A 56,609-nucleotide genomic window follows, 5' to 3' on the forward strand; every position below is an offset into this window, starting at 1 on the left:
CTGAGCGCCGTCGTCATCGGTTTCGGTGCCACTGCCCGCGGCGCCGTTACCGCCCTGAACGCCCACGGCATCCACGATGTGCAGGTGCTGACCAACCGCGACGTCGCGGCGGTCGGTTCACCGATCCACTCGGCGCGGATCAGCCAGTTCGACCACGATCCGCAGGCACCGTTCCTGAGCGAGGTCATCACCGACGACGGCCGGGTGCCGCTGGCCCCGTTCCTCGCCGAAAGCGACATCGTGGTGAACTGCACCCTGCAGGATCCCAACGCGCCGCTGACCTACCTGCGCACCGGGGACCTGGCCGCATTCCGGCCCGGCAGCCTGATCGTGGATGTCTCCTGCGACGAAGGCATGGGCTTCGAATGGGCGAAAACCACCAGTTTCGCGGATCCCATGTTCGAGGTTGGCGAGCGCATCAGCTACTACGCCGTGGACCACAGCCCGTCCTACCTCTGGAACTCCGCCAGCTGGGAGATCAGCGAGGCGCTGCTGCCCTTCCTGGAGACGGTCCTTGCGGGTCCCGAAGCATGGCACGAGAACGAGACCATCCGGAAAGCCATCGAAATCCGCGGCGGCGTCATCCAGAACAAGGACGTGCTGCAGTTCCAGCAGCGGGAGTCCGGCTACCCGCACGCGGCGCTGGACAGCCGGTAGGGTAAGACGACTGTTCACATTCTCCGGGGGAATCATGAGAAAAACCGCTGCTGTCCCTGTCCTTGCCCTGCTGCTCCTTATTACCGGGTGCACGAACGCAGAGTCGGAGGCGGTTGCTTCTCCGGTCCCGGCGTCGCCGTCTGCTTCTCCTTCCAGCGCAACAGCGGTTGAGGCAACAGAAGAGCAGACCTGCTCCGCACTGCTCGGAAACGACGGCAAGGGGCCTTTGTACCAGGCAATCTCCCTCGTGAGGATCGGGGACGGGACGTTCGGCTTCGCCGGATCTCCGGATGCTGTCGGCCCTCTCGATGAAACGCTCCGGGGCATCGCGGCGGACGCACCGTCCGCGATGGCACCACAGTTGAAAGAGCTGACGCAGGCGATGGGGGGCGTCATCGCGTTAGCGGAAAAGCCGAGTGGGGCTGCAACGTTCGACCCGTACGCCTGGACGGGCACGATCGGGGAAATCCTCTCCGTCTGCGCCCGCTACGAGGCCGGCGTGGCGGTGCCGCCCGCGGACGGTATCAGTACCGCGTACCCCGGCTATCCACTGGTCGTGGATGCTGCATCCGTGGAGTACCGAGTCGCCGCCTGGTTCAGCAGCAGGCTCAAGGACGGCCGGCTCGTGGCGCTCGCTCCGGGGCTGTATGGGGCATACGACCCGGACGTGCCCGATCTTTCGGGCTACTACGTCTCCCCCGCGGTCGCCGGAGACAGTGCCATGAAGCAAACCGTCTTCCCCGGTTCCGGCGGCACGGCGTCGTGGTCGGGCGTCCGGCCCGGCACCCAGGAACCGTAGGGCACCGGGCTCCCCGGGTCCCCTAGGCGAAGGCCGAGTGGCCGGTGAGGGCCCGACCGACGATCAGGGTGTTGATCTGGTGCGTGCCTTCGAAGGTGTAGATCGCTTCGGCGTCCATGAAGTGCTTCATCACCTTGTTCTCCAGCACGATTCCGTTGCCGCCGAGCACCTCCCGGCACAGGGCGACGGTATCGCGCGCCTGGGACGCGGCCATGAGTTTCACCAGTGAGGCGTGTTCCTCCTGCAGCTCGTCCCGGTCGGCGAGCCGTGCGGCCTGGACCAGTGCGCCGAGGGTGGAGGTGATGTTCACTTCGGCGCGGACGAGCAGGTCCTGCACGAGTTGGAACCGTGCCAGCGGGCGGCCGAACTGGTGGTGGTTGACGGCGTGGGCCAGGGCCGCGTCGAAGGCACCGACCGCGTTGCCCAGGGCCGTCCATCCAACCTCCAGGCGGGTGAACTTCAGGACTTCGGAGATTTGGCGGAAGGATTCGACTCCGGGCAGCCGGGCTGTGTCCGGGACGCGGACGTCGGTGAGGGTGATGTGGGCGTTCTGCACGGTGCGCAGGCTGTACTTGCCCTCAATCTTTTCGGCCGACCATCCTGGGGTGCCGGTGGGGACGAGGAACCCCAGGAACCGCCCGTCTCCGCCCTGTTCCTTGGCCCAGACGACAGCTTCATGGCCCCAGGTGGCGTTGCCGATCCACCGTTTGGTGCCGTTGATGACCCAGCCGTCGCCGTCGCGGCGCGCTGTGGTGCTCATCCCGCCGGCGATGTCGGAGCCGGAGCCGGGTTCGGTGAGCGCGAACGCACCGACCAGTTCACCGCTGGCCACCGCGGGCAGGATCCGGGCTTGCTGGGCGGGTGATCCGAAGCGGCGCACCGAAAGCCCGAACAGCGAGCCGCTGACTCCTGCGAAGGTGGCCAGGGAGGCGTCCTTGCGGGCCAGTTCCGCGGTGAGCATTCCGCGCAGCAGGTGGCTGGGTTCGGCTCCTGGGTGCAAGTGCCGGCCCAGCTGCCCGGTGGCGGCCAGAGGCTGCAGGAGATCGAACGGGAATTCCGCCCTCTCCCACGCACGGTTCAGCACGGTCTCGTCCATGCCGGACAAGGCTGAACGGAAGTCCTCCAGCACTGCCCGCTCCGAGGGATCCAGCAGCGCCTCAAAGAGCAGCGGGTCATGGTTCTGGGTTTTGGCGGATGCGGTTGCGGTGCTCATCGGGAGGCTCCTTGGCGGGCGCGCAGATCGGTCTTCAGCAGCTTGCCGGTGGAGGTGCGCGGCATGTCATCGATGAACTGGATCTGCTTGGGAATTTTGAACCGGGACAGTGCGTGGGCGACGGCGGCACGGATGCCTTCGGCTGTGAGCTCGGCGCCCTCTTCGGGGACGATGAAGGCCTTGCCCACCTCGCCCCACTGCTCATCCGGCACCCCGATCACGGCGGCTTCGGCGACGCCGGGAACGTTCAGCAGCGCGGACTCGACCTCCGCCGGGTACACGTTCTCCCCTCCGGAGACATACATGTCCTTGTACCGGTCCCGGATCCAGTAGTAGCCGTCCTCGTCCTGCACCGCGGCGTCGCCGGTGCGGAACCACCCGCCGGCAAACGCCGACGCGGTGGCCTCGGGACGCTGCCAGTACTCACGGATAACGTTCGGTCCTACCGTCTGGATTTCCCCAATTTCCCCGGAAGACGCCGGACCGCCGTGCGGTGCCACGAGGCGCACGTCGACAAGGAACTGCGGCTTGCCGGCGGACCCGGCTTTGTGGATACCGTCCTCGGCGGCCAGCTTGAGCACCGCCGGGGCTGTTTCAGTCAGTCCGTAGCCCTGCTGGACGGCCACGCCCCGCCCGGCCCAGACCCGCAGGATGCGTTCAGGCACCGGCGCTCCGCCGACCACGATGGTGCGCAGCGAGGATAGATCTGTTTGGTTGAACAGGCTGTGGTGGGCCAAGGCGTCGAGCATCGCCGGCACGGCGAACATGCTGGTCACCCCCTTCTCCTGGATTGCGGAGAATACCTTCGCCGGCTCCACGCTGCGGTGCACCACGATGGTGCCGCCTTTGAGGAACGTTGGCAGCACCAGACCGTTAAGCCCGGCGATGTGGAACAGCGGCGCGGCAGCCAGGCACACCTCGTCGGGGCGGAGATCGGTTTCGATCAGGACATTGATGTCGTTGAAGAACAGGTTCCCGTGCGTCAGTACAGCACCCTTGGGCCGGCCGGTGGTGCCGGAGGTGTACATCAGCACGGCCGGGTCATCCAGACCGCAGCAGACTTCCGGCACCGGCACTGAATCTCCAGGCAACTGCGCGTACGCCGTCCCTGCGCCCGTGCCGTCCACGTCCACCAGCACTGACGCGGGGATCCTCCCGGCGATCAGCCCTGTGGCCTCGGCCTGGTCCCGGCCGAAGAACAGCACGGAAGCACCGCTGTCCTGCAGGATGTACTCTGCCTCGGCCGGGGCAAGCCGGGCGTTGACCAGCACGCAGACCGCCCCGATCCGCGTCGCCGCGAACAGGGTCTCGAGCAGCACCGCATGGTTGGCCCCCCAGTAGGCCACGCGGTCACCCGGACGGACCCCGCTGTGGGCAAGCCAAGCGGACAACACTTCCACCCGCGCGGCGAACTGGGCGAACGTCGTCTCCGTCCCCTCGAACTCCACTGCTATGTGGTCAGGGCTCAGCATCGCGCGGCGGCGCGGCCAAGACCCGAGACCCAGGTTCTGCAGACTCGACATGGTGTGTATTCCTTCGGTTCAGGAGGGGAGGAACTCTGCGCGGCAGCGTCCCTGCCAGCCGGCAGGCGGGCGGGACAGCGTCCCTGGGCGAGCCGGCAGGCGGGCGCTGCCGGCCGCGGGTTAGGCGCTGCTTTCCCCGGCAGGCGTGAGGTTGGCCTGGGTCTCGGCCCAGAACCCGGTGATGAGCTTCGCGAACTCCTCAGCCCGCTCGATCTGCGGCATGTGGCCGGTGTCGCTGAAGGCGTGCGTGATGGCGTGCGGGAGCTGCCCTGCCGCGGCGGCGAGGTGGGTGAACGGGAAGATCTTGTCCTGCTCGCCCCAGATGACAAGGGTTGGCACCCGGCTGGCGGTCAAATCCTCCATCAGCTCCCGGCGCCACTCTGCACGAGTGCCGCGGATCGTGCCAAGCGCCGCGGCCGTGTCCAGAAATACCCGGGTGCCGTGCGGCCGGGAGGCCAGGCGGTGGCCGAGCTGCACGCGCTCGTCAGTGACCAGCTCCGGGTCATGGAACAGGCTCAGCTCCAGCCTTCGCGCCGAGGCGGGGCTGGGCTTGCCCATGAGTATTTTGCCCAACGGCCGGAATGACATCAGGCGTACCGGCAGAGCAACTTCCCGCCCAAAGCCGGCACTGTTTGCGAGCACCAGGCTGCGCACCCGGTGGGGGGACTGCGCCGCCAGCTGCATCACGACGGCGCCGCCCAGGGAGTTGCCGGCGAAGTGGGCCGGCTCCGTGATGCCTGCCTCGTCAAGGAAGGTTTCGAGGAACTGCGCAAGCGCGGGCAGCGAGTAGGCTCCATCCAACGGCTCGGATTCGCCGTACCCCGCGAGGTCCACGCTGATCACCCGGTACCCCTGGCCGGAGAGCAGCTCGTGCTGCTCGTTCCAATCTTCGAGACTGCGGCCAATGCCGTGCACCAGGACGACGGGCGTGCCCTCCCCCTCGTCGCGGTAACGGACCTGTCCCCCTCGCACCACCGCGAACTTCTCGTGGGGAGCCTGCAGCTCCGCGGCCCCCGCGCGCGGGGCGCGGGCACCGCCGTCGTTCCGGCGCTGAAAGACCATGTTCCCGTCTTCGAGCCGGCGGCCGCTGAACAGCCGGATGTCCTTCATATAGTTCTGGTGCAGCCGCCACGGCACGCGGGAGCCTTGCTTGGCCATCTCACTCACACCGCGGCGGATATAGCCGGCGTCCAGGTCCAGGAACGGGCTGGCGGTTTCACCTGCGGGAGTGACCGGGGCCGCGGACACGTAGCCGTTCGCGTCCAGATGCTGCAGCAGGCGGCAGGCGTAGCGGCTGACCAGGTCAGCCTTCAGCGTCCAGGAGTTGTTGGTGTATCCGCTGACCATATTCAGGTTGGGAACACCGGAGAGCATCATGCCTTTGTAGGCGAACCGCTCCCCGATGTTGACCGTCTCGCCATCGACGCTCAACGTCATTCCACCGAGCCAACGCAGGTTCAGCCCGGTGGCGGTCACGATGATGTCGGCCGGCAGCTGCTCACCGGATTCAAGTTCGACGCCGGTCTCCGTGAAGGAGCGGATCCCTCCGGTGACGATCGATGCGTGGCCATCGCGCAGCGTCGTGAACAGGTCACCGTCAGGTACGGCACACACCCTCTGGTCCCACGGGTTGTACGGCGGATTGAAGTGCGTGTCGACGTCGTAGCCAGCCGGAAGCTGCTTGATGGCGTCCTTACGGATCTTCGCGCGGACCACATCCGGCTTGCTGCGGCTCAGGGAGTACAGCAGGTGCCGGCTCAGCATGTTCTTCCAGCGCAGCACCGGATAGGCCACCGAGGTGGGCAGCACGCGCCGCAGGACATCGGCCAGCGGGTCCACTGCGGGGACGGAGGCGATGTAGGTGGGGGTGCGCTGGAGCATGGTCACGTGCTCCGCCTTCGCCGCGAGGTTCGGCACCAGCGTTACAGCCGTGGCTCCGCTGCCGATGACGACAACCCGCTTGCCCTCCCAGTCCAGATCCTCGGGCCAGTGCTGGGGATGCACTACCTGCCCGGCGAAGCGGTCCTCACCCTCGAACGCCGGCTTGTATCCCTCCTCATAGCTGTAGTAGCCGGTGGCTGCGATGACCCATGAGGCGGTAAAAACGCGGGTTTCCCCCGTGTCGGTCCGCTCTGCGGTCACGGTCCAGCGCGCCTTGGCCGCGGACCAGTGCGCGGACAGGATCCGGTGGTGGAACCGGATGTTCCCCGTGATCCCGTACTCGTCCGCGGTCTCCTCGACGTAGCGCCTGATCGATTCCCCGTCGGAGATGGCCTTCGGTTCCGTCCACGGCTTGAAGCCATATCCGAAGGTGTACATGTCTGAATCGGAGCGGATACCGGGGTAACGGAACAGGTCCCAGGTTCCGCCAATGGCACCGCGCGATTCCAGGACGGCGTACCGCTTCCCGGGGCACTCCCGAACCAGGTGCGCGGCGGCACCAATGCCGGACAGGCCGGCGCCGATGATCAGGACGTCTACGTGCTCGGTGGCCTCAGCCATCGTCTCTCCTTTGAAACAAGTGCTCTGGATGCGGCCCCGCCTGAGTGTGGAGATTCGGCCTCGAGCCGTCCGCAGCCAACCGCGTATGATCTAAATCACATTAGGCTGGCTTCATGGCCCACCGCATGACTGTCCATGCAGCCCGCCTTGCCAGTTTGTGCAATAGCTGAATGCCTGCTGCGGGGCCATCCACCAGGTGAGCAGTGGTCACAAGTCCAACGAAGATGCCACGGGAGGTGATTCATGACTGCCGCGCAGACTTGGTCAACCGAGGCCCTGCCTGAGAAGGTCCGGTTTGGGGCGTGGGCGGAGAAGATGCGCGCACTGCACATGGACTGGGACCTCTCCACGTCACTGGAGGACAGCTACGCCGCCCGCATCCGCCACCGGAAGACCCGGCAAGTGCAGGTTGCAGACGTGCACTGTGCAGCGTTTGCGGGCCAGTATTCCCCCTCCCCAGGCACTCCTGTGGTGGTGGGGATCCAGCTGCAGCTCAGCGGCCGGCTAACGTGCACCTACGGAGACGACCAATTCGTCATCGAGCCGGGCGATCTGTTCGTCTGGGACAGCATTCGCGGAGGCACTTTCGACAGCACCGGTCAGCAGCGCCAGGTCTCATTGCTCATCCCGGCAACGTTTGTCCCGCAGGCCATTGCATCAACCCTCGGAGAGAGCCGCCCGCTCGCGGCGCGCCCGGGAGCCGGCTTGCTTTCCATCGCTGCGGACCAGCTCCGCGGACTTGCCCGCGAGATGGACCGCCTGAGCGATGAGGCGATAAACCGGACAGTGAGCAGCCTCCTCGATCTCCTCGACACGGCGGTGGTCCCCCTTCAGGGCGCGGCCGCCGGGGAGCGCGCTGCACTCTTATCCAGGATCCAGGAATACATTCTGGAACATCTGGGCGACCGGCGGATGTCGGTCAGCTCCGTGGCCGCGGCCCACGGAGTCTCGGTTCGAACTCTGCATCTGGTCTTCTCTGAGTCGGGGGCCTCCGCGGCGCGGTGGACGCGCCAGCAGCGGCTGGAACGCTGCCGGCGTGAGCTGGCGGACGCCACCGGCTCCACGACGGTTACTGAAGTCGCCTTCAGATGGGGCTTCAGCGACACAGCGCACTTCAGCCGCGCTTTCAAGCAGGAATTTGGGGTCCCTCCGACGGCGGTCATGCCCAAGCGTGGCCAGCGGTGAGGTAGCGGCGGAGTCTGTGCGGTCATGCCAGGCAGGCTCGGTGCTGTGAAAGACGCCGGGCGTTGGTTCGGTGCCGTACCAGCCGATACGTAACGTCGCTACGCTCGGGCCGCAAGGTCAGTGGACCACAGAACCTGGGGAAGGTCTGCGTGCCGGGTCGGCCAGACCACGGTGAACCGTTCGAAGACTATTTCGTCGGCTTCAGACCATTCCCGTCCCCGAGCCGCTGATACCCGCGCCCAGTAGCGGCGGTGCTCACGCTGCCAGCTCTCCAGGCTCTGATCGTCTTCGCCTTCGTCCCTGGCAAACGCGGCATCAGCACTTTGGAAGGATCCCAGCCGCAGTTCGGTCGTGCGGAGGATGATCCGGGGCGTGCCGGTTCCGTCGCACGCTATCCAGTGGGAGCCGATCCGGGGTACCGAGTCTCCCCGGGCGAGGAAGTCGGCGACGAGTTCCGACGTCGCGCGTTTCCGTCCGCTGAGGACGTGGGCGAGGAGCTCGTCGGCCAGCCTCCGTGTATCCCCGAAATGCTCCACGGTGTATTCCGGGCACGCGGCCACCGCGTTCGGGTGTGCGGCAGCGTAGTCCTGCCACATTCGAAGGGCTGCGTCCTCATCGGGCTGGTTTACGGGCTGGGATTCCACCTGCCCATAATGTCAGGTGCTCCGCGTGTTCGACCTCAGACTGCCGCAACAATCGGAGCCGCGGGCACAAACGGGTACAGCTCCTGCTCAGCTCCGTGGACGACGACGCACGTCGCGTCCGGCACGGCCTGCCAGGCGCCGTGGAGGTCGCCGAGCGGTTCGGAGACCACCAGCCGGGAATCCTCGGAGAGTTTGCCGAGCAGCTCATGCTCCGGATACTGCGCCTGCAGCGTCGCGACGTCGCTGCTGACGAAGAGGGACCGCGAGTCCCCCTCAGTGGAGTAGCGGAACGCCCAGGTTGTCTCGCCGTCTGTGGTTGCAACCGTCATCTGCACGGGGTGTTCGACGCCGCGGCGCCGGCCGGCGTCTTCAATGAACGCCACCGCCTCGGCTACCGCAGCCCGCGGGTCCTCCTCCAGGCCGAAAGTCAGCGCGAGGTAGAAGAACATCTCGGAGTCCGTTGATCCTTCGATCTCCGGATAGAGGTTGGGGTCCACTGCCATGGCCATATCGCGCTTAACCTTCGGGAAGTCCGCGAGCACACCGTTGTGCATCCAGAGCCACTTTCCGTGGCGGAACGGATGGCAGTTGGTTTGCTGAATGGCGGTGCCGGTGGTGGCGCGGATATGCGCGAAGACCCGGCCCGCGGAGGCCTGTGCTGCGAGCTCGCGCAGGTTGCGGTCATGCCAGGCAGGCTCGGTGCTGTGAAAGACGCCGGGAGTTGGTTCGGTGCCGTACCAGCCGACGCCGAACCCGTCTCCATTGGTGGTCTCGACACCCATGCGCGAGTGCTTGCTCTGCATTACCAGGGAGTTGACGGGTTTATAGAGAAGGTCATCCAATCGGACGGGGGAACCGGAATAGGCTAGCCAGCGACACATGTCGGCTCCTTCGGATCAGGCCGGATTTCCAAACCGGCGGTCCGAGGGGTGGGCTTCACGTAACGTCGCTACGCTCGGGCCGCAAGGTCAGTGGACCACACAACCAGGGGAAGATCCATGGTTCCCCGTAACTGTCCACGGGGTCCTGAGGCCTTCGGCTTGAACCTTCGGGGAGATAACGCAGTTTGAGGGCCCTCCGCTGAAACCTCCGGGGAGATAACGCTGTTCTGGAGCGCTGCAGGCAGCGTTATCTCCCCGAAGGTTGAGCCGGAAACCGGCTAAGTAGCGTTATCTCCCCGAAGGTTGCACCACTGCAACCTGAGCAGTCACTTGACCGGGCGGTCTTCTTCGAGAACGCTCGGCACGCCAGTGGCATCAGCGAGGAGCGACGCCGCGTGCGCACCGGCCCGGCGTCCGCTGAAGACACAGTCGGCCAGGGACAGCCCGCTGATGTAACTGTTGGAGCAGACTCCGACTGCCGTGCGCCCGGCGGCGTACAGGCCAGGGATGGCGGAACCGTCCTCGCGCTTCACCAGTCCGGTCTGCCCCTCGACCACCAGCCCGCCCAGGGTCAGGCCGGGAATCGGCGAAAAGGGTGACGCGTCGTCGGAGATGTTCACCGCGTAGAACGGGGCCTTGGTGACGGGATGGCACACGTCGGCTTCCTTGTGCGCGGGGTCGCCGGCATCCGAAGCGATTCCGGAGTTGTACGCGGCGACCGTTTCCATCATTGCTGCCGGGTCAACACCGGTCTTCGCGGCGAGCGCCTCGAGGGTGCGGGCACGTGTGTGGCCGAGCGTGAAGGTGAACGCTGCCGTGAGCTTGTGGAAGATCTGGGTCTGGGTCCAGAACTGCCGGCGGGCCTTCTTCCAGTTGTCGGCGTCGTAGACTGCCCAGCCCTTGCCTCCGAACTGGCGCATGAGCACGTTTCCGTGCGTGGCCCCGTAGAGATCTTCGTTGGCGATGCGGCGGCCGTTGAGGCCAACGGTCACCCCTTCGATGAAGGCGCTGGGCGGGGAAAGGAACCGCCATGCCGTGACATTGCCCATTTTCGCGGTTGTGCCGCCTGCGTCCATGCCCATCTGGATGCCGCTGCCGTCGTCGCCGGGTGTACCGAGCGGCGAGATTTTCGTGAACTCCGGCGCATGCTTGGCCACCCACTCCTTGTTGTAGATAAAGCCGCCTGCAGACAGGATCACCGTGGAGGCATGGGCTTCGCGCTCCACCGCCCCTTCCTCCCAGATGCGTGCAATACGCTCCGTGGTTCCCTTGACCAGATCCGGTGCCCAGTTGCCGATTTTGGCCGAGCCCTTCGTCATCCGCCGGTGGCGTGCGGCGCCAGGGTGGGACTGCTCGAGCACGCGGTATTTCACGCCGCTGACTGCGCCGTCGTTCATGATGAGGCCGGTGACCCTGGCAATCGGGATGAACCGTACCCCTTTCCGCATGGCTGACTCGGCGAGGTGGGTCCACAGGACCTTCCCCGAGGCGAGGCCCTTGGCTACCGCCCGGTGTCCGCGTGGAGCGGGCGTGGCCGTTTCCCGGTAGGGATGCGCTTTTTCGTTCCCGGAGAAATACAGGTAGTGCTTGTCGGTCGGGTAGGACGTTTTATAAGGCGCGACGGCGCTGCCAAAGGACACGCCTTGGCGCTCCAGCCACGGGATCATCCCGGCGCTTTCCTGGCAGAAGCGGCGCAGTGTTGCCTCGTCGACGGCGTCCCCGGCTTCCTGCCGGAGGTAGGCGAAAAGGTTTTCGGGACTGTCGGCGTAGCCGGCCTCGGTTTGGTACCGGGTGCCGCCGCCGGCATACACCACTCCGCCGGACAGCGCGCTGGCGCCGCCGCCGTAGGAGCTGTCCAATACGAGGACGCGGGCACCACCGTCCGCTGCCTCAATCGCTGCGGCGGCGCCGGCGACGCCGAAGCCAACGATGACGACGTCGTAATCCTGGTCAGTGTTGTTTCGCGGTGTCACGTTAGATCGTCTCCCCGGCGTCGGCGAGCAGGACGCTGCCGGTCATGATGGCGGACAGGTCACTGGCGGCAAAGAGGACAACGCGGGCAATGTCATCCGGGGTGCCGGTGCGCCCGATCAGGCTCTGGTTCATGACGTCCATCTCCGGCAGTTCGATTCCCGCCGCGGCTGCCTGCTCCATCATGGCCGTGGCCATCGCCATATTGCCTTCGGTCGGGACGTAGCTCGGAGCAACGCCGAGGACGCGGATGCCCAGCGGCGCGAATTCCAGGGCCATTGCCTTCGTCATGCCGCGGACAGCATGTTTTGAGCTCACGTATGCGGAAAGGCCGGGCGCGGGCGCCTGGAAACCTGCGGTGGAAACTATGTTGACGATGACCCCTCCGCGGCCGGCCATCTGCTTCACTGCTTCGCGGGCCCCCAGGAAGGTGCCGCGGGTGTTCACTGCGTACACCTGGTCCCAGGCCTGAACCGACATGTCCGGCACCGGCACGCTGGGGAAGAGGCCGGCGTTGTTGACCCACACAGTGATGGCGCCGATCGCGGCGGCGGCTTCATCGGCGCCTGCCGCTACGGACTCTTCATCCGTGACGTCCATTCGCACGCCCACGGCCGTGACTCCGTACCGCTCCCCAATGGATCGGGCGGCCTCGGCGGCAAGGTCAAGGTTCAGGTCGGCGAGGGCGACGTTGGCGCCGGCTTCGGCGAGCCGCTCGGCGATTGCCCGGCCCAGCCCCTGCGCGCCACCGGTAATGAGTGCCGCGCGTCCCTTCAAGGCAATCAGATCGGCAATGGGTTGTGCGGACACATCGGGAAAAGGAAAAGACACAGTGACCTCCTTGGCACGTGCACGGATAGTTATGTCACGGTATGCCATAACTCTGTTCCTGCCTAGTGGCTAGGCTAGGCGGATGGAGCACAACAGACCGCGGATCGGCCGGCCGCCCCTTGCCGACCCGGAAGTACTGCGGTCGAGGCTGCTCGGGTTCATTGATCGGGCGGGCTACGACCAGGCGTCAATGGGATCGCTCGCTGCGGAAGTCGGGATGAGCGTGCGCACGCTGCACCGCTACTTCCCCGCCAAAGCCGACATTGTCTGGGGCGGGATCGAATCGTCGATTGAGACGCTCACGCGGGAACTCGATAACGCCGACGACGGTCTTCCGGTCTTCGAGGCAGTAGCCGGCGCCGTCGCACGGGTTTTCGACCAGAACGCCGAGGACCTCACGGTCATGCGTGTTCGGCTCCGGCTGATAGCACTCACCCCCGAGCTCCGGGCCAACCAATCTGCCACGTTCGAGGCCTGGCGCCACGCCATCATAGGGTTCGTAGCGCGGCGCCGCGGCGAAGACGCACGGGGGCTCGTCGCCGTCACCGCCGGGACGGCAGTGCACACAGCAATCCTCGAAGCGCTCAGCTGGTGGGCACTGCACAGCGAGGCCACCGACCCGGCAGCCACCATTGCAGCAGCACTTTCCGGACTGGGTGCACTGAGCGTGTCCTAGCCGGGCGGGCGGGCACGGGGGAATGCCGCCGTCGCCCTACGATTGGACGGTGAGTGTCGCCGAAGCCAAGAGACAACAGCGGAAGAAAGACCAGCGGAACCTGCTGATGTTCCGCGCCGGCATGGTAGGTCTTCTGCTGGGAATGTTCGGCTGGATGGTCCGCAGCAGCCTCCTGGAAGCCTCAGTGTTCCTGGCCATCGGTGCGGCCTACTCGTTCCTTGTTTGGCGCGTCGCTTCGCAGTCGGTCAGGGCTGTCACCGTGATGTCCTGGTCCCTCATGGTGAACTTCTGGACCCTGATCTCAATTGACAACCAGCATCTCCTGGCTGTGCCCGCTTCGGGCCCGTGGTTCGTCGGGATCCTCGCGGGCGGCATGGCAGCGGGCTCCGTGTGGCTGGGCCCGCACGCCGGAGCGGAGTTCGCGCCGAAGAACAAGCGCAGGCCCGACGCCGACGGCAAGTATTCCGGCGGTCGGCGGCTCGCGCTGATCAACGGTGCCTGTGCAGCCTTGCTGCTCGGAATAGGAACGGCCGCGATTGTCCTGCTGTCGCCCCCGATGCCCGCCGGTGCAGTCCTCGTGGCCTCGTTCTTCGCCGGCTGGATGCTGTTTCGGTTTCCACCGGCGTTGCCGGCCAGGAACGGCCTGGTGCTGCTGGGCACACCCGCGGTCTTCGTCGTGCTGGTGATCCTGGGTGGCACCCTGGGCCTGGTGGCCCTCCCCTATTCGTGGGCGTACGGCGTCATGGCGGGGATCCTGATTGGCGGACGGCATTGGGCCGGGGACCGGCTCGGTGCTCCGCGGCCGCCGTTCAACTCGCAGCACAAGCGTCGCCGCCGCAGGAAACCACGCAAGAAGCGCAGCACACCGTCAGGCGGCCGTTCGCAGCCGCACCTACCGGCTCAGCCGTTCCGGGCAGCCGCAATCGGAGGACTGAAAGACAAAGCAGGCTCCGGAAGATAAAGATTCTCTTGCGCTGGGATGGCAAACGAATTCCAATAGCCCAATGACAAAAGATTCCGGCTCGGAGGCGTCAAAACCAGAAACTGGGCTGAAGCGGGCAGTTGGTACGCCGCTCCTGTTCGCGTTCATCGTTGGCGACACTCTCGGTGCCGGCATCTACACCCTGGTGGGCACCATGGCCTCGGATATCGGTGGCGCAATCTGGATACCCCTGCTGATCGCACTGGTCGTTGCACTGCTCACAGCCGCGACGTACGCCGAGCTGATCACCAAATACCCGCACGCTGGCGGCGCCGCGCGTTACGTTGACCGGGCCTTCGGCATCCCCTATCTGTCCTTCCTCGTCGGATTCCTGATGATGGCCTCAGGAATCACCACAGCCGCTACCCTCGCGAACGCCTTCGCGGGCGACTACCTGGCAGCCCTCATCGATGTGCCTGCCGCCCCGGCAGCGGTCGTGTTCATCCTCCTGCTGACGCTGATCAACCTGCGCGGCGTCCGGGAGTCCCTTACTGCCAACCTCGTTGCGTCCATCATCGAGGTCAGCGGTCTCGTCATCGTCATTTTCGTCGCCGCCGTCGTCCTCACCTCGGGGAACGGGGAGCCCTCCCGGCTCCTTGAATTCGCACCGGATATACCGCCCCTCGAAGGCGCCTTCGCCGCATCGATCGTGGCCTTCTTCTCCTTCCTCGGCTTCGAGGCGGCGGCAAACATGGCCGAGGAAGTGCGCAACCCGTCCAAGTCCTACCCCCGTGCGCTGTTCGGTGCCATCAGCACCGCAGGGCTGGTCTATCTCCTCATCGCCCTCGGCGCGGTTATCGTCCTGCCCCCGGCAGAGCTGGCCGAGTCCACCGGACCCCTGCTCGACGTCGTCGCTGCCAGCGGCGTCGGCATCCCGCCCTGGCTGTTCAGCCTCATCGCCCTGATCGCCATTGCCAACGGAGCGCTGCTGTTCATGGTCATGGCCAGCCGCGTGGGCTACGGATTGGCGGAAGCAGAACTGCTTCCCCGTGCCTTTAGCCGCGTGCTGCCGGGCCGCCGCACGCCCTGGGTTTCCATCGTGGTCATTGCCGGATTGACGATCGTCCTCGCACTGACCGGGAACGTTGCCTCCCTGGCTGAAACCACCGTGCTGCTTCTGCTCCTGGTGTTCCTGTCCGCCAACGTCAGCGTCATCGTCCTCAAGAAGGACAAAGTCGAACACGACCACTTCACGGCGCCCAGATTCGTGCCGGTCCTCGCGATCATTGCGAGCATCGTGCTCCTGACGCAGCAGACCGGGCCCATCTGGCTAGGCTCCGCCGCCTACGTCGTGGTCGGGTCCCTGTTGTTCCTCGCCGCCCGGGCCCGGCGCAAACGCGAGCAGCGGGTGAGCGCCGACTGACTTGCTCCCCCGGGCCGCGGTCGACACCGTTCAGCCGGTGCGGCCACGGCCCGGGGGTTCCGCCCTAGTTGCGGGAGCTGCTGAAGCGGCGGCCCTGGTCGAAGGCGGCTCCGGCGAAGACCAAGAGTCCGGCCACCACCAGGACAACGCCGACGCCGGTGGTCGAGTTCGTGGGTGAGGCCACCACCATGGACAGCGCCCCGAGCGGAGCCAGGCCGCCCGCAATGGCGGTGCCGATCTCCCGGCTGGTGCCCACCCCGGTGCTGCGGGCTTCCGTGGCAAACTGCCGGCTCAGGAAGGCTCCCTGCGCGGAGAACATCATCGGCGCCAGGATGCCGGTGCCAATGCCGATGGCCACATACACGGCCCAGGACTCGCCTGTCTGCAGCAGGGCCAGGAAGGGGAAAGCAAACACGGCTGCCAGCACGCCGCCGCCAATGATGACGGTCTTGCTGCTGAGCTTGTCGCAGAGCCGCCCGAAGATGGGCACGGTGATCACGGCAACAATGCCTGCGATGAGGATGGCCAGGGAGTTGACGTTGGCGCTGATGCCCTGGAATTCACGAAGGTAGGCCACGGAGAACGTCTTGAAAATGTAGCTGATGGCGTTGTACCCGATGGCGACGATCAGGACCACCAGCAGGCCGCGCCAGTGATCGCGGAAGACCGTGCGCAACGTCTGCTTGGGCCGCTCGGCGGCAGCTTTCTCGTACTCGGGGGACTCCGGCATGGTCCGGCGGACCCACAGGCCGATCATCACCAGGACAATGCTGGCGATGAAGGGGATGCGCCAGCCGCCGTTGATCAGGAACTCGTCGCCGTTGAGGCTGAGCAGGAAGATCGTCAAAGAGGACAGGACCAGACCGAGGTTCAGGCCCAGGGCAGGCCAGGCACCCTGCGAGCCGCGCTTGCCGGGACGGGCGTGCTCGTAGGAGACCACAGCAGCACCGGCGTATTCAGCTCCGGCGCCCATGCCCTGCAGGATGCGCAGGACCACCAGCATCGCCGGCGCCCAGTAGCCGATCTGCTGATAGGTGGGCAGGAAACCGATGGCCGCAGTCGTGGCGCCCATCAGGGAGAAGGTGACCACCAGGGTTTTCTTCCGGCCGAGCCGGTCACCCATTTGGCCGAAGATGATGCCGCCGATAGGACGGGCAATGAATCCGATCGCGAAGGTGGCAAAGGCCTGCAGGGTGGCAGTCTGGCTGTTGCCGGCGGGGAAGAAGACCTGCCCGAAGACGATCGAAGCCATCGTGGCGTAAAGGTAGAAGTCGTACCATTCCACGGTGGTGCCCACGATCGTCGCGGTGGCCACGCGCCGCAGGCGGCTCTTTTCCTCCAGTGGAGTTTCGGCTTGCAATTGAGCAGTCACAAAAAATACCTGTTTCTAGGACGGCAGGACTTGGCCTGCCGGGGGATTGGATGGATCCGGCGTTGAGCGGAATTAGCCGGCGGGCGGGGCGCTGGTCAGCGAGTGCTCCTGGATGGCGGCGTCGACGATGTGTTCGGCGATGGCCAGGGACGAGGTCGCCCCAGGAGAAGGCGCGTTGCGGATATGGGTGACGCGGCCCTGATGCTGGATGACGAAGTCGTCCACGAGTGCACCGTCCCGGGTCATGGCCTGCGCCCGGATCCCGCGCGTTGCACGGGTGGCATCGGCGTCGGCCAGGGACGGCACATACTTCTGGGCCTCGCGCAGGAACCGTCCCTTGGAAACCACCGACTGGATCTCCCGCACGGCCGTGGGCAGGTTGCGGGCGGCAAACTTCCAGAAGCCGGGGTTCGCGGCTACCTCGAGGCTGTCCTTGGGGTTGATGCCCAGGCCCCGGTAGATCTCCCGCGAGAAAGACAGGAAGGCGTTGGGGCCGACCATCATTTCCCCATCGATGCGCTTGGTGAGATGGACGCCCAGGAAGGGGTACTTCGGATCCGGAACCGGATAGATCAGCCCCTTCACATGCTGGCGGTAGGCGGCCTCGAGCACGAAGTACTGTCCGAAGAAGGGCACGATGCTGGGCTCGTCGGCCGCGTCCGAGGCCTTCGCCAAGCGGTCGGACTGCAGCCCGGAGCACACCACCACCAGGTCGAATGCCTGCTCGCCGGCGCGGGTGTGCACCGTGGCTCCCGAGGCGGTGTTGGTGACCCGGAGTACCTCGGTGCCCATCCGTACGGTTCCGCCGGCAGCGGTCACTTCGTCCACGAGGGCCCGGGTCACCTTGGCGTAGTCGACGATGGCGGTGTGCGGGGAGTGCAGGGCCGCCCGGCCCACAGCGTTGGGTTCGATCTCCCGGATGCCTGCCTGGTCCAGCAGCCGCACTCCCGGCACGCCGTTGGCCGTTGCCCGCGCATAGATGTCCTGCAGCCTCCGCTCCTCCACCTCATCGAGGGCGACGACGATCTTTCCGCACTCCTCATAGGGCAGCTCATGCTTGGTGCAGAACTCCTGCAGCAGGGTGACGCCCCGCCGGCACAGGCGTGCCTTCAAGCCGCCCGGCTCGTAGTAGAGCCCTGCGTGGACGACCCCCGAGTTGTGGCCGGTCTGGTGTGCGGCTGGCTCGGCTTCCTTCTCGAACACGGTCACGGCCGAGCCCGGGAACCGCAGCGTAAGTTCACGGGCGACGGCGGCGCCGATAATTCCTGCGCCCACCACGGCGAATGACTGATTGTTGGGCACTGGTACCTACCTCGTTGGGGGAGTGAAACGGAATGACATACTGATGTCGTGGAAAACGTTCGCCGGACCAGCAACCTGACCGATCAAGCGTTCGAACAGTTGCGGAAAGCGATCGTTTCGGGGCACCTCAAGCCCGGGGAGCTCTACACCGCCGGGCAGCTGGGCGAGCAGATTGGTGTCTCGCGCACCCCTGTCCGCGAAGCCCTGCTCGAGCTCTCCCGCCTGGGGCTGGTCGAGATCGAGAAGAACCGCGGCATGCGGGTGGTGTCCACCAGCATTGAGGGACTCATCCAGGGCTTCGAAGTGCGGCTGATGCTGGAGGTTCCGCTGGCCCGCAGGGCCACCGAGCTGCAGGACCATGCGACGCTCGCCGCCGTGAAGGACACCTTTGGGCAGTTCCACGAGGCTGCGGCAACCAACGACGCCGAGGCCACTCTTCGCGCCGACCGGGATTTCCACCGAACGCTCCTGCTGGGCAGCCGCAACATCAAAGCTGTCGAGATCCTGCAGGAGCAGCGCAACCTGGTGCTGATGGGCGGTGTGGGAACGGTGCCCACCTCGCGGACCGCCCTCGAGTGCTTCGAGGACCACCGGGACATTTATGACGCCTTCATCCAGGGCGACGTCGACGGGGTCGGCCGCGCGATGGCCCGCCACATCACCCATACGGCCCAGATCCTGATCGCCCAGGAGACCCAGAGCCGGCCGGAGTTCGCCGAAGTCGACGCCGCGCGGCGGCTGGACTGGCTGACGCACTGACCGCCTCCTCAGGTGTGATCCATTCGACACCTGCTGGTGACTCCGGCAACACTACAAAGGTTGCATGCAACATTCAACTTGAGGTTAAGGCGGCACCGTGAAGAGAGCTCAGAGCAGCTGGCGGGCGTTCGCTTTGGCGAGGTCAATGAGTTCGCGGCCGTTTCCCGCGAGTACCGTGCGCAGCGCGTAGATCGCAAAGCCCGTAGCCTGCTTTACCTCGATTTTCGGCGGCATGGACAGTTCCTGCCGCTCCACCGCCACTGAAACGAGCGCGGGACCGCCATACGCAAACGCCCGGCGCAGGGCGCCCTCAAGGTCCTCGGGTCGGGCCACGCTCTCGCCGTGCATCCCCACAGCCTGCGCGACGGCGCCGAAGTCGGGGTTCTCGAGCCCGGTGCCGAAATTGACGATGCCCGCTGCCTTCATCTCCACCTCGACGAAGCTGAGTGCCGCGTTGTCGAACACCACGATCTTGATCGGCAGCTTATGCTGCACCGCAGTCAGCAGCTCACCGAGCATCATCGCGAGGCCGCCGTCCCCGGCCAGGACCACCACCTGCCGGTTCCGGTCCACCGCCTGGACGCCGAGGCCAAGCGGTGTCGCCGCCGCCATGGTGCCGTGCCAGAAGGAGCCGATCAGCCGCCGTCGCCGTCCAATATGCAGGTGACGGGACGCCCAGATGACCGGAGTGCCGACGTCGGGCAGGAAGACCGCGTCGTCGTCAGCGAGTTGGTCGATCAGGTGCGTCAGGTGCTGCGGATGGATGGTGCCCGGTCCCTGCTTCTCCAGGTCATCGAGCTGGGCCCGGGTGCGCCGGTAGTGGTCCAGCGACTTCTCCAGGTGGGTGCGCTGCTGCTTGCGTTCAAGCAGCGGCAGCAGCGCTGCCGCCGTTTCGCGCACGCCGCCGACCATGCCCTGGGTGAGCGGCACCCGCCGGCCGAGCTGCTCGCCCCGGATGTCGATCTGCAGGATCTTCGCCTTCTCCGGGTAGAACTGCTGGTACGGGAAATCGGTACCGAGCATCAGCAGCGCGTCGCAGTCCTCCATGGCCCGGTAACCGGACGCGAAGCCCAGAAGGCCGGTCATGCCGACGTCGAACGGGTTGTCCCACTCAATGAATTCCTTGCCGCGGAGGGCGTGCACGATAGGCGCCCCCAGGGCGTCCGCGAGCGCGAGCACCTCCTCGCGTGCGCCCTCCACGCCCCCTCCGGCGAGGATCGTCACGTTCCCGCAGGAGTTCAGTGTGGCGGCTGCTTCCTGCAGCTCTGCCGGGGACGGCACGATCACCGGGTCGGTGCGGCGCACCGTGAAGACGCGCTCGTCCACGGCGTCCTGGAGGGCAGCGTCGCCCGCGATCACGAGGACGGCGACTCCCCGCTTTTCGATGGCGGTCCGCATGGCGATCTCCAGCAGCCGGGGCATCTGCTCAGGGCTCAGCACCATCTCACAAAAAACGGTGCAGTCCCGGAACAGCTCGGTGGGCCGGGTCTCCTGGAAGTACTGGCTGCCGATTTCGTCGGTGGGGATGTGCGAGGCGATCGCGAGCACGGGAACCCGGCTGCGGTGCGCGTCGTAGAGTCCGTTGATGAGGTGCATGTTGCCGGGCCCGCAGCTGCCCGCGCACACCGCGAGATCACCCGTCACTGCGGCTTCTCCGGCGGCAGCGAGCGCAGCCTCCTCCTCATGCCGGGCAAGCATCCACTCGATGCCCTTCTCCCGGCGGATCGCCTCGGTCACCGCGTTCAAGGAGTCACCCGGAACACCCCAGATCCGCTGGATCCCATTGGCTGCGAGGTTGCGGACAATGGTTTCGGCGATGGTGGCCATGGTGCTCCTCAGGTAGCGGACTCGGTTAACGGACTCTGTTCGGCTCTCAGCGGAGGCATCAGTGTAGGGGCGGGGATCGGGCAGTGCCAGAGTGCAACTGGATGGGACAAGAGTCCGCGTCATTAGCGTTCCCGCTGGGATCAGGCAGGGAACTACGCTGGGGACATGGCAACAGTAATCCTCGTGCGGCACGGCCGCACCACAGCGAATGCCTCCGGCCTGCTGGCCGGCCGGACCCCCGGCGTCAGCCTCGATGAAGTCGGCCGGAACCAGGCGGACGCAACCGGGAAACGGCTCGCCGTCGTGCCCCTGGTCGGTGTGGTGTCCAGTCCGCTCGAGCGCTGCCGCCAGACCGCGCAGTTCATCCTCGACCGCCAGCCGGGCACCCCGCACGCACCGGTCGACGCCGACCTCACCGAATGCGACTACGGCCAGTGGCAGGGCCGCACCCTCGCGGACCTGGCGAAGGAAGAGCTGTGGAAGGTGGTGCAAATGCAGCCCTCCGCCGTCGTGTTCCCCGGCGGTGAGTCCATGGCCGCGATGCAGGCCCGCTCCGTTGCAGCGGTCCGGCAGCACGACGCCGCGTTCGAAGCCGAGCACGGTCCAGGTGCCGTGTGGGTGGCCGTCAGCCACGGTGACATCATCAAGTCGGTCCTGGCCGACGCGCTCGGCATGCACCTGGATCTGTTCCAGCGCATCGACGTCGGGCCCGCGTCCGTGTCGATCGTGCGCTACGGCCCGGGGCGTCCAACCGTCCACGCCACCAATACCGACGCCGGAGACCTCTCCTGGCTGGCTGCCGTCCACGAACAGGACGATGCGCCGGTCGGCGGTGGCGCAGGACACGCAGCGCCACACGCCCAAGGAGCCTAAAGTAGTCCTATGCCTACCACCGTTCACGATTTCGACTGGCCGGACCGCGTAGTCGTCGGCACTGTCGGCGTCCCCGGTCAGCGCACGTTCTACCTGCAGGCGCGGGCGGGCAAGCAGCTCATCAGCATTTCAATGGAGAAGCTGCAGGCGGACCAGCTCGCCGAGAAGATCGATGAGATCCTCGACCAGCTGATGACCATCGACGGCAACCCCTTCCACATTCCCCCGAACACTCCCCTCGAGCTCGTCGACAATGACGATCTGGAGACTGTGGAGGAACAGTTCCGGGCCGGCGTGATGAGCCTGGGCTGGGATCCGACGACGGCGCAGGTCGTCATCGAGGCCTACCCCCTCGAGGAAGTGGATGAGGACGACGACGGGCTCCTCGAGGACGAAGACGACGCCGACGCCGCCGATGCCGCCGAGGTGCTGCGGGTGCGGATGCCGGTGGGAACCGCGCGCGCCTTCGCGAAGCGCACTCGGGAAGTGGTGGGCGCCGGGCGTCCGATCTGCGTGATCTGCGGTGAGCCGATCGACGACGACGGCCACACCTGCGCTCTGCCTGACGCCTGATGCCGGGCCCGGACCTGCTCACCGATGAGCTGACACTCACCGGGCGGATTACGACGGCGTCGAACGCCACTTTCCTGGGCAGCATCGGCGACTCGGCGGTCGTCTACAAACCCCTTGCGGGCGAGAAACCCCTGTGGGACTTTCCCGACGGCTGCCTGGCGCACCGCGAAGTTGCTGCGTATCTGGTGTCCGAGGCCCTGGGCTGGAACATTGTGCCGCGCACCTGGCTGCGGGACGGTCCGCTGGGCGTTGGTATGGTCCAGCTCTGGCAGGAGACCGACCCGGAGCAAGCTGCGGTGGATCTCGTGTCTGTGGAGGACGTGCCGGAGTCCGGGTGGAAACTCGCGCTCGAGGGCGAGGACCAGGCCGGGCGGATTGTCGCCCTCATTCACGAAGACACCCCTGCGCTGCGGCGGATGGCGGTGTTCGACGTCGTCGTCAACAATGCCGACCGCAAAGGCGACCACGTCCTTCCCATGGCCGATGGGCACCGGTACGGCGTGGACCACGGGGTCACTCTCCACGCCGAGCACAAGCTGCGGACCGTGCTGTGGGGCTGGATCGGTGAACCTTTGAGCGCCGAGGAGCTTGAGGGTGTTGACCGGGTTCTCGCTGCCTTGGACGGTGAGCTGGGCGCGAAGCTGGCTGAACTGCTGACCGCTGAGGAGATCGAGGCGCTTGCCGCGCGCTGCGCCCGGCTGCGGTCGACGGCGGTGTTCCCGGGCCCGCGCGGCGGGATGCCTGCGGTGCCCTGGCCGCTGTTCTAGACCTCGCACCGCAGGCTCACTTGCCGGTGTGGGGTGGTTCATGCGCTACGGAAGGGCGGGACCTCCTTAGGGTTCATAAGGGGCTAGAGCGACTACCAGCCAAAGAACAGCGGCCAGCACCACTCCCTGCCATATCAGCGCCGGAATGATGTACAGGCGGGCCACGCCCGAGACCAGGTTCCCGCTGACGCCCACGCCCGCCCGCTCGCCATGGTCTCGGCCCTGCTGACCATCGTCCGCAAGCCCCCTCGGCGTCCGTGAGGAAGCGATCCTCGAGCGTACCCCACGCGTCCTGGACCGGGGCGAGGACGCCCGCCATAGGGCCATCGCTGACAACCCTTGTAGTCCCGCTACCCCATCCCTACGATGACGGCATGGCTGCGCTGGTCATGGAGGATTCATCGCTCCTGGATCTGCACCCATGTAGGTACGTCTTTCGCCTATAAAAACACCCACGAGGTGGACTGCTAGTTGAAACCGCTCTGAAGCTCAGGGGTTCAGCATGACCACATCACGACCACTTGCCGTTCTGCGAGTGAAGTTCAAGGACCGGGTCAATACGCAACCGAGTTGGACAGACTTCGTATACGACCAGTGCTTTCTACCGCGCCATCCTCTGGGGCTCGCCGACTATTGGGAGAGCACCACATTCAACTTCCTCGACCTATCCGGCAGCCGGGTTTTCCCGTGGATCACCATTGATATGGACTTGCCCACCGCGTGGGTGGACCGGCATGACATCATCCCCAAGGCAGTGCAGGCGGCGAGAGACGCTGGGCATGACTTGACGCCGTACTTCGGCATCGTAGTTTTCGCTATTCCGAACTCCGTGAGTCCGACTCTCGATACTGGAGGCGCATCCTTTTACACGATTGACGTCGGAGACGGCATTGGGCGCTGTGGCTGTCTACTCACCGAGGACACGGACCACGACTTCTACGCGCATGAAGTCGGTCATGCATTGGGGCTTCACCACAGTTTCTCGGAGACCGCCTTCTATACGCCTGACAATGGTCTGGCACGGGTATACGGTGATCCTTCCGACATTATGTCCGGTCGCCTCTCTCTCTGGTCTGCGGCTGCCGACCCAGCTTTCCCGGTTCCCGGCACGTACCTAGCGAGAATGGGAACTCGGGCTTCCGGCGCGACGATGTACTGCCAGGTTCCCGGGTTTGATACCAGTGCCTATGTCTACCGGCGAGGCGCTTCGGTTCAGCCCCAACCGGAGACCCTCCGGCTGCATGCGTTGGATACTGGGCGGAAGCCCTGCCTGGTGGCAGTTGACTACCCGAACCTCGGCAAGACGACGTACACGCTGGAGTATCGCCGACGCAGTGCGGGGTGGTGGGATAGTTCCGTGCCTGAGGGAGTGACGATTCACACCATCGACGTCGATCTACCCTCCGGGATGAGCCGGTCGGTTTACAGGACCGTCATACCGGTGCCGCTAATCTCCTCGCAGCGTTGGTGGCGTGATCCGCATGAAAACCTTGCCGTTGTAGTGGAGGCAGTGGCCGACGACGGATCATGGGTGGACGTGACTATTGGGGGAGCAGGGCTAGTTGGCAGGGAAGCCAGCATTCGCGTTAGCAACTACATGTGGGAGCGCGAAGAGGGAGAACGCGGCTTTGACCGTGTTCCCGTCCCACCGGGCTGCACCCCTGTCGAGACCGAGTGGTACACGGAAATGCGCACCAACACCGTGACGCTCGAAGCTGACGCCATCGGGTATAAGGATCCGGAATTCTCCTACGTCATCAATGGTGTGCCCATACAGCCTGGAAAGCCGGATGCACAGGTGACTGCACTCAGCAGATATCCGACCGGAACCGGGACCACGTCGTCAATCCGGCAGGCCAGTCTGTCCGTCAATTTGAACGGCGCCCGACTTGCAATCACGACCGACCCTACTGATGGGAACTACACGCTCCATGTCACCGTGGAAGTCAACGAGAAGAACGCCGGCGGTAATTTGAGCCTAACCATGGCCACGATGCCGGTGCCTGTCGTCGGTATGCGGATCCAATATGAGCAGAAATACTATGACGCTGTAGAGGCTTGCGTGCGCACCTACAAGGACATTGGGAAACGATTCTCTGAGAGCCAGAATCCGGCTTTCAGTATCGTTGTGGACCCACCTAGGGGAATTGCTGCAATTAGTCGATTGGCACGCTTGTTTGAGGATGCTCACAGGGAGGTCTCTGATCGGTTTTTGCTCGCGGCGGAGGTACTGGACGCCGGCAGTGGTGCCGCCGATCAGTTCTTATCGTCCTTAGGACCGAAGTCCGGGGAAAACCGGCAACGAAATAAATGATCCGCTAGGATGTGACACCCGGCATGCACTATTAGGCCACAACAAAAGGATCATTGATGCATAACAAATCGAACCGGGTATTCATCAGCTTGTTGCTCGCAATGTCGCTGGCAGCAGCAGCTCTCATCCTGAATATTCCGGCACTTTTCGACTCGCCCGGCCCAGGTCAGCTCTGGCTCGCCGCAGTGCTGGGAATCCTTACTGCTGCCCTGGGAACGGCCGTCGTCCTCCTCCGGCCGCAGCGCCGGGGTAGGGGCGCCTAGCCCGCACCCTGCCCCAGGCTCCCGGAATCAATCGACCGGCCAGCAGATTTGGGTGCGCGCATTCTCCGGGCTCTGCTCGGTTTCCGGATCAGCGAGGTAGTTCTCCCACATCACCGCACTGGGCTTGAGCTTGTGCTCCACGAAGAAGCTCTCAACATCCGCGTAGGTGCTTGCCAGGGTATCGAACGGCCCGATGTGAGTCGCCTCGACAACCCTGCCGGCGGGCAGTTCTCCTGGCACGACGTTGCCGGCAGGTTCGATGGCGCCAGCAACGGGGAATCCAGCTTCGACGTCGACCTGGACCCCGGGCTGCCCGTAGTACTTGCCGAACGGCGGACCCACAGGTTGCACACCCTGTTTCTGCAGAACAGCCATGGTGTCTGAGAACGCGTGCGAGAAGAAGTCGGCCAGTTCGGCCATCGCCACCTGCGCGCGGATGGCCGCCGTCGCCTGCTCTGGGTGTTCAGTGATCCGAATGTGGGTCATGCTTTCCACGCTAACCGTCCCGAGGGGTGCCGGATAGGAGAAGACCGATCCCGACCGTCATCGAGCGGATACGGCAGTTCGTCCGGCAACGGCGTCGTGACGGAAGGTGCCTCAGCCTCCGACGACGGACACGCGGCAGTTGCCAACCCGCGCTCCTCGGGGCGCTCCAACTCGTGGACAAACTCCCGCCGCACTGCCGTGAGAGCTCCGTCGTCATTGAGCAAATTACTTCGTGATTAATATCAAGCCGCATGATATTCTCATCGAATATTTGATCCGTGATGCAGCTCACACTCAGGAGATCACCATGAAGCTCAACCGTTTCAGCACCGTCGCCGTTGCCGGCGCTGCCCTGCTCGCCCTGGCGTCCTGTTCGGCGGCAGGCGGCGACAGCGACAGCGAACCTACAGCCAGCCAAGGCAGCAGTGTTGCTGCGGGCGAGGTCAACACCGAAGCGCCGGTCTATGACCAGCTGCCGGAAGCCATCAAGTCCGCAGGCGTCATCAACATCGCCGGAGACACTCACCCGCCGTACCGGACGCTCCAGCAGAATGGCGACATCACCGGTATTGACCCGGACATCCAGGCCGCTCTCTCCGAGCAGCTGGGCGTCCCGTTTGCCGTCCAGACAGCGTCCGGCCTGGATGCCATGCTCACGGGAATGCTCTCCGGCCGCTACGACGCCTTCAACGGCCCGACCCGCACCACGCTCGAGCGGGAGGCTGACTTCGACGCCGTCGTCTGGATGACCACCCGCACCTCATACCTCTACCTTGCGGAACGGAAGGACGATCTCGATGCTCCCGAGGATCTCTGCGGCGCCCGCGTAGCCGGGGTCACCGGATCAGTGACCGAGAGCCAGCTGGAGCGTTATGCCGAATGGTGCGCTGAAAAGGGACTTGATGCCCCCGAGTTCGTAGGCCTCAAGGACACCAACTCCACCATTCTCGCTGTCCAGTCCGACCGCGCGGACTACGCGGGCACCACGCAGACCGCCGCGCTCGACGTGCAGTCAAAGGACGAGGGCACTTTCGAGTTCCTGGTGCAGACCGACGAGCAGGGAGCCGGCGTGGACCAGCTCGCACTGTTTATGCCGAAGGACAACGAACTCGCACCGGCCATGCTTGCCGCCTTCGAGGGCATCTTCGAGAACGGCGAATATGACCGGATCATGTCCGAGTGGAAGCTTGACGACGTCACGGTGGAGAGCCCCACGCTGAACCCAATGACCGCGGGTGAGTCCGGCAAATGAGCATAACGGACACCCCCATGTCCTCCGGACCGGCCGTGCGCTCCAACGCCGTGGACGTGGCGCAGGCCCGTCCACGGATCAGGCCGCTGCGCATTCTGGGCACTGCCCTGCTCCTGTTGGTCGCCGGCGGCATCCTGTACTTCCTCATCACCAATAAGCGCTTCGAATGGCCTGTGGTGGCTGAGTACCTTTTCGCTCCCAGCGTGCTGCTCGGTTTGGTGACCAGCGTCCTGCTGATGGTGGTCACCATGGTGATCGGCACACTGCTGGGCACCCTGCTGGCCGCAGGACAGCTGAGCGACTACTGGCCCGTCCGCGTGGCATGCATGGCCTTTGTGGGCTTCTTCCGGGGTGTCCCTCCGCTGGTCCAGCTGATCTTCTGGTTCAACCTCGCCTACCTGGTCCCCCGCATCGCAGTGGGGGTGCCGTTCGGCCCTGAGTTCTTCAGCTGGTCCACCAACGACCTCATCACGCCGCTGACAGCCGCCATCATCGGCCTCTCGCTGCACGAGGCCGCCTACATGGCGGAGATCATCCGCGCGGGCATCCTGTCCGTGGACCAGGGACAGCACGACGCCGCGTCCGCCATGGGCTTCAGCCGCTGGCACTCCTTTACCCGGATTGTGATGCCGCAGGCCATGCGCGTGATCATTCCGCCGACCGGCTCCCAGATCATCGCCACCTTGAAGGGCACGTCCCTGGTAAGCGTGATCGCCATGGGTGACCTGCTGCACGCCGTCCAGGTCATCTACAACCGCACCTATGACGTGGTTCCCATGCTGGTCGTGGCCGTGATCTGGTACCTCGTGGCCGTCACGATCCTGACCTTCTTCCAGCGCCGCGTCGAGGAGTATTACGGCCGCGGTGCCACCCGCCACGCGCCCAAGGCAACCGCCAGTTCCAAGCCCGTCGCCGACGGCGCCGGTACTACTGCCGCGATCCGGACCCAGGAGAACCAATGATGAACACCGCACAGTCCTCGAACGGGGCAGGTACCGCGGGCACGGCACCAGCGACGGCGACCCGTCCCGTCCTCGAGGTAGTAGGCCTGCGCAAGCGCTTTGGCGACCACACAGCCTTGGACGGCATCGACCTCACCGTCAACGAGGGCGAGGTAGTCGCCGTTCTTGGCCCCTCGGGCTCGGGCAAATCAACCCTCGTTCGCTGCCTGGACCAGCTGGAAACCATCGACGGCGGAGCCATGTACCTGGACGGAGAGCTGCTCGGCTTTGAACAGGGAAAGGTCCTGCGCCCGCTGACCGATGCCGGCGTCCGGGCCCAGCGCCGCCGCATGAGCATGGTGTTCCAGCAGTTCAACCTGTTTCCGCACTGGACCGTGCTGCGCAACGTCACCGAGGCCCCCATCGCCGTCCACGGCGTTGCCCCGGCCAAAGCCAAGGCGCAGGCACTGGACCTGCTGGAGAAAGTGGGCCTTTCGGACAAGGCCACCGCGTACCCCCGGCAGCTTTCCGGCGGCCAGCAGCAGCGCGTTGCCATCGCCCGTGCGGTCGCCGTCGAACCGCGCGTCCTGCTCTTCGACGAACCGACCAGCGCCCTGGACCCGGAACTGATCGACGAAGTACTGCAGACCATGAAATCCCTGGCCGCCTCGGGGCGGACCATGGTGGTGGTCACCCATGAGATGGAGTTCGCCCGCGAAGTCGCGGACCGCTGCGTGTTCATGGCCGAAGGCCGGGTCATCGAAGACCAGCCGGCTGAGGCATTCTTCCGCAACCCGCAGACTGACCGGCTGCGTTCCTTCCTCGCCCGCTCGATGCGCCGGAACGACGAGCAGCAGTGACAGCTACTACCCTGATGGCCACCGGGGATCTGGTCCTGGAACGGAAAGACGCCACATCCCTCTTCAGCGCCGTTGCCCCAGTGCTGGCCGAAGCAGATATTGTCATCGGCCACCTCGAGGTCCCGCACACCAACTCCACCACCACGGCGTCCGCGGACGTGCCCGCACTGCCGGCACCGCCGTCGGCCCTCGACGCTGTGGCCGCCGCCGGATTCGACGTCCTCACCCTGGCCGGGAACCACGTGTACGACTTCGGCGAAGCCGGAATCGAGGACACCCGGCGGCACTGCCGCGACCGGGGCATGTCCACCACCGGCGCCGGACGCAACCTCGAGGAAGCATGGGAACCGTCGGTTGTTGAGCACGCCGGCCGGCAGGTCATCGTGCTCAGCGTCAACTGCGTGGGACCCAGGGAATCCTGGGCCGGCAGCTCGAAGGCGGGCTGCGCCTGGGTAGAGGTCGTCACGCACTATGAGCCCCGGGGTGCGAACCCCGGAGGCCCGCCGCGTACCTACACTTTCGCCGAACCGAGGTCCCTGGCCGCTTTCACCGAACAGGTGGCAAGCCATGCGCGCCAGGGTGCCGCCGTCGTCGTCGCCCTGCACCAGGGGCTTGTCCACCAGCCGGTGGAGATAGCGCAGTACCAGTACGAAATCGCCCACGCAGCAATCGACGCCGGAGCTGTGGCGGTGCTGGCCCACCACGCCCACATCCTCAAGGGTGTGGAGGCCTACCGCGGCCGCCCGATCTTCCACGGGCTCGGCAACTTCGCCACCGTAACGCGGGCGCTGGGCGGAGCACCGGGCGATTCGCCCGAGCGGCGGGCCTGGGCCCGCGAAAGGACCCGGCTGTTCGGCTTCCAGCCGGATCCCGCCATGCCTGATTACCCGTTCCACCCCGAGAGCCGGAACACCCTGATCGCCGTCATCACCTTGGGACCCGACGGGCGCGTAGGCGCCGAGGTCATTCCCTGCTGGATCGACGACGACGCCCGGCCGGTTCCGCTGACCCGCGCCGACGGCGGGGAACAGGTGGGCGACTACATAAAGAGCATTACCCGGGAAGCCGGTCTGGACACTGTCCTGAACTGGGCAGGAGACCGGCTGACCGTTCACTTGAAGGAGACACCCTGATGAGCACTGAGACTAAACCGCTGGCAGGCAAGACGGTTATTGACCTGACGACGGCGCTGGCCGGGCCCTACGCCACCCTGCTGCTTGCCGGGCTGGGCGCCCGCGTCATCAAGGTGGAGAACCCCACCCGCGGCGGGGACTCCTCGCGCAACAACTCCCCCTACGTCACCGCCCAGGGCCTCAACGTCCGCCGGACGTCGGTAGACGACATGTCTGTCTCGATGATGCTCCGCGGCCGGGGCAAGGAGTCGGTGACGCTGAACCTGAAGCACCCGGAGAGCAAGCAGGTATTGTTCGACCTCATCGCCGAGGCGGACATCGTGGTGGAGAACTACAGCTCCGGTGTGACCAAGCGCCTCGGGATCGACTATGCGAGCGTGCGCCACCTCAACGAGAAACTCGTCTATACCTCCATCAGCGGTTTCGGCGCCGGCACGGAGAACGGGGACCGGAAGGCGATGGACACAATCGTCCAGGCGCTTAGCGGCGTCATGATGACTGCCGGTGAACCCGGGCAGCCGCCGGTGCGCTTTGGCCTGCCGATCGGCGACCTGTCCGCTCCGCTCTTCGCGGTCATCGGCACCCTGAGCGCTTTGCTGCAGGCCGAGCACACCGGCCAGGGACAGCACGTGGACGTGTCGATGCTCGGAGCACTGACCTCGATGGTGGCCTGCGAACCCTTTGACGCCCTTGAATCCGTGGGCTTCCCGCTGCGCACCGGCGCCTACGTTCCCCGCCTGGCACCGTTCGGCACGTTCCGCGCGGCCGACGGGTACTTCGCGATCTGCGCACCCACGGACCAGTTTGCTGCGGGCGTCCTCAACGCAATCGAGAGGGCGGATCTGCTGGACTCCGAGGATTTCGGCTCCCGTGATGCCCGGGTGGCCAACGCAGACCGCCTCCACGGGATTATCGCCGGGTGGGCCGCCGAGAAACCCCTGTCCGAGGTGCTGGAAGCACTCACTTCCAACGGCGCTCCTGCGGCACCGGTCCGGACCACGGCCGAAGCCGTCCGCGACCCGCTGGTGCTCTCCCGGGGTGAGGTTGTCCCGCTGGTCCATCCCAAGTTCGGCCACTTCGACGGACTCCTCGGGTCGGGCCTGCCCATGGTCCTTTCCGGCAGCCGGACCACGCTGGACGCTCCGGCACCGTACCTGGGCGAGCACACGGACGTGGTCCTGAAGTCCCTGGGCTATGACTCCGACCGGATCGAGAACCTGCGCTCCGCGGGTGTGTTGTGACGACACAGTCTGGAACGGCACCCGCTGATCCGGCGCCCCGGATCGGGGTGATCGGGGCGGATGTGCCCCGACAAATTCTCCTGGCCGCGGGTGCCACGCCGGTTCGCCTGTTCGGTGCCTGGAACGGGGACGTCTCGCGGGAAGCGGCTGAATTACTTGGGGCAGCCGACGTCGTGGCCGCCCGGGTGCTGGACGGTGTCCTGTCAGGACTCCATGACGATCTGGCCGGGCTGGTGGTCTGCAACGACTCCGCGGCGAACCTCCGGGTGTACTACGTCCTGCGGCTGCTGGCAGAGCGCGGGCGCATCCCGTACCCGGTCCAGTTGCTGGATACGCCGCGCGGCGGCGGCCAGCATGTGAACCTCTTCGTTGCCCAGCAGTATGAGCGGCTGGCTGGATTCGTTTCCGGATGCACCGGGCAGGCTGTTGATGCCAGTTCCCTGTCCGACGCCGCCGCCCGGGAGAAAGCCCTGGCCGAGGCTCTCGGGCACGTGCGGGACCTGCGCGTAAAGGGCGCCCTCTCCGGAAGCGCCGCGCTCCGGTGTTACGCGGCTGCGGCCCAAATGGCGCCGGAGCGGGCTCTAGCTGCCATCGATGCGGTCCTCGAAGAGCAGGCTGCCGCAGCACCCGCACCGGGAACCATGGTGGCGGTTTTCATGACCGGCAGTTCGCACCCGGACACCACCGTCTATGAAGCGCTCGAGCAGTCCGGCATTGTTGTGGCGGGAGAAGACCACGACGCCGGTGACGCCGCCTGGATTGGGCAGACGGTAGACGCCGCGTCGCCCGGCGAGGCCTTCAGTGCCTTGGCTGAACTGCACGCGCTGCGTCCGCCGTCGGCTTCCCGATCCCTGGCCTCCGAACGGACCGATCACCTGCTCGCCGAAGTCCGCCGGACCGGCGCCGCCGGGGTGGTGGCCCTGGTTCGGGACCTCGACGACGGCCCCGTCTGGGACCTGCCCAGCCAGCGCGAGGCGCTGGCTGCCAGCGGAACCTGGCTGGCCGGCGTCGTCCGGGTTCCAGCCGAGGGAGCCGCAGCTGCAACCGCCGAACTCATTGCCAGCGTCCAGTTGTCCGGGGAGATTGCATCATGACCGACCATCGACTTCGTTCAGCCGTGGCAGCTACCCGCTACCAGAAGGAATGGTTCCAGTCGGTGCGCCAGCGGGCCGCGGCAGGCGAACCCATCGCCCTGTTGAACGCCGATGCCCCGCACGAAGTCTTCCGGGCCCTGGACATCCCCTACGTGGTGACCCAGTGGTGGTCCTCCATCATTGCGGCCAAGCGGGCCGGCCCCGCTTCCATGGAGCGGCTGGCCGCCCGCGGGCTGCCTGACTTCAGCCAGCAGTACGACGCGATGCCGCTGGGTGAGCAGCTGCTCGACGCCGAGGACCGCCCCTGGGGCGGTTTGCCGGCGCCGCGGTTCGCCGTGGCCGAGCGCAGCGGAGACGTCACCGCCAAGATCTTCGAGCAGTGGGGCAGGCTCCCCGGCACGGAAACGTTCCTCCTCTCCCGCACAGGCGCCGACCCCTTGCCTGACCGGTGGTGGGAGCTGGTGCCGCGTGACTGGGAGAAGGCCTTCGGCTCGGACCGGCTGGACCTGCTGCAGGGCGAAATCGAAGAGCTGATCAGCTGGCTGGAGGAGCGCACCGGCCGGACGCTGGACCGGGACCGGCTGGCGGAGATCATGGACCTGGGCAACCAACAGGCCGAATGGAACCGCAGGACCCGGGACCTCATTGCCTCCGCGCCCTTCGCCCCCGTGCTGGTGAATGACACGATGCCTGCCGTCATGGCACCGCAGTGGCAGCGCGGCACGCTCTGGGCGGTTGACGCCGCGAGGTCCCTGTATGAGGAAACCGCGCAACGGGTGGCCGACGGCGTGGCCGTGTGCCCGGGCGAGAAGCGGCGGCTTATGTGGGTTGGCCGCGGCCTGTGGTCCGATCTGGGCCTGTACACCCGTTTCCAGGAGGAGTTCGGCGCCGTCTTCGTCTGGTCCATGTACCTGGCGATCGCCGCCGACGGCTACCTGCGCTACGGCGAGGACCCGGTCCGGGCGCTGGCTGCCCGCTTTGTGGGGATTACGGACCAGCTCTATGTGCCGCCGTGGTCCGCCCAGTGGTACGTGAAAGAAGCGCTGAGCCATCGCGTGGACGGGGTGGTGCACCTGGTGGCGGACGACACTCCCGGCAGCGGCTTCATTACCGAAGCCCTGGAGGCTGAGGGGATCCCTGTGCTGGAGATCCGGGCCAACAACGCGGACCAGCGGTCCAGCGATGCCGCCCGCATCCCCGAGCGGATGGCCGAGTTTATCCGCGACCGTGTCTGATCCCGGCTGCTGTTTCCGCTGCCCGGCCCGGCCCCGTCATGGGTGAGGGCGGCGGGAGGATGGGCCCGTTCCGGTATCCGAACTTCTCCTGGTACTTCGCCGGGCAGGTCCTCTCCAACACCGGGGTCTGGTTCCAGAACCTCGCCCTGCAGCTGGTGGTCCTTGGGGCGACCGGCAGTGCCCAGGCCCTGAGCGGCATCACTATCGCCCAGTTCCTGCCGATCTTCCTGCTCGGAATACCCGCAGGGCGGCTGCTGGACCGGGTGGCGCCCCGCACCGTGCTGCTCGTGACCTCGCTGGCTTCCGCGGTTGTCACCGCCAGCCTGGTCTTTGTGGTGACCCGGGATCCGGACTTGTGGCTGCTTTACGCCATGGTTGGGCTGCTGGGTTCGGTCCAGGCCTTTGAACGGGTGGCCGCGCAGACCATCATCTTCGAGCTGGTGGGGCCGGACGGCCTGTCCAAGGCTGCATCCGTCAGCACCATTTCGCTGGCCGCGGCCCGGTCGGTGGGCCCGGCGCTGGCCGGACTCGCTTTCCAGGGACTCGGGCCCAGCGCGTGCATCCTGATCAACGCGGCGGCCTACCTGCTGGTCTTCGCCTCGCGGCTGCGGATCCGTCCGGATGAGCTGCACCGGCGTTCGGCCCAGGCCCAGCGGCGTCCGCGCGGGGATGGGGTCAAGGCCCCGGCAGGGCCCGGGGCTAAGGCACTGGGCGGGCCGGCGTCGGGCATCTTCCGGCGCAGCCGGGATGTGAACACCCTTCTGGTGGTCAACGTGGTGATTTCACTCCTGGCCATGAACTTCGGGCTGGTACTCACCTCAACCGTGAATCTTTCCTATGGCGGTGACGCAAGCGCAGTGGGAGCTGTCCACACCCTTAACGCTGTGGGCGCGGTACTCGGAGGCATCCTGGCGGCTCGAAGGCCCCGGGTGTCGGTGCGGTCCATGATTGCGGCAACAAGTGTTTTCGGTGCGGCGTTGGCACTGAATGCTGCGGCTCCTACGCTGATGCTGTTCCTGGCAGTGGCCCCGGTGCTGGGGATCGCGGTGGGCTATTACCAGGGCATTGTGAACGCTGCCGCCCAGGAATCGGTACGGCCGCAGTTCATTGGGCGCATGATGTCGCTGATGACGATGGGAAGCTACGGCATGGTGCCTTTTGGGGCGCTGCTGATGGGCTGGGTGATCGATGCCAGCTCCGGCCGGGTGGCCCTGGCCGTTTCCGCGGTGAGCGCCTTTATCTGCCTGGTGGTGGTGTTGGTCCGGACGCGGCCCGCGGCTGAATAAGGCGCTTGTCAGCTGCCTGGGTTGGCGCCGTCGGCTTCGCGGTTGAGGCCCTTCAGGCGGCTGGCCGCCAGCCGGGACGGCACGTGCCGCGGGCGGCTGGTGATTTGGCGGCGGCTGACTGCCTCTGCCTCCGCTTCGTCGTCGCCGAAGTAGCCGCCGGCAAGGACCTGGGCCGCGTGGTCCAGGACGCCAACGATGGAGTTGCCGAGGTCTTCTCCGATATGGCTGGTTAGGCGCTGTTCGTGGTCGCGCAGTTCCTGCGTGCAGGCCTGCACTACGTCCCAGCCGGCTTCGGTCAGCTGGACGAGGCGGATCCGCCGGTTGGTCGGGTGGCTTCCGCGTTCCACCAGTCCGAGCTCGAGGAGTTCGTTCGCCACGAGGTGCGCGGCCTGGGAACTGACGAAGGTCCTGCGTCCCAGCTGGGCATTGGAGAGCGGCAGCCCCTCCCCCAGCACCTGGAGCACGAGGAACTGGGACAGCGTCACGCCGTGGGCCAGTGCCAGGTTTTCGGTGAACCGGTCGAGTGCCCTGCCGAGACGATAGGCCGTGTAGTTCAGGCGATTTGTTGCCGGCTCGCCGCGTTCGTCTCGTTCAAGCTCCATCAGGGGAGAATATCAAGTTATTTGCGATTCCCTGGACGTGCGTGCGGGGATGCGCTGGACAGCGATACGCGGTAGCAGTGTTTTGAGAGCGGTGGCCGAGTCCTAGCCCAAGGGATCAGAAGAGTTCCGCGTCGGCGTATTCACCTTGGGCTGCGCCCCGATCACGGCCATGCTGATGCCGCCGAAGTACTGCGGGTGTGGATGCCCTGGGCACCGCCCCGGCCTTCGCGAAGCGCACGCGGGAAATCGTGGGCGCAGGGCGTCCGATCTGCATGATCTGCATGATTTGCGGCCAGCCGATCCACGACGACGGACACACCTGCACACTCCCCGAGGCCTGATGCCGACGCCGGACCTGCTCCTTGATGAGCTGACGCTCACCGGACGGATTACGACGGCGTCCAACGCCACGTTCCTGGGCAGCATCGGTGACCCCGCGGTCGTCTACAAACCCCTAGCGGGCGAGAATCCCTGGTGGGACTTCCCCGACGGCTGCCTGGCGCACCGCGAAGTTGCCGCCTATCTCGTGTCCGAGGCGTTGGGCTGGAACGTTGTGCCGCGTACCTGGCTGCGGGACGGTCCGCTCGGCGAAGGCATGGTCCAGCTTTGGCAGGAGACCGCCCCGGAACAGAACGCCGTGGATCTGGTGGCCGTAGAGGACGTGCCGGAGTCCGGGTTCAAGCTCGTGCTCGAGGGTGAAGACTAGGCCGGGCAGATCGTCGCCCTCATCCACGAGGACTCGGCGGCGCTGCGGCGGATGGCGGTGTTCGACGTCGTCGTCAACAACGCCGACTGCAAGGGCGACCACATCCTTCCTCTGCCCGGCGGGCACCGGTTCGGCGTGGACCACGGGCTCACCTTCCATACCGAGCACAAGCTGCGGACCGTGCTGTGGGGCTGGATCGGAGAGGCGTTGACCGCCGCATCGAGCCGGTCAGCCCGTGGTGCCGCGGTGATTCAACGAAACGACGGGACCGAAACTGCGAGCCGCGGTCGGAGTGCAACACCGTTCCTGACGGACGGCGTGCCCGCACGGCGTTTTCTTGCGGGCCACATCAGTTACACCCTGGTGGAACTCCGCCCCATAAGCCGTCGGCATGGTCAACATCCGTCCAAGCACCAGCTCACCAGGTCAACGAGTCAACAAACCCGGGGGCACAGTCCCATGACGTCGTGGGCGCGACTGGGTTTGTCGGCATCGTCCCAACAGCTGGTGGCTAGGTGGTCAACAACAGGTCATGCAGACGCTCAGCTGGGGTTTCCCAGCCGAGCATTCTGAGTGGGCGCCCGTTGAGCTGCTGAGCGGCGACGTGTTCCAAATACTCAAAGCTGGACCAAGAAGTCGGTGTCCCTTGGGAATTACCACTGCCAGCGACCGGCCGGATCACCGAAAAGAATATCCAGGCCCGTGGCCACGCTGAAGGCTTAACGAGACCGTCCCCACGCCGGGACAGATTACTTTGTTAAAGACGGCATGGTCTTAGAACCCGCCTACTATCTTACTAACCCCTCCGTTCGGATATGGCCACAACCGAGTTACAAAAGGACAGAACCAGTTACTCTTGGGGTACGATTTGTCGCATGGCGACACCATCAGCTATTAATTCGGCACTAAATAAGATTCCTAAGCGTGCGGAGTCCCGCGGAGAGGCAGAACTCCGTTCTACCTTCGAGGATGCTGGTGTCGGGCAGGCTCTCGACACGGTGGATCATCAGATTATTTATGGTCGACGTGGGACTGGAAAAACCCACGCGCTTCGCTACCTAAATTCAGTGCGCGGGGACGAAGAGAACATAGCTATTTATGTTGACCTACGCACCATCGGCTCCGCAGAGGGAGTATTCGACGGGCAGAGCGTTAGTCCTGTAGAGCGCACTGCTCGGCTTCTCGTTGATCTGTTGAATCAGGTTCACGACGAAATTCTTCGTGCCGCTCTCGACGATGATCGCTTGTCCGGGGACAGCAACTTCGTTAACGCCTTAGATTCCCTACTGGACTCGATCAGCGGTATTCGGGTACGGGGCACCGTTGAACTCACCACTCAGGAAAGCGAGCGCTCACAAAGGGGCACCTCAAGCAACTACGCCTTTAACGCCAGCGCTTCTGTCCAAAAGTTGTCAGTATCAGCTGTTGGTACCGACGAAACCGAACAGCAAGCTGGAACAACAGAGACCAGACGAGGCGAAGAACGGATATCACTCAACTTCTCAGACGTCGCCCGTGCCCTCCGCAAACTCGCCGAGAGCATATCGGCGCGTCGCATCTGGCTCCTGCTGGACGAGTGGACCAGCGTGCCTCTTGAGACACAACCATATCTTGGGGCTTTCCTCGTTCGATGTGTCTTACCATTGCAGCCATTCACTGTCAAGATTGCTGCTATTGAACAGCAGTCTGCGTTCAGGACGCAACTCGCGAATGGATCGGTAATCGGTATCGAGGTTGGTGCCGATATGTCGGCAAACTTAAACCTGGACGACTTCATGGTTTTCGAGCAGGAGGAAGAGAAAGCTCGATCATTCTTCAGGAGCCTATTCTTCAAGCATTTGACTGCCGGTGGCGGCGGGGACTTGGGGCTCAATCGCGAGACGGATCTTATCCGCGAAGCCTTCACGGACAGCCGCGCGTTTGATGAACTTGTCAGAGCCGCGGAAGGAGTTCCCCGCGATGCCATAAATATTGCCGCAAACGCAGCTTGGCGGGCGGGTGAAAAAAAGATCTCCATCCCGGACGTTCGAAGAGCTGCCCGTCAATGGTTCCAGAATGACAAGGAACGCGCGCTAGCCGAGGTTCCCGAGGCACAGGGCCTACTGAACTGGGTCATTGACAACGTTATTCGGGGCAAAAAAGCGAGAGGATTCCTCGTCAACCAGAAGGACCGGGCATCGCGTCCGTTGATCATTCTGTTTGACGCGCGGGTCCTGCACCTAGTACGGCGTGGTTATTCGGCCCAAGATGCCCCGGGAGAGCGATTTGACGTCTACGTGATCGACTACGGGGCATACGTCGATTTAATAAGTACCCAAAATGCCCCCCGAGGGGTGCTTCCCTTTGAGGAAGAGGATGGCTCTGACGGTTTCGTGGACGTGCCCACACAGGACCTTCGAGCATTACGGCGAGCTGTGCTCGATCTGGATGAGTTTTTCAACTCTACTGATATTTGACCTGGAACGGTTGACCCTAACCGATTGTTCTTGATCGTACCTCTGGGTCTGCTGCGCGTGTATTCCTAGGAGAACCCATCGCATGCAGCAGCCTCTCTCGATACGCCCGCTTCCAAGTCCATTCCCAATCGGAGATTTGACTAAATCTGTTATCCGCGTACTACCCCTGTGAAAACTCTTGAACAGCTCCCATTGGTGCCAGCAGATGGACTGAAACATCTGGCCGTAGTCCAACGCGGCCGGTTCGGCTCTGCCAGATAGGTTGCGTGCACTGCGTCTCCTAGGAACGGTGACGTGTGCCGAGGCCTAGCACCATCCCGCGACTGTTCGCCACTGCAGCCACCCAGCAGCGCCGCCGGCTTGGCACATTCGAAGGCGAGTTCCATTCTCTCCACCCAGCGTTCGTAAGTACTCAAGAACGGGTAGCCGCGCAAAGGCCACTGATAAAGCTCAACCTGGCCCGTCCTCAGTTCGCGCTTGTGGCCCAAAGGATGATGCGCTCTAAATGAGCCAGTACTTGAATTGCGTGTGCCGACGATCCGTTCGGCACGAATTCGTCCGACTCTTGAGTTGCCCCCTCCCCGGACGGCACTGCCCAGACCCGCCCTCCACACTAGCGTCACCTTGTTTACTCCACTATTGAGCATTTCGCTTCTCGATCGACCTAACGTCCTGCCCAAGAAGACAGCTAGGCCCCATGAGCTCATTCTTGGGGAAAGCGCCAGTATCGCCCTTCGGCACCTACACTACGTACCGGCCCGGGCCGCAGCCACAGCATGATCGAGCGCCAGGGCGTATTCGGCCACAACATACATGGCTTTGTGGCCTGACGTATGGCTAAGGATTAGTCGTCGCCCTTGCAAATCAGAAGCCAATACGTCGAGCATCTCACGACGCAGATCTATCGCCCCCAGAACATTTCTGCGTTGCCTCTCGGTCAGTTGACCATCACCATGAATTATTGCATTCCTCACCTCGATGACCGTCTTCAGACGCCGGGCCTCATTGGTTCCTGCTATAGCAACACCAAAACCCCCCTTCAACCAACCATTCCGCTCGTCCCAAGAATGATTAAACGAGTCTCGGCTTTTCGAAAGTAGTCGACGCCCCAATGGGATTTTCCCGATATCGGATTCAGCAACTAGAAGTGCAATAAACTGATCAACTAACGATTCTGCCAAAGATGCCGCAGCCACAATTGCGCGTTCTGCATTTCCGGCGTCGGAAGCAACTATCCGATTGAGAGACCGCAAGGTACTTTCCGTTATTGCATGAACATCTGCATTAACCCGCATAAACACGGCCCCATTCGTAAGCGGCCCTACTTAGAACTGAATCGGATTTTAATGCCTTGGCCATCCTGTTTTCTTTACCCACATCCATCCGCCCGGCCGAGGCTGCAATACCAATTCGTGTAACATCGGTTGAGGCAACGAAAAGGTCTGCGAGCTCTTCAAATGAAATGTTTTTATGACCCGCAAGCAACCACGCCGCTTCTGCGCGCACGGTTTCATAGCGATCAGTGAGGAGCGTCCTGGACCACTCCAAAAATTCCGCTTCCCCTGGCCACCCCTTCTTTTCCAACTGGTCCCCTAGATGCATCATCCAAAGACGCGCCCAAGGGCTTTTGCGTGGCAACTTCGTGAGTTTACTCAGGGAAGACCAGTTCTCTTCCGTTTCGGGCCGGCCCGCCAGGTAACGAACAATGTTTAGGAGCCGAATGGGCTCCCTTTCCGCTATTCGAACCAACCACTCGTCGCTGATCCGTTCAGGGGCCGCCTGAAGAACCTGCAAAGCGCGAGCACCGAATTGAGCATGAACACTCCTCTGCTCTGGATCTCCTGAGACCCAGTCTTCTACGACCTGGGCTAGTGCCGCGAAATCCACCTGGTCGGGGTCGGGTTCTAAGAGAATTTCCTCAAAGTCCTCATATCCTACTTGCACATAATCAATCGATCCGAGTTCATCCGCTGCTTTGTTCCTGTACTGCTGAAGGATCTTCTCTTGCTCTTGAATCTCCTCAAGAATCTGACGTACGGAACGAATGCGGGTTTTTCCGTCAGCCAGTACGAGTCCGCGCTGTCGTGTGACGTCGACTGCACGTTCAATGGCTTCGTGAGCTTCGCCCCAACTCGGCGCGATGATCCTGAAGTCATCAGCGTATCTGTGAACCTCATAGCCATCGCGAACAATGTTTCGCTCAACCTGGTCAAGATAAGAATCTGCAAGCAGGTGACTGGGTTCCATCGCCTGGGGGATCCCAACGCCACGGGGAAACATCTCAAGAAGCAGGTCCTTCAGAACAGAAACTGTTTCGGCATCTAGAGTCTGAATAACCAACTCTTCAGAGAGAATGCGGTGATCAACATATTCGTAGCAGGCGGCTATATCAAAGTCGACTATGCGAATGCTATCATTTTGCGGCCCCGTCGTTCCAAATAGGTGATGAGCCTCAATGCTTCCTGATCGCGAGGGAGTGGGAAGCCTGGGCTTAAGTCTTTCGACTAGCGCTTCGTACAGAGTGCGCGTTTCGGGCGAAAGCAAGCTAATAGGCCGGGGCCCCAACCCTTTCTTGGGCATCGCTAATGTTTCAAGGAACGGCGCATAACCAGCCTTAAACCGTGCACCTGTCTGTTCTGCCAGTTCGTCAACCGAGTCGCCCAAACTGCGTTCTGAAATGAGATGAGGCATTTGATGAAGAGAAGTCTCAACACACTTTTTGGCTGCCGCTCGCAAGGAGAGCTCTTCCACAAATCCAGATTCTATGTGCACTCTTAGATCTCCTCGTAATTGTCACCCATTCGGTCGGTTCTCCAACTGCATCTTAGTGCACGCGATGAGACTTGTTTTCTTCATCTAGGGACCAGGGATCACTGTTATCGACGCATTGGGAAGAGGGTCGTCGAGCGCATCGATGCGAAGGCCATTCTCGCCTGATCGAGCTGTCCCGAGTCTCTAGGGCTAGGAAGAGGTCTATCAATCCGAAAGGGAAATCCGAGCGCCGATGAGTAGGGCTCCAGAGTCTCAGAACCCACGCGACTGGTCGCGGCGCAGATTCGGACTCCCGGGGTGCCGATCTCAGTCCGCAAAAGTGCCGCCCTCCGTCTCAGCTAAAATCAGACAGGCCCGTTCGTTCCGGGCGGAAAGCGCAGCATGTCCTTCACAGAAAACGCCGTAGCCCGCTGGGCGGAGCTGCAGCGGCTACAGGCCTCGCCCGGCTGGAAACTCACCAACGCGAACCCCTGGGTCCTGGCCCTGTTCCGCGAGGCCTTCACGCGCACCCGTCCGCGCATCCCCCTGGACGAATTCCACTCCCTCACCGACTCCTTCCTCCACCAGCTCAGGCTCAACGGGCAGGGCCTGCGCGAAGACTGGACCGGCAAGAACTACGCCGATGACTGGGTGGCACGCCGCTTCCTGGCCCGCCCCCGCGCCGACGGCCGCTTCGTCTACGAACTCACCGAACCCGCCGTCCGTTTCCTCTCCTACCTGGACGGCTTCACCGGCGACACCACCAGCCTCAACTCCTCCCGCCTGAACACCCTGCTCACCAGCGTGGAAACCCTGGCGCACGAATCCAACCCCGACCCCGAAGCACGCATCGCCGTCCTCGAAGAAGAGATCACCCGCCGCGAAGACCTCATCCGGTCCCTCCGCGCCGGCGACGCTCCCCCGCCCCTGGACGATGACACCGCTGTCGAAGCCGCCCGCGACATCCTGGACCTCGCGGCCGCCCTGCCAGCCGACTTCAAGCGCATGCGCGACGGCCTCGAGAAGATGCTGCACACCCTGCGCCAGGAAATGGTCGAATCGCAGGCCTCCAAGGGCCTGACCATGGGCGAAATCCTCGAAGCGGACAAGCGCCTGCGCAGCACCAGCGAAGGCCGCACCTATGAAGGCTTCACCGCCTTCCTGAACGACGCCGACCAGCAGGGACGCTTCCGGCACGCCATCGCGCAGGTTCTGGAACGCGACTTCGCCGACGCCATGACCCCCGGCGACCGGCAGGCCCTGTACCGGATGATCAGCGACATGCGCGAACAGGCCGCCGAAATCCAGCGGATCTACGGCCGGCTCTCCGAATCCCTGCACACCTACGTCCAGAGCGACGAGTACCGGGAATCGGTCCAGCTGCGCAAACTCATCCGCGCCGCGGAAACCGCCATCCACAAGGCACCGCGGGGACGCCGCCGCGCCGCCGTCGTGCCCGCACCGAAGCTCTACGCGTCCGCGTTCGAATCACTCAGCATGGTCCGCACCTACGACCCCGCCGAGCACGCCGCACCGCGGAAGCTGCCCGAACCGCCGTCGTTCACCGAAGCTGACATCCACCGCGCCGCCCGCACCCCCAAGGCCGACCGCCGCGTCCTGCGCGACGCGATCACCCGGGCCGGCAGCCGCCGCGGCCGCGCCACCGTCGCGGAAATCTTCGCCGAACTGCCCACCGAACACCGCCACCTCAACAGCATCCGCGCGCTCCTCGCCTCCGCTGCCCCCACCGGGGACAGCAACGGCACGACGGCGGCAGCCAGCGAATCCATTCCCTTCCTCCAGATCGACGGCAGCTCCCGCACCGCGGTGCTGCCCGTCCTCACCGTCGCCGAAAGCCCCCAGCCATGATCGAAAACCCCACCGCCGAAACCGAAGAGTACGACGAGCTGGACGAGGACGCTCAGTTTGACGAATACAGCGAGCCGGCCCGCGACGTCCTGATCGACGGCCCGGAGCTGTTCCCCGGGGACACCGGCACCCTGCCGCTGAAGCTGCGCCAGGCCCTGATCCGGCTGCTGCGCGGCCCGTACCTGGACGCCAACTCCTCGGACAACGTGTACAACACCGTGGTGGATAACCAGGAGCAGCTGCGCGTGCGGCTAAGCGAGCTGTTCCTGGAACTGGTCGTGGACGAGGACCACAAGGTGGCCCTGCTGCGCCCGGTGGAAATGGCCGAACCCCACACCACCGCCCTGCAGCGCCAGCGCGAAATGACCCGCGAGGAAACCCTGCTGCTGCTGCGCATGCGCCTGGTCCTGGACCGCCACTCGGGCACCGGCAACGAGGCCACGATCGCCCGGCAGGACATCATCGACGTCCTGGAGCAGTACGTGGACCCCCAGGCGCACGACGCCAAGGGCGTGGAAGACCTGGCCGACGCCGCCATCCGCAAGCTCGTCACCGAACGCCGCCTGCTGCTGCCCACCGAGCTGGACGACGTCTGGGTCATCTCCAACGCACTGCCGCTGGCCCTGCCGTACGAGCACATCGGCGACATCATCACCTACATGAACTCGCTGACCGAGGCCCCGGCCGAGCCGGATGCGCCCGAGAACGCGGTCACTGAAACAGAGCACGACGGCGAGGAGCCGGCATGAGCATCGAAACCACCCTTCCCATGGGGGACCTGATCAACCCCGGCCAGAACCGGCTCTCCCGGATCCAGATCGTGAACTGGGGAACGTTCGACGGCGCGCACACCATCCACGTGGACCGCGCCGGCACGCTGCTCACGGGGGACTCCGGCGTCGGCAAGTCCACCATCTTCGACGCGATCCTGCAGGTCATGGACGCCCGGCCCAAGATGAACGAAGCCGCGCAGAACAACGGCGGCACCGCCGCCGAGGAAAAGCGCACCGCGTTCTCCTACATGCGCGGCCGGCTCGGCACCCAGGGCATAGAAGCCGGCGACGGCACCGCCTACCAGCGCCCCGGCGCCACCTGGTCCGCCGTCTGCCTCACCTTCGACAACGGCCTGGGCCAAATCACCAGCCTCTCCGTGCTCATGGACCTGCCCGCAACCGGCACCGAACACCACGTGGGCCGGTTCTACACCGTGCACAACCGTCCCCTGGACATCACCGCCCTGGAAACCGGCATGCGCGGCCGGTTCACCAAGGGTGCCCTGGAATCACTGCTGCCTGGCGCGCAGATCTTCGATTCGCACAAACTCTTCGCCGAGCGGTACCGCACCGCCCTGGGTGTGGAGGACGAGAAAGCGTTCGGCCTGCTGCGCATCCTGCAGACCGGCAAGGGCCTGGGCGGCACGGTCAACGACTTCTTCCGCACCCACGTCCTGGACACCCCCAAAACCCTCACGGCAGCCGACGAGGCCGTGGAGGACTTCAGCCACCTGCGCAGCATCCGCCGCCAGCTCGAACGCGCCCGCCAACAGCGCGACCACCTGGCCAACGTCCCGGACCAGCACCGCCTCTTCCTCACCACCAAGGCCGAACTGGACCGCGTCCGTGCCCTCACCGCCGACGGGCTGCCCGCCTACCGCCGTCGCCTGGCGCTGGCCAGCCACGAACGCGACGTCGAGCGCCTCACCTCCGCCGCCGGCACCGGCCGCGAAGCGCTGAAGGCCGCCGAATCCCAGCGCGCCAAGCTGAAGAAGCAGGTCACCGCACTCACCGCCCGGTACACGCAGGAGGGCGGCGGAGCGATCGCCACCCTGGAACGCGAAGTTGCCGCCGCGCAGGCGCAGCTGGTTTCCCGTGAAACCATCGAGAACGCGTTCCGCGCCGACCTGCGCGCCGCCGGCATCGACACGGACCTCTCCCCCGCCGGGCTGGTCACCGCCCGCAGCCGCGCCAATGAGCTGATCAAGACCCTGAACGCCGACGTCGACGCCGCCCGGGAGCGCAGCTCCGACGCGCACGGCGAGGCCTGGGCCCTGAAGGGCACGATCGCGAAGCTGGAAACCGAGATCGCCTCCTTCCGCCGCCGGCGCAGCAACATCCGCCCGGAAAGCCTGGAACAGCGCGCCCGGATCTGCGAAGCCACCGGCCTCGACGAGGCCGAAATGCCCTTCGCCGGCGAACTGATCGACGTCCCCGCCGAACACAGCCAGTGGCGTGCCGCCGCCGAACGCGTGCTCCGCCCGCTCTCCACCGCCCTGCTGGTTCCCGGCGAGCACATGGCCGCCGTCACCCGCTATCTGAGCGAAACCAACCTGCGCGGCTTCCTGCGCTGCATCGACGTGAGCATTCCCGTGGACGGACCGTCCGAGCCAGGACCGCGGGACCTGATCACCAAGCTCAGCACCTACGACTCCGCGATGGGCGACTGGGTAGCCCGCAAGATCACCGCGCACTACGACTTCGAGTGCGTCGAGAACCCGGACGAGCTCGCCAAAGTTTCCCGCGGCGTCAGCCTCGGCGGTGCCGTCAAGCGCAACTCCTCCACCACGGAGAAGGACGACCGGCACACCAAGGCCTCGGACAACGTGCTGGGCTTCGACAACAAGGACAAGATCGCAGCCCTCGCCGGTGAACTGCTGGCCCTGCGCGCCAGTTTCGAAGAGGCCGACGTCGTCTCCCGCAAGCACGCCTCGGAGCAGGACGACCTGATCCGCCGGCTCGCCGCCGTCCGCAAGGTCGCCGCCGACACCCGCGAGTTCGAGGACATCACCGCCGGGGAGCAGCGCGCCGCCGTCGCCGACGCCGTCGAGCGTTTGGAATCCGCGCGCGACGCCAACGCGGACCTGGAGCAGATCCGCTTCGAACTGGACACCGCGGAGCTGGACCTGACCGCCGCCACCGAGAAGATCGGTGTGCTCAAGGGCGACCTGGCCCGACTCGAGGCCGAGCTGGCCGCCGCCACCGAACGCCGGGACACCCTGGCCGGCCGCGGACCGGATGCCCTGGCGGAGGACCTGCGGGCGCAGCTCGATGAGCTGTTCGCCCCCTTTGGTGAGATCACCGACGTCGTGCACCTGAACGACGCCGCCGGGCAGGTGGAGCGGAACCTGCTCACCGAGGCCGCGCGGCTGGATAAGACGCTGCTGGAAACCCGCACCCGGCTGGAGCGCGCCTTCGAGACCTACAGCGAGAAGTGGGGCTCGGACTTCGGCACGTCCGTGGACTCGGCCGAGGAGTACGTGCGCCGGTACGAGGACATTGTCACCGAGGGCCTGCCGCAGCACGAGTCGGAGTTCCGCGAATACTTCAACAACCGCACCTACGAGCGTTTCAGCGACCTGCTGCAGCTGCTCGACGAGGAGCGCCGCAGCATCTCCGCGCGCCTGCTGCCGCTGAACTCGGTGCTGCGCCGCGTGCCGTACCACGTGGACAGCCACCTGGAGATCGAGGTCAAGACCACCGTCCCGGACGACGCGCACAAGTTCCGCATGGAGCTGAAGAACGCGCTGCCGATGATGGGCGTGCGGCAGGACAAGGCGGACATGGACGCCCGGTACGCCGCGCTCGAGGGCCTGGTGGAGAAGCTGAAGGATCCGCAGGAGCGCCGCTGGCGGGCCGAGGTCCTGGACGTCCGCGCACACGTGACCATCACCTGCACCAACAAGCTCGCGAACGGGCAGTCGTTCACCAACCTGCAGGCGTCGCTGATGTCCGGCGGCGAGGGGCAGCGCTTCACCGCGTTCATCATGGCCTCGGCGCTGGCGTACCAGCTGGGCATCGTGTCCCAGGGCTTCAGCACCTACGGCACGGTGATGATGGATGAGGCGTTCGTGAAGTCCTCGCTGTCCTTTGCCGAGGCGTCCATCAACGCGCTGCACGAGTTCGGCTTCCAGCTGCTGCTCGCGGCTCCCGAGGACAAGGTGGACCTGTCCCGGTTCCTGGGGTCTGTCACGGAGATCCTGCGCGACGACGCCGCCAACCGGTCCGGCACGCTGGAGCGGGTTCCGGTGGGGTCTTCTGGAGCGGGCGGCTCGCGGGCTGTGGATATTCTGCTGCGGTAGCGGGCTGGCGTCTAGTCCGCTGCCGTGGCCAGGGCTATCTCCTCAAGCTCCTGACTGCGCCCAGAGTGATCGTCGCAGCGACAGCCAGGAAGCAGGCAGGAATCCCCCAAAGGGCAATTCCCTGGTTGATTTTTCCCTCCGACAGGAGCCATAGAAGGACTATTCCAGTAACGGTGAACAGCGCGATGGCAACGTTGTGTCCGCGCCACTTCGATTCACTTCTTTTCGGATCGTGCACGTGCACCTCACTCATTGGTCAGCTTCTCGGTATCGAATTCGCAATGCCAGCCACTGTACCGGTGACGGATGCCGTGCAAAGTCAGAGCGCTTCGTAGCCCTGGCCGTGCGGCCCGGTGAACGCCTGGGGAACACCGCCCTGAGACAGGACCAGCCGGCCTTCTGCAGCCGCCCACTCCTCGTAGAGCGGTGACACGCCACGGGCTTCCACTGCGGCGAAGGTCTCATATCCAGCTGCCGTGCCTGACGTCATGGCCCCCACCCTAAACGTGATCGTTGCGGGGTGCCCGCATACCGCCGTGCCCACTGCACCGTGCCGCGCACGTCACCCGCAGCGCCACGCCCTGCCCGGCGTGTTCATCCTCTGCTGTAATAACGTCGCTCTGGAGGATTCTGGAAATCTTCTGCTGCGCTAACGTCGCTTTGAACGACCCAGAAGGACTTTATTGCAGCAGCAGATTCTGCAAGGAGGGTCTAACCAGCGTTATTGCGACACAGGATGGCGTTGCAGCTCGGTCATACCGGGCCGGGGCCACCTGCGACGCACCCGTCAGCGTCATTCACCGGCGTCGGCCCCTAACGCTCTTACGAATTTGACGTTACCCTGACGTGTAAGGGTCGTTAGGAGCAGCCATGAGCGTGTCCCATGAACAGGAAATAGAAACCGTACCCGTCCGGGTGCGGGGGCATCTGGAACCGGAAGTCGCTGCCGTGCTGGCCGATTCGGCGATTCCCGCGGACGAACTCAACCACGTTGTGATGCAGTGGGTCGCCCGCCGGAACCTGGCGCCGGCAATGGAAACGGCCCAGACACAGGTCTCACCTCAGCTGGCCCGCAGTCTTCAGGCCAGGGAGAACTGGCTGCGGGACATCGAAACCGAGTTCGGCACCTACAGCCGCCAGGAGGTTGCGCAGCTGCGCGGAGCCAAAGGCACCAACCGTTCCATGGCCGGAGACCTCAAAAACAACGGCCAGATCATCACCTACCGCCGCGGCAACTCCGACCGTATCCCCGCGTTCCAATTCACCGAAACCGGCGGCCAGATCCGCTCGGTCATACCTGCTCTGATCCGCCTGGCCCGGAAGAATGGCTGGGAGGATGTAGACCTCTTGGCCTGGCTGACGAACCCCAACACGTATTTCCCGGGAGGAACCCGGCCGGTGGATCACCTTAATGACGTGGAACTCGTGCTGGCTGCGGCGGCGGATGCTTTCGAGGCACCGTGACCAAAACGCCTGATCCGCCGGACGAGTTCTCTCCCCTCACAGTTCCCCTTCCCGCCGGAACGCGCCTCTTTCGATGCCACGGCGCTGCATTTCGAGCAGGGGAAGCCAATCCCGGTCCCAGGGGTGCGGGACGGTTCAACTTCTTCGGTACTCCAGCCGTGCCCGTCCTGTACTTCGCTCAGACTCCGGAAACTGCCCTGTGCGAAACCCTGCTGCGTTACACCCCCGCGGGTTCACCCACCCGGCTGCCGGCAGCTGCCTACCGCGGCAGGATCATCTCCGAGGTGGCGGTTGAACGGGAGCTAACGTTCGCCCTGTTCCACAGTGAGGGACTGCGAAGGTTCGGCCTCCAGGCCAACCAGCTGATTGACACGCCGCCTGCGAACTACCCCCAGACACGCAAGTGGGCAGCCGCCGCTCATGCGGGAGGCCTGGACGGTGCCCTCTGGATGAGCCACCATCTCAACGGCAACCAGGCCGCTGTGGTCTTCGGGGACAGGGCTTCCGAACAAGATTTGTCCACAGTGAGCCAGCTCGCCCTCGATAGTCCTGCCGGTTTCAGCTGGCTGGTCGATGCCTGCGCCCCCATGGACGTGGACGTCCTCCCACCCTTCTAGCCCGCCCGGGGCGCCGGTCACCCTGACTCCTCCCAGCCGGCGGGACCATACTGGGGCGATGGGCAAGCTTCTTGAATCCTGGCGCCGCCAGCTCGTCGGCACATTCAGCAACAACTCCGAGACCATCCCGGAATGGGAACTGGAACTCGCCAACGGGAACGACCGCGGCTACTACGGGCCAGGCTCCGCGGTGTGGGCGGTGCACGGCTCGATGACCACGATCATCGCCGGTATCCGAGCCCTGCTGCTGCAGGCACTGCACCCGGGCGCGATGGCCGGCGTCCGCGACTTCTCCAACTACAAGGAGGACCCGCTGGGCAGGCTGGCGGGCACCATCCGCTGGATCTTCACCGTCACCTACGGGGATACGACGGCGGCACGCAGCGCCTCGGAATGGGTGCTGCGGCTGCATGAACGGGTGCAGGGCACCTATGAGGATGCTTCCGGAACGCTGCGGCCCTACTCGGCGAACGATCCCGAGCTCGCCCGCTGGGTCCACCTGGCGTTCACGGATGCGTTCCTGACTTCGCACATGGAGTTCGGCGGGCCCATTCCCGGCGGCCCGGATGCGTACGTAGCCGAGTGGGCCACCGCCGGTGAGCTCATGCGGATCGATAACCCGCCCCGCGATCTCGCCGGACTGCGGAAGCAGATGGCAGCCTTCGACCCCGAGCTGCGTTCCAGCCCCACGGTGCAGGAAGTCGTCGGCTTCCTCCGCCGTCCGCCCCTGCCGAAGAACCAGCTGATTGGCTACCGCGTTCTGTTCGCCGGCGCCGTCGCGTCCCTGGAACCGCGGCACCGGGAACTGCTCGGTCTCCGCGACCCGCATCTGGGTCCGTTCAAGCTGCCGGTGCACGGCCCCGTGAAACTGGTGCTGCGGGTCATCCGCTTCGGGCTGGGCAACATGGGTCCGTCGGAGCGCTCTGCCCGCGAGCGCATCGCGAGGCTGGGCCAGGAAACTGAGGAACGCAGGCCGGCCTGATCCCTGACCCAGAAACCTTTGGGGAGATAACGCCCCCTAGCAGCTTCCCGCCTGAAACTTCGGGGAGATAACGCTGCTTGCAGGGCACCCAAAGGACGGTTACTCCCCGAAGGTTGAACGGCAGGGCCTCGACAGGGCATTAACTCCCCAAAGGTTTGACCGCTGGCAGCCGGCCCCCACGCCGAACGCCGGACCCCGGGCCGGGCACCCCGGCAACCCCGGGCCGGCCCACGGGCCGGCCCGCTGGCCGGCCCCTCAGGAAATCGCGTGAACTGCGTCACAAAACTCTTCCAGTTCCACCGGGCCCGGTGGAACCATTAAAAGAGCAGCAACCTCCCTACCCGTATTGGCGCGCGCCGCTGCGCGCCTCCCCCCATACAGGAAAGGAACCATGCGCAAGGCTGTACCCTCACTGATCATCGCTGGGCTGCTGGTGAGCGGCGGCGTGGTGTCCTGCGGGACCTCGTCTGAGTCCCCTGCACCGGAAACATCAGTCAGCGCCTCCGCGGAAGCGTCCCTGCCGGCGGACCAGATGGACAAGCTGATCCCCGCAGACGCCCGGACGATCACCGACCCGGCTGACCCGAAGGCCACCCTCGTCCTCTTCACCGATTACCAGTGCCCGTACTGCGCGAAGATGGACACGCTGATCGAGCAGGCCAAGGACGACTACGGCGACCAGGTCCGGATCGTGGTGCGGAACTACCCGCTGCCCAAGCACCAGAACGCCGAGCCCTCCGCCCGCGCGGTCGAAGCCGCCGCGGAGCAGGGTGCCCTGGAGCAGATGGCCGCCAAGGTCTTCGAGCACCAGCAGGACTGGAAGTCCGCCTCCAACGTGGACGAGATCTTCGCGGGCTATGCCGAAGAGCTCGGCCTGGACATGGACCAGTTCATGGCCGACTACAACTCGGACACCATCAAGGACCGCGTTGCCCGGGACCTCAAGGATGCCCAGGACCTCCAGGTCAAGGGCACCCCTACGCTCTATCTCGACGGCCAGACGCTGCAGCTGGAAACCGGTGACTACAGCGAGATCCAGGAACCGCTGGACGAGGCACTGTCGAAGTAACGTCCGCAGGCGGACCAGCTACGGGCGGACCAGCTACACCCGACCGAACGCGACCACACAGTTCTGCCCGCCGAACCCGAACGCGTTCGTCACGGCATACCGCACGTCCTGTTCCCGGGCGGTGTTCGGCACATAGTCCAGGTCGCACTCGGGATCCGGCGTCGCATAGTTGATGGTCGGCGGAATGACCCCCTCGCCAATCGACATGGCGCACAGCAGCGACGCCAGCGTGCCCGCCGCCCCGATCAGGTGCCCGGTCATCGACTTCGGCGCTGTCACCGCCAGGGATCCGGCATGCTCGCCGAACACCGTATGCAGTGCGAGCGTCTCCGTCCGGTCGTTCGCCTTGGTCGACGTGCCGTGCGCGCAGACAAGATCCACGTCCGCGGGGTCCAGCCGCGCCTGCGCAAGCGTCCGCGAAATCGCCTCCGCCGCGTACTTTCCGCTTGGCTCCGGTGCCACTATGTGGAACGCGTCCGACGTCATCGCCCCGCCCAACACCTCCGCATACACCGTTGCACCGCGGGCCCGCGCGTGCGCCAGCGTCTCCATCATGCACGCCACGGCGCCTTCGCCGAAGACAAAACCGTCCCGGTCGGCGTCGAACGGGCGGCTGGCCTCCTGCGGCACGTCGTTGTTCCGCGACAGTCCGCGCATGGTGGTCAAACCCGCGAACATCACCGGGGTGATCGCGGCGTCGGTCCCGCCGGCAATAACGACGTCGGCGTCCCCCGCCAGCAGCAGCCGGCGCGCCTCCAGCAGGGCGTGCGTTCCACTGGCGCACGCGAGCGCACTGGCGTTCACCGGACCGTGCACGGAGAGGTCGATCGCCACTTCGCACGCGGGCATATTGGTCAGCGAGGATGCAACGAAGCTGGGACTGACCGGCCGGATGCCCTCCGCGTCGAAGAGCCGGGTGGCGTCCTGGATTTCCGGATAACCCGACACGGCGCTGTTGATGATCACGGCGGCGTCGACGTCCTCCAGCGACTCGCCCAGTCCGGCGTCGGCCGCCGCCTCCCGTGCCGCGACGACAGCCAGCTGAGAAGCGCGCGAGGACCGGTTGATCCGCTTGACCGGCAGCCAGGCAGCCGGATCGAAGCCCTTAACCTCGGCGGCGATCCGGGTCGGGAAGTCCGAAGCGTCGAATGCGGTGATCCGGTCCACCCCGGATTTACCCTCCTTCAGGGCTTCCCACGTCAGCGGCCAGGAACCGCCGAGCGGAGTCTGCGCCCCCATCCCGGTGATGACCACCCGCTGAGTGTCCATGCCGTCCCTCACTCGGTGTTCACAGCCGCGCCCGGCACCACCAGGTTCCCGGCACCCAGGTCCTCCACCGCCGTCTCAGCCAGTTTGAAGTGCATCTTCTTTCCGGTGGCGGTCAGCGGCACGGAGTCCACGAACCGGTAGGCGCGCGGCCGTTTGAAATCCGCCAGTCCGGGATGGGCGAGGCAGAATTCATCCAGGGCATCCGCCGTCGCCGCCTCGCTGCGCGGCACCACGTACGCCACCACCCGTTGCCCCCACTGCGGATCAGGCACGCTGACCACCACCGAATCCAGCACCTCGGGATGTTCCGCCAGCACGCCTTCCACCTGCACCGGGTGGATGTTCTCGCCGCCGGAAATGATCATGTCGTCCTTGCGCCCCAGGATCGTGACGAAGCCGTCCGCATCCCAGGTGGCCATGTCCCCCGGATACAGCCATCCATCCACAAACTTCTCCTCATCCGCGCCGGGCAGGTTCACGTAGCTGTACCCGGCCTTCGGCGAGCGCATGATCATTTCCCCGGCCTCGGTGCCGTCCTGCGCCGCCAGCTCATCCGGGCGGGCGCGGCGGTCCGGGAAGACCTTGACGACGGCGACGTCGTCATCCGTGCACGCACGCCCCGCAGTGCCCGCCCGTTCCGGCAGGTCCTCAGGGCGCAGGAACGTGTTCCAGAACGCCTCCGTGGTGCCGTACCCGTTGAAGATCCGCGGCGTGAGCAGCTCCTGGTACCGCAGCGCCGCCGCCCGGTCCAGCGGCGCCCCCATGGTCACGATGCCCTTGAGCGTGCTGATGTCCCGCGGCCGCTTCTCCTGCTCCTCGGCGATCAGCTCCAGCGTGGTGGGCGCGCCGATCAGGAACGTCAGTCCGTACTCCCCCACCCAGTCCAGCACCGTGGCCGGATGGAAACTGCGCAGCGGTACCACCCCGGCGCCGATGTAGAAGGACGGGTTCGGTCCGCCCGAATGCAGGCCGCCGCGGTGGAACCACGGGGTCATGTTCAGCGTCCGGTCATACGGGGTCAGCGGGAAGTGCATGATCACGTCGTGGGCGCTCATCAATTCCGCGATCGACGGCAGCGCCACGCCCTTCGGCATGCCCGTAGTGCCCGAGGTGTACAGCCGGGTGCTCTCCTCATAGGTCGAATAATCCGCCGGCAGCGGGGGCAGGACAGACGACGCCGGATCCCCGCTTTCCGCGGCGGCCAGTTCCAGCCGCGCCTGTTCCAGCGCCGTCCCGAAGTCTTCCCAGCCGCCCGGCAGTCCGCCGTCGGGCGTTCCGGCGACGAGCACCAGCGGGCTCATCTCCGCGATCTCCAGCGCCCGGGCCGCTGCGGCGGCACAGTCGGCGTCGACGATGAAGACCGAGGGCTGGCTGTCGCGGAGGATGTGCGACGTTTCCCCCGGAGCCAGCCGGAAGTTGACCGGCACGCTGATCGCGCCGAGCCGGTGCGTCGCCAGGTACAGCAGCGCGAACTCGGGTCCGTTGAACAGCTGGTACATCACCCGGTCCCCGCGGCCCACCCCACGGTCGGCCAGCATTTTGGCGCAGGCTTCGACGTCGGCGCCGAGTTCTGCGTAGGTCCACTGCCGGCCGGTGGGCGGATCAATCATGGCGACGGCGCTGCCGTACCGGGCGACGTTGCGCCGGAACCCTGCACCATAGGTCATCTGGTGCTCGAAGTAGTCCTTGAACCGTCCGGCGTCGTACTGCATCCAGGTGTCCTTTCTCAGTTCCCCTGCGGCCGCCGCGGCCGTTGGGGAAGCGCTACGGGGTCGGTGGTGTCGCTGAAGAACGGCGGGGCGATGACGGAGAGGCCGCCGTCGACCGCCAGGGACTGCCCGGTGATGTACTCCGCGCCCGGGGAGAGCAGGAAATCGACGGTGGCAGCCATCTCATCCACGGTGCCGGGCCGCTGCTTGGGAATGCGGGAGATCACGCTGTCCATGGGCGCCATGCCGTCCATGGTGTAGAAGTACTCGAGCGAGTCGGAGTCGATCAGCCCGCCGTTCACCGCGTTCACGTTGATCCCGTAACCGGCGAACTCCACCGCCATAAAGCGGACAAAGGACTCGACGGCGGCCTTGTAGGAACCCAGCGCCGCGTAGGTGGGGAAGGCGCGGACGCTGCCGTAACTGCTCAGCGCCACAATCCTGCCGCCGTCGTCCATCAGTTTCACTGCCTCCTGGGACCCGAGCACAAAGGGCCGCACGTTCACGGCGTAAGCCCGGTCCAGGTGGTGGGTCTTCAGGTCGACCACCTTCTTGAAGGCGGCTGCGGCGGCGTTGTTCACGTAGTAGTCCAGCCGTCCGTATTCCGCGGCAGCGGCGTCGAACAGCCGGACGATGTCCTCGGGATTCTCGATGTCCGCCTGCACCGCCAGTCCGCCGCCGCCGAGGCGCTGCAGTTCCGCGACAGTGTCCTTGGCCAGGTCCGCGTTCTTCCGGTAGCCAACCACCACCTGGGCGCCCTGCGCGGCCAGCCGCTCCGCCACCCGCCGGCCGATCCCGCGGGACGCTCCGGTGATCAGGGCGATCTTGCCTTCGTGCTGCGGCCGCTGTTCCACGTGCAACCTTCCGCACCGTGAGCCCGGCGCCGGCGTCTCGATTCAGGCTGCGGCTCCCGCACAGCGCGCGAACCGGGCGGGGATGTTCGACGCCGGTGTCTCCGCCAGCTGCCCACGTCCCCTTGATCCGTAAATCGTTATCCCGCCGGTTTGCTGCGTCAAGGGTGTGTGGACTGGGAACCTCTATCCGCCTGCGGCTTGGCAGCCTGTGGAGGGAGAACCGGAGCGTAACGAAGTTGGGATGAGGCGGTGCACGTCAGTACCGTGAACAAACCAATATCGAAATATTGGTTTGTGACTACTGAGGAGCATCCATGGCCGTTGTCCGCACCATCGCCGAAGTTGAAGAGTCCGAGAAGACAGTGGAGCCGCTCGCTCTGCCGCTGGCCGACCCGCTGGGCGCGGACATCGAGACCAAGACCTACAACCTGTTCTCCACCGAGGATGAGAGCATCCACGCCGGCACCTGGGAAACCGCCGTCGGCCTCTCCCGGTGGAACTTTTCCGACGGCGGCGAGGTCATCTACGTGCTCAGCGGCCGTATGACCGTCCAGCGCGACGGCGAAGAGCCCAAGGAAGTTGGCCCGGGCGACCTGGCGGTCTTCCCGCAGGGCTGGAGCGGCACCTGGAACGTCACGGAAGCGCTGTCCAAGGTCTACGTCATGTACAGCTGACCGGTAACTAGAGTTGGACAGGGGCGGGCGCCGGATCCTGCCCCGGGACGGAGCAGCGGGTGGCCCGCAACCAAGAGGCCAAGAGGCGTGTAATTCTCGAAGCGACGCTGGAGAGCATCTCCAGGCACGGCTACGAAGCGACCCGCCTCCGTGATGTGAGCGAATCTGCGGGCGTCTCGATCGGCGTTCTCCAGCACTACTTCGGAACCCGGGAGCAGCTTCTGGGCGAAGCCCTTGGCTACGCCAGCGGTGAGCTCGTGGAGCACTTCGCCGCCCTGGACCCGGCCCGCCTCAGCCCGTGGATGGAGCTGCGGGGGATGATCGGCGTCGTCTGCGGCATGCCGAGCCTGCACGGCCGCGGGCTGCTCTGGCTGGAAATGTCCAGCCTGGTCCGCAGGCACCCCGAACTGCGCGGGCGGCTGGACAGCGTGTACGAGCTCTGGGACACGCACGTCCGTGCCGCAGTGCAGCGCGGTGCCGCGGACGGGTCACTCGGCGTCGGCCCGGAGTCGGTGGACGACCTGGTGGCCATCTTCCTGGCCTTCTTCGACGGTTACGAATACGAGATCGCGTCCTCGCTGGTCCCGGACGATCCGGCCGTGCTGGAGCGGCGTGCGGTGCTGCTGGCTGAGCGGCTTTTCCGGCCTGTTCCGGCCTGACCCGTCCCTCTCTTTCCCCCTGCAAGGTGGGGTTGGCGCAGGGTTAGG

At 65.2% G+C, this 56,609-nt stretch carries 51 protein-coding genes and 2 pseudogenes (2 of these 53 only partly in view); 32 read left to right on the top strand and 21 right to left on the bottom strand.

Features of this window, described 5'->3' with window-relative positions:
• On the top strand, positions 1 to 657 hold the 3' portion of the coding sequence (locus tag LOC59_RS16270; RefSeq protein ID WP_231713814.1) for a N(5)-(carboxyethyl)ornithine synthase. Its footprint begins 462 nt before the window's first position; only the last 657 of its 1,119 coding nucleotides appear in the window; its start codon lies off the left edge, out of view; its stop codon occupies positions 655 to 657.
• A gap of 34 nt (positions 658 to 691) precedes the next feature.
• The gene (locus LOC59_RS16275; RefSeq protein WP_229973124.1) at positions 692 to 1,456 is read left to right on the top strand and encodes a hypothetical protein; all 765 of its coding nucleotides are present in this window, start codon (positions 692 to 694) and stop codon (positions 1,454 to 1,456) included.
• 22 nt (positions 1,457 to 1,478) lie between these two features.
• Here the strand turns inward: LOC59_RS16275 and LOC59_RS16280 are convergent, their stop codons facing one another.
• The 3 genes from LOC59_RS16280 to LOC59_RS16290 all read right to left on the bottom strand — a co-directional run bounded on the left by LOC59_RS16280 (position 1,479) and on the right by LOC59_RS16290 (position 6,694).
• Complete coding sequence (locus tag LOC59_RS16280) at positions 1,479 to 2,669, bottom strand: acyl-CoA dehydrogenase family protein (RefSeq protein ID WP_229973126.1); 1,191 nt, start codon at positions 2,667 to 2,669, stop codon at positions 1,479 to 1,481.
• Positions 2,666 to 4,192 (bottom strand): acyl-CoA synthetase, encoded by a 1,527-nt coding sequence (locus LOC59_RS16285; RefSeq protein ID WP_229973127.1) that lies wholly within the window; start codon positions 4,190 to 4,192, stop codon positions 2,666 to 2,668. Before LOC59_RS16285 ends, LOC59_RS16280 begins: the two co-directional genes overlap by 4 nt.
• Positions 4,193 to 4,312: 120 nt before the next feature.
• Complete coding sequence (locus LOC59_RS16290; RefSeq protein WP_229973129.1) at positions 4,313 to 6,694, bottom strand: alpha/beta fold hydrolase; 2,382 nt, start codon at positions 6,692 to 6,694, stop codon at positions 4,313 to 4,315.
• Between the two features lie 243 nt (positions 6,695 to 6,937).
• Between LOC59_RS16290 and LOC59_RS16295 the strand changes: the two genes are divergently transcribed.
• Positions 6,938 to 7,879, top strand: a complete 942-nt coding sequence (locus LOC59_RS16295; protein ID WP_229973130.1) for a helix-turn-helix domain-containing protein — start codon at positions 6,938 to 6,940, stop codon at positions 7,877 to 7,879.
• Between the two features lie 98 nt (positions 7,880 to 7,977).
• Here LOC59_RS16295 and LOC59_RS16300 read toward each other — a convergent pair whose 3' ends face one another.
• The 4 genes from LOC59_RS16300 to LOC59_RS16315 all read right to left on the bottom strand — a co-directional run bounded on the left by LOC59_RS16300 (position 7,978) and on the right by LOC59_RS16315 (position 12,206).
• A complete protein-coding gene (locus LOC59_RS16300; protein WP_229973232.1) occupies positions 7,978 to 8,475 on the bottom strand; it encodes an ASCH domain-containing protein in 498 nt (165 codons plus the stop codon).
• An 83-nt stretch (positions 8,476 to 8,558) separates the two neighbouring features.
• On the bottom strand, positions 8,559 to 9,326 hold the full coding sequence (locus LOC59_RS16305; protein ID WP_331460484.1) for a class II glutamine amidotransferase: 768 nt from the start codon (positions 9,324 to 9,326) through the stop codon (positions 8,559 to 8,561).
• Between the two features lie 404 nt (positions 9,327 to 9,730).
• Complete coding sequence (locus LOC59_RS16310) at positions 9,731 to 11,377, bottom strand: FAD-binding protein (protein ID WP_229973134.1); 1,647 nt, start codon at positions 11,375 to 11,377, stop codon at positions 9,731 to 9,733.
• Between the two features lies 1 nt (position 11,378).
• The gene (locus LOC59_RS16315) at positions 11,379 to 12,206 is read right to left on the bottom strand and encodes an SDR family NAD(P)-dependent oxidoreductase (protein WP_227896311.1); all 828 of its coding nucleotides are present in this window, start codon (positions 12,204 to 12,206) and stop codon (positions 11,379 to 11,381) included.
• A gap of 82 nt (positions 12,207 to 12,288) precedes the next feature.
• Here LOC59_RS16315 and LOC59_RS16320 point away from each other — a divergent pair, with 82 nt between their 5' ends.
• The 3 genes from LOC59_RS16320 to LOC59_RS16330 are packed head-to-tail and all read left to right on the top strand — an operon-like array spanning position 12,289 to position 15,227.
• Entirely contained in the window at positions 12,289 to 12,882 is a 594-nt protein-coding gene (locus LOC59_RS16320) for an acyl-CoA-like ligand-binding transcription factor (RefSeq protein ID WP_227896312.1), read from the top strand.
• Between the two features lie 49 nt (positions 12,883 to 12,931).
• Entirely contained in the window at positions 12,932 to 13,843 is a 912-nt protein-coding gene (locus LOC59_RS16325; protein ID WP_229973136.1) for a hypothetical protein, read from the top strand.
• A 43-nt stretch (positions 13,844 to 13,886) separates the two neighbouring features.
• The gene (locus LOC59_RS16330; RefSeq protein WP_229973138.1) at positions 13,887 to 15,227 is read left to right on the top strand and encodes an APC family permease; all 1,341 of its coding nucleotides are present in this window, start codon (positions 13,887 to 13,889) and stop codon (positions 15,225 to 15,227) included.
• A gap of 64 nt (positions 15,228 to 15,291) precedes the next feature.
• Here LOC59_RS16330 and LOC59_RS16335 read toward each other — a convergent pair whose 3' ends face one another.
• Positions 15,292 to 16,599, bottom strand: a complete 1,308-nt coding sequence (locus LOC59_RS16335) for an MFS transporter (protein ID WP_227916932.1) — start codon at positions 16,597 to 16,599, stop codon at positions 15,292 to 15,294.
• A 72-nt stretch (positions 16,600 to 16,671) separates the two neighbouring features.
• Positions 16,672 to 17,901, bottom strand: a complete 1,230-nt coding sequence (gene lhgO / locus LOC59_RS16340) for an L-2-hydroxyglutarate oxidase (RefSeq protein ID WP_229973140.1) — start codon at positions 17,899 to 17,901, stop codon at positions 16,672 to 16,674.
• A gap of 48 nt (positions 17,902 to 17,949) precedes the next feature.
• Here lhgO and LOC59_RS16345 point away from each other — a divergent pair, with 48 nt between their 5' ends.
• Complete coding sequence (locus LOC59_RS16345; protein WP_229973142.1) at positions 17,950 to 18,660, top strand: GntR family transcriptional regulator; 711 nt, start codon at positions 17,950 to 17,952, stop codon at positions 18,658 to 18,660.
• 108 nt (positions 18,661 to 18,768) lie between these two features.
• On the opposite strand, the gene poxB is transcribed toward LOC59_RS16345, so the two are convergent.
• On the bottom strand, positions 18,769 to 20,487 hold the full coding sequence (gene poxB / locus LOC59_RS16350) for a ubiquinone-dependent pyruvate dehydrogenase (RefSeq protein ID WP_229973151.1): 1,719 nt from the start codon (positions 20,485 to 20,487) through the stop codon (positions 18,769 to 18,771).
• A 165-nt stretch (positions 20,488 to 20,652) separates the two neighbouring features.
• Between poxB and LOC59_RS16355 the strand changes: the two genes are divergently transcribed.
• From LOC59_RS16355 to LOC59_RS16365, 3 genes are read left to right on the top strand one after another with little or no spacing between them, the layout of a single operon-like run.
• Positions 20,653 to 21,360, top strand: a complete 708-nt coding sequence (locus LOC59_RS16355) for a histidine phosphatase family protein (RefSeq protein WP_229973153.1) — start codon at positions 20,653 to 20,655, stop codon at positions 21,358 to 21,360.
• Positions 21,361 to 21,369: 9 nt separating this feature from the next.
• Positions 21,370 to 21,933 carry a DUF3090 family protein gene (locus LOC59_RS16360; RefSeq protein ID WP_227916936.1) on the top strand — a complete coding sequence of 188 codons (564 nt, stop codon included), beginning with the start codon at positions 21,370 to 21,372 and terminating at the stop codon, positions 21,931 to 21,933.
• Positions 21,933 to 22,700: an SCO1664 family protein gene (locus tag LOC59_RS16365; RefSeq protein ID WP_229973155.1), complete on the top strand. Its 768-nt coding sequence runs from the start codon at positions 21,933 to 21,935 to the stop codon at positions 22,698 to 22,700. The genes LOC59_RS16360 and LOC59_RS16365 overlap by 1 nt, the downstream gene beginning before the upstream one ends.
• A gap of 66 nt (positions 22,701 to 22,766) precedes the next feature.
• On the opposite strand, the gene LOC59_RS16710 is transcribed toward LOC59_RS16365, so the two are convergent.
• Positions 22,767 to 22,895, bottom strand: coding sequence for a hypothetical protein (locus LOC59_RS16710; RefSeq protein WP_269440090.1), 129 nt, complete (start codon positions 22,893 to 22,895; stop codon positions 22,767 to 22,769).
• Positions 22,896 to 23,202: 307 nt separating this feature from the next.
• Between LOC59_RS16710 and LOC59_RS16370 the strand changes: the two genes are divergently transcribed.
• Both LOC59_RS16370 and LOC59_RS16375 read left to right on the top strand, forming a co-directional pair.
• Complete coding sequence (locus tag LOC59_RS16370; RefSeq protein WP_229973157.1) at positions 23,203 to 25,014, top strand: hypothetical protein; 1,812 nt, start codon at positions 23,203 to 23,205, stop codon at positions 25,012 to 25,014.
• A gap of 56 nt (positions 25,015 to 25,070) precedes the next feature.
• Entirely contained in the window at positions 25,071 to 25,277 is a 207-nt protein-coding gene (locus tag LOC59_RS16375; protein WP_227896322.1) for a hypothetical protein, read from the top strand.
• Between the two features lie 27 nt (positions 25,278 to 25,304).
• Here the strand turns inward: LOC59_RS16375 and LOC59_RS16380 are convergent, their stop codons facing one another.
• The gene (locus LOC59_RS16380) at positions 25,305 to 25,763 is read right to left on the bottom strand and encodes a GyrI-like domain-containing protein (protein WP_229973159.1); all 459 of its coding nucleotides are present in this window, start codon (positions 25,761 to 25,763) and stop codon (positions 25,305 to 25,307) included.
• Between the two features lie 307 nt (positions 25,764 to 26,070).
• Here LOC59_RS16380 and LOC59_RS16385 point away from each other — a divergent pair, with 307 nt between their 5' ends.
• From LOC59_RS16385 to LOC59_RS16420, 8 genes are all read left to right on the top strand, one after another.
• On the top strand, positions 26,071 to 27,015 hold the full coding sequence (locus LOC59_RS16385) for a transporter substrate-binding domain-containing protein (protein ID WP_229973161.1): 945 nt from the start codon (positions 26,071 to 26,073) through the stop codon (positions 27,013 to 27,015).
• Positions 27,012 to 27,977 carry an amino acid ABC transporter permease gene (locus tag LOC59_RS16390; RefSeq protein ID WP_229973162.1) on the top strand — a complete coding sequence of 322 codons (966 nt, stop codon included), beginning with the start codon at positions 27,012 to 27,014 and terminating at the stop codon, positions 27,975 to 27,977. The genes LOC59_RS16385 and LOC59_RS16390 overlap by 4 nt, the downstream gene beginning before the upstream one ends.
• The gene (locus LOC59_RS16395; RefSeq protein ID WP_331460485.1) at positions 27,974 to 28,816 is read left to right on the top strand and encodes an amino acid ABC transporter ATP-binding protein; all 843 of its coding nucleotides are present in this window, start codon (positions 27,974 to 27,976) and stop codon (positions 28,814 to 28,816) included. The genes LOC59_RS16390 and LOC59_RS16395 overlap by 4 nt, the downstream gene beginning before the upstream one ends.
• Positions 28,813 to 29,949, top strand: a complete 1,137-nt coding sequence (locus LOC59_RS16400) for a CapA family protein (RefSeq protein ID WP_229973164.1) — start codon at positions 28,813 to 28,815, stop codon at positions 29,947 to 29,949. The genes LOC59_RS16395 and LOC59_RS16400 overlap by 4 nt, the downstream gene beginning before the upstream one ends.
• Positions 29,949 to 31,190, top strand: coding sequence for a CaiB/BaiF CoA transferase family protein (locus LOC59_RS16405; protein ID WP_229973166.1), 1,242 nt, complete (start codon positions 29,949 to 29,951; stop codon positions 31,188 to 31,190). The genes LOC59_RS16400 and LOC59_RS16405 overlap by 1 nt, the downstream gene beginning before the upstream one ends.
• A gap of 62 nt (positions 31,191 to 31,252) precedes the next feature.
• Positions 31,253 to 32,284 carry a 2-hydroxyacyl-CoA dehydratase family protein gene (locus LOC59_RS16410; RefSeq protein WP_229973168.1) on the top strand — a complete coding sequence of 344 codons (1,032 nt, stop codon included), beginning with the start codon at positions 31,253 to 31,255 and terminating at the stop codon, positions 32,282 to 32,284.
• Positions 32,281 to 33,519, top strand: a complete 1,239-nt coding sequence (locus LOC59_RS16415) for a 2-hydroxyacyl-CoA dehydratase family protein (protein WP_229973176.1) — start codon at positions 32,281 to 32,283, stop codon at positions 33,517 to 33,519. The genes LOC59_RS16410 and LOC59_RS16415 overlap by 4 nt, the downstream gene beginning before the upstream one ends.
• A gap of 59 nt (positions 33,520 to 33,578) precedes the next feature.
• Positions 33,579 to 34,805 (top strand): MFS transporter, encoded by a 1,227-nt coding sequence (locus LOC59_RS16420; RefSeq protein WP_229973178.1) that lies wholly within the window; start codon positions 33,579 to 33,581, stop codon positions 34,803 to 34,805.
• Positions 34,806 to 34,813: 8 nt separating this feature from the next.
• Here LOC59_RS16420 and LOC59_RS16425 read toward each other — a convergent pair whose 3' ends face one another.
• Complete coding sequence (locus tag LOC59_RS16425) at positions 34,814 to 35,407, bottom strand: MarR family winged helix-turn-helix transcriptional regulator (RefSeq protein WP_229973179.1); 594 nt, start codon at positions 35,405 to 35,407, stop codon at positions 34,814 to 34,816.
• A gap of 248 nt (positions 35,408 to 35,655) precedes the next feature.
• On the opposite strand from LOC59_RS16425, the gene LOC59_RS16810 reads away from it, so the two are divergent.
• Positions 35,656 to 35,748, top strand: coding sequence for a hypothetical protein (locus tag LOC59_RS16810; protein WP_331460486.1), 93 nt, complete (start codon positions 35,656 to 35,658; stop codon positions 35,746 to 35,748).
• A pseudogene (locus tag LOC59_RS16435) lies at positions 35,748 to 36,329 on the top strand (SCO1664 family protein); the annotation flags it as partial. The gene LOC59_RS16810 and the pseudogene LOC59_RS16435, both read left to right, overlap by 1 nt.
• On the opposite strand, the pseudogene LOC59_RS16440 reads toward LOC59_RS16435, so the two are convergent.
• Positions 36,325 to 36,450, bottom strand: a pseudogene (locus LOC59_RS16440) (IS3 family transposase); the annotation flags it as partial. The pseudogenes LOC59_RS16435 and LOC59_RS16440 overlap by 5 nt on opposite strands.
• Before the next feature lie 538 nt (positions 36,451 to 36,988).
• On the opposite strand from LOC59_RS16440, the gene LOC59_RS16445 reads away from it, so the two are divergent.
• On the top strand, positions 36,989 to 38,569 hold the full coding sequence (locus LOC59_RS16445; protein WP_229973181.1) for a hypothetical protein: 1,581 nt from the start codon (positions 36,989 to 36,991) through the stop codon (positions 38,567 to 38,569).
• Between the two features lie 746 nt (positions 38,570 to 39,315).
• Here LOC59_RS16445 and LOC59_RS16450 read toward each other — a convergent pair.
• Both LOC59_RS16450 and LOC59_RS16455 read right to left on the bottom strand, forming a co-directional pair.
• The gene (locus tag LOC59_RS16450) at positions 39,316 to 39,870 is read right to left on the bottom strand and encodes a hypothetical protein (RefSeq protein WP_229973183.1); all 555 of its coding nucleotides are present in this window, start codon (positions 39,868 to 39,870) and stop codon (positions 39,316 to 39,318) included.
• Complete coding sequence (locus LOC59_RS16455; protein ID WP_229973185.1) at positions 39,854 to 41,341, bottom strand: RNA-directed DNA polymerase; 1,488 nt, start codon at positions 41,339 to 41,341, stop codon at positions 39,854 to 39,856. Before LOC59_RS16455 ends, LOC59_RS16450 begins: the two co-directional genes overlap by 17 nt.
• Before the next feature lie 381 nt (positions 41,342 to 41,722).
• On the opposite strand from LOC59_RS16455, the gene LOC59_RS16460 reads away from it, so the two are divergent.
• The 3 genes from LOC59_RS16460 to LOC59_RS16470 are packed head-to-tail and all read left to right on the top strand — an operon-like array spanning position 41,723 to position 47,264.
• On the top strand, positions 41,723 to 43,189 hold the full coding sequence (locus LOC59_RS16460) for a DUF3375 domain-containing protein (RefSeq protein WP_229973187.1): 1,467 nt from the start codon (positions 41,723 to 41,725) through the stop codon (positions 43,187 to 43,189).
• Complete coding sequence (locus LOC59_RS16465) at positions 43,186 to 43,938, top strand: DUF4194 domain-containing protein (protein ID WP_229973189.1); 753 nt, start codon at positions 43,186 to 43,188, stop codon at positions 43,936 to 43,938. The genes LOC59_RS16460 and LOC59_RS16465 overlap by 4 nt, the downstream gene beginning before the upstream one ends.
• Complete coding sequence (locus LOC59_RS16470) at positions 43,935 to 47,264, top strand: ATP-binding protein (RefSeq protein ID WP_229973191.1); 3,330 nt, start codon at positions 43,935 to 43,937, stop codon at positions 47,262 to 47,264. The genes LOC59_RS16465 and LOC59_RS16470 overlap by 4 nt, the downstream gene beginning before the upstream one ends.
• Positions 47,265 to 47,583: 319 nt before the next feature.
• On the opposite strand, the gene LOC59_RS16475 is transcribed toward LOC59_RS16470, so the two are convergent.
• Complete coding sequence (locus tag LOC59_RS16475) at positions 47,584 to 47,754, bottom strand: hypothetical protein (RefSeq protein ID WP_229973193.1); 171 nt, start codon at positions 47,752 to 47,754, stop codon at positions 47,584 to 47,586.
• A 380-nt stretch (positions 47,755 to 48,134) separates the two neighbouring features.
• Between LOC59_RS16475 and LOC59_RS16480 the strand changes: the two genes are divergently transcribed.
• From LOC59_RS16480 to LOC59_RS16495, 4 genes are all read left to right on the top strand, one after another.
• Positions 48,135 to 48,728 carry a hypothetical protein gene (locus LOC59_RS16480; RefSeq protein ID WP_229973195.1) on the top strand — a complete coding sequence of 198 codons (594 nt, stop codon included), beginning with the start codon at positions 48,135 to 48,137 and terminating at the stop codon, positions 48,726 to 48,728.
• Positions 48,725 to 49,345: an RES family NAD+ phosphorylase gene (locus tag LOC59_RS16485; protein WP_229973197.1), complete on the top strand. Its 621-nt coding sequence runs from the start codon at positions 48,725 to 48,727 to the stop codon at positions 49,343 to 49,345. The genes LOC59_RS16480 and LOC59_RS16485 overlap by 4 nt, the downstream gene beginning before the upstream one ends.
• Positions 49,346 to 49,403: 58 nt before the next feature.
• A complete protein-coding gene (locus LOC59_RS16490; RefSeq protein ID WP_229973199.1) occupies positions 49,404 to 50,327 on the top strand; it encodes an oxygenase MpaB family protein in 924 nt (307 codons plus the stop codon).
• A gap of 391 nt (positions 50,328 to 50,718) precedes the next feature.
• Positions 50,719 to 51,396 carry a DsbA family protein gene (locus LOC59_RS16495; RefSeq protein WP_229973201.1) on the top strand — a complete coding sequence of 226 codons (678 nt, stop codon included), beginning with the start codon at positions 50,719 to 50,721 and terminating at the stop codon, positions 51,394 to 51,396.
• 33 nt (positions 51,397 to 51,429) lie between these two features.
• Here LOC59_RS16495 and LOC59_RS16500 read toward each other — a convergent pair whose 3' ends face one another.
• Genes LOC59_RS16500 through LOC59_RS16510 form a run of 3 tightly spaced genes read right to left on the bottom strand, consistent with a single transcriptional unit; the run spans position 51,430 to position 55,228 of the window.
• On the bottom strand, positions 51,430 to 52,665 hold the full coding sequence (locus LOC59_RS16500) for a beta-ketoacyl-[acyl-carrier-protein] synthase family protein (RefSeq protein WP_229973203.1): 1,236 nt from the start codon (positions 52,663 to 52,665) through the stop codon (positions 51,430 to 51,432).
• Between the two features lie 8 nt (positions 52,666 to 52,673).
• Positions 52,674 to 54,377, bottom strand: a complete 1,704-nt coding sequence (locus LOC59_RS16505) for a class I adenylate-forming enzyme family protein (protein WP_229973205.1) — start codon at positions 54,375 to 54,377, stop codon at positions 52,674 to 52,676.
• Between the two features lie 14 nt (positions 54,378 to 54,391).
• Entirely contained in the window at positions 54,392 to 55,228 is an 837-nt protein-coding gene (locus LOC59_RS16510; protein ID WP_227896344.1) for an SDR family oxidoreductase, read from the bottom strand.
• A gap of 314 nt (positions 55,229 to 55,542) precedes the next feature.
• Here LOC59_RS16510 and LOC59_RS16515 point away from each other — a divergent pair, with 314 nt between their 5' ends.
• Both LOC59_RS16515 and LOC59_RS16520 read left to right on the top strand, forming a co-directional pair.
• Positions 55,543 to 55,902 (top strand): cupin domain-containing protein, encoded by a 360-nt coding sequence (locus LOC59_RS16515; RefSeq protein WP_229973207.1) that lies wholly within the window; start codon positions 55,543 to 55,545, stop codon positions 55,900 to 55,902.
• Between the two features lie 59 nt (positions 55,903 to 55,961).
• Positions 55,962 to 56,561: a TetR/AcrR family transcriptional regulator gene (locus LOC59_RS16520; RefSeq protein ID WP_229973215.1), complete on the top strand. Its 600-nt coding sequence runs from the start codon at positions 55,962 to 55,964 to the stop codon at positions 56,559 to 56,561.
• Positions 56,562 to 56,604: 43 nt separating this feature from the next.
• On the opposite strand, the gene LOC59_RS16525 is transcribed toward LOC59_RS16520, so the two are convergent.
• Positions 56,605 to 56,609 carry the end of a response regulator gene (locus LOC59_RS16525; RefSeq protein WP_227896347.1) on the bottom strand. 640 nt of this gene lie beyond the right edge of the window, so the window shows 5 of its 645 coding nt (coding positions 641-645); its start codon lies beyond the right edge, outside the window — the gene reads right to left on this strand; its stop codon occupies positions 56,605 to 56,607.

It is taken from the genome of Arthrobacter sp. zg-Y916, assembly GCF_020907385.1.
GTDB lineage: Bacteria > Actinomycetota > Actinomycetes > Actinomycetales > Micrococcaceae > Arthrobacter_B > Arthrobacter_B caoxuetaonis.

Coding starts and splice junctions, on each gene's coding strand:
- LOC59_RS16275 (WP_229973124.1), top strand. CDS start 692: ATGAGAAAAACCGCTGCTGTCCCTGTCCTTGCCCTGCTGCTCCTTATT.
- LOC59_RS16280 (WP_229973126.1), bottom strand. CDS start 2,669: ATGAGCACCGCAACCGCATCCGCCAAAACCCAGAACCATGACCCGCTG.
- LOC59_RS16285 (WP_229973127.1), bottom strand. CDS start 4,192: ATGTCGAGTCTGCAGAACCTGGGTCTCGGGTCTTGGCCGCGCCGCCGC.
- LOC59_RS16290 (WP_229973129.1), bottom strand. CDS start 6,694: ATGGCTGAGGCCACCGAGCACGTAGACGTCCTGATCATCGGCGCCGGC.
- LOC59_RS16295 (WP_229973130.1), top strand. CDS start 6,938: ATGACTGCCGCGCAGACTTGGTCAACCGAGGCCCTGCCTGAGAAGGTC.
- LOC59_RS16300 (WP_229973232.1), bottom strand. CDS start 8,475: ATGTGGCAGGACTACGCTGCCGCACACCCGAACGCGGTGGCCGCGTGC.
- LOC59_RS16305 (WP_331460484.1), bottom strand. CDS start 9,326: ATGCAGAGCAAGCACTCGCGCATGGGTGTCGAGACCACCAATGGAGAC.
- LOC59_RS16320 (WP_227896312.1), top strand. CDS start 12,289: ATGGAGCACAACAGACCGCGGATCGGCCGGCCGCCCCTTGCCGACCCG.
- LOC59_RS16330 (WP_229973138.1), top strand. CDS start 13,887: ATGACAAAAGATTCCGGCTCGGAGGCGTCAAAACCAGAAACTGGGCTG.
- poxB (WP_229973151.1), bottom strand. CDS start 20,487: ATGGCCACCATCGCCGAAACCATTGTCCGCAACCTCGCAGCCAATGGG.
- LOC59_RS16355 (WP_229973153.1), top strand. CDS start 20,653: ATGGCAACAGTAATCCTCGTGCGGCACGGCCGCACCACAGCGAATGCC.
- LOC59_RS16360 (WP_227916936.1), top strand. CDS start 21,370: ATGCCTACCACCGTTCACGATTTCGACTGGCCGGACCGCGTAGTCGTC.
- LOC59_RS16365 (WP_229973155.1), top strand. CDS start 21,933: ATGCCGGGCCCGGACCTGCTCACCGATGAGCTGACACTCACCGGGCGG.
- LOC59_RS16370 (WP_229973157.1), top strand. CDS start 23,203: ATGACCACATCACGACCACTTGCCGTTCTGCGAGTGAAGTTCAAGGAC.
- LOC59_RS16375 (WP_227896322.1), top strand. CDS start 25,071: ATGCATAACAAATCGAACCGGGTATTCATCAGCTTGTTGCTCGCAATG.
- LOC59_RS16380 (WP_229973159.1), bottom strand. CDS start 25,763: ATGACCCACATTCGGATCACTGAACACCCAGAGCAGGCGACGGCGGCC.
- LOC59_RS16385 (WP_229973161.1), top strand. CDS start 26,071: ATGAAGCTCAACCGTTTCAGCACCGTCGCCGTTGCCGGCGCTGCCCTG.
- LOC59_RS16390 (WP_229973162.1), top strand. CDS start 27,012: ATGAGCATAACGGACACCCCCATGTCCTCCGGACCGGCCGTGCGCTCC.
- LOC59_RS16395 (WP_331460485.1), top strand. CDS start 27,974: ATGATGAACACCGCACAGTCCTCGAACGGGGCAGGTACCGCGGGCACG.
- LOC59_RS16405 (WP_229973166.1), top strand. CDS start 29,949: ATGAGCACTGAGACTAAACCGCTGGCAGGCAAGACGGTTATTGACCTG.
- LOC59_RS16415 (WP_229973176.1), top strand. CDS start 32,281: ATGACCGACCATCGACTTCGTTCAGCCGTGGCAGCTACCCGCTACCAG.
- LOC59_RS16420 (WP_229973178.1), top strand. CDS start 33,579: ATGGGCCCGTTCCGGTATCCGAACTTCTCCTGGTACTTCGCCGGGCAG.
- LOC59_RS16425 (WP_229973179.1), bottom strand. CDS start 35,407: ATGGAGCTTGAACGAGACGAACGCGGCGAGCCGGCAACAAATCGCCTG.
- LOC59_RS16445 (WP_229973181.1), top strand. CDS start 36,989: ATGGCGACACCATCAGCTATTAATTCGGCACTAAATAAGATTCCTAAG.
- LOC59_RS16460 (WP_229973187.1), top strand. CDS start 41,723: ATGTCCTTCACAGAAAACGCCGTAGCCCGCTGGGCGGAGCTGCAGCGG.
- LOC59_RS16465 (WP_229973189.1), top strand. CDS start 43,186: ATGATCGAAAACCCCACCGCCGAAACCGAAGAGTACGACGAGCTGGAC.
- LOC59_RS16470 (WP_229973191.1), top strand. CDS start 43,935: ATGAGCATCGAAACCACCCTTCCCATGGGGGACCTGATCAACCCCGGC.
- LOC59_RS16475 (WP_229973193.1), bottom strand. CDS start 47,754: ATGACGTCAGGCACGGCAGCTGGATATGAGACCTTCGCCGCAGTGGAA.
- LOC59_RS16480 (WP_229973195.1), top strand. CDS start 48,135: ATGAGCGTGTCCCATGAACAGGAAATAGAAACCGTACCCGTCCGGGTG.
- LOC59_RS16490 (WP_229973199.1), top strand. CDS start 49,404: ATGGGCAAGCTTCTTGAATCCTGGCGCCGCCAGCTCGTCGGCACATTC.
- LOC59_RS16495 (WP_229973201.1), top strand. CDS start 50,719: ATGCGCAAGGCTGTACCCTCACTGATCATCGCTGGGCTGCTGGTGAGC.
- LOC59_RS16500 (WP_229973203.1), bottom strand. CDS start 52,665: ATGGACACTCAGCGGGTGGTCATCACCGGGATGGGGGCGCAGACTCCG.
- LOC59_RS16505 (WP_229973205.1), bottom strand. CDS start 54,377: ATGCAGTACGACGCCGGACGGTTCAAGGACTACTTCGAGCACCAGATG.
- LOC59_RS16515 (WP_229973207.1), top strand. CDS start 55,543: ATGGCCGTTGTCCGCACCATCGCCGAAGTTGAAGAGTCCGAGAAGACA.